This is a genomic window from Xanthobacter aminoxidans (genome assembly GCF_043193615.1).
GTDB lineage: Bacteria > Pseudomonadota > Alphaproteobacteria > Rhizobiales > Xanthobacteraceae > Xanthobacter > Xanthobacter aminoxidans.
On sequence record NZ_JBAFUS010000001.1, the window covers coordinates 846,244 to 903,914 of the forward strand.

Annotated in this window: 47 protein-coding genes and 1 tRNA gene (2 of these 48 only partly in view); 19 read left to right on the plus strand and 29 right to left on the minus strand. The window is 67.4% G+C overall.

The genetic code is table 11. The features are described from left to right. The 11 genes from V5F74_RS03870 to V5F74_RS03920 all read left to right on the plus strand — a co-directional run. Positions 1-770, plus strand: partial view of a LysR family transcriptional regulator gene (locus tag V5F74_RS03870; RefSeq protein WP_394006351.1) — the 3' portion only. The gene continues 151 nt to the left of window position 1, outside the view; only the last 770 of its 921 coding nucleotides appear in the window; the start codon falls outside the window, past its left edge; it ends in the stop codon at positions 768-770. Between the two features lie 117 nt (positions 771-887). Next, positions 888-1,694 carry a carbon-nitrogen hydrolase family protein gene (locus tag V5F74_RS03875; protein ID WP_394006353.1) on the plus strand — a complete coding sequence of 269 codons (807 nt, stop codon included), beginning with the start codon at positions 888-890 and terminating at the stop codon, positions 1,692-1,694. A 14-nt stretch (positions 1,695-1,708) separates the two neighbouring features. After that, a complete protein-coding gene (locus V5F74_RS03880; RefSeq protein ID WP_029557822.1) occupies positions 1,709-2,377 on the plus strand; it encodes an RraA family protein in 669 nt (222 codons plus the stop codon). A 77-nt stretch (positions 2,378-2,454) separates the two neighbouring features. Next, the gene (locus V5F74_RS03885) at positions 2,455-3,501 is read left to right on the plus strand and encodes an ABC transporter substrate-binding protein (protein WP_024279799.1); all 1,047 of its coding nucleotides are present in this window, start codon (positions 2,455-2,457) and stop codon (positions 3,499-3,501) included. Positions 3,502-3,509: 8 nt separating this feature from the next. Beyond that, a complete protein-coding gene (locus V5F74_RS03890) occupies positions 3,510-4,604 on the plus strand; it encodes an ABC transporter ATP-binding protein (RefSeq protein ID WP_394006355.1) in 1,095 nt (364 codons plus the stop codon). Further along, positions 4,601-5,476 (plus strand): ABC transporter permease, encoded by an 876-nt coding sequence (locus V5F74_RS03895; RefSeq protein ID WP_394006357.1) that lies wholly within the window; start codon positions 4,601-4,603, stop codon positions 5,474-5,476. Before V5F74_RS03890 ends, V5F74_RS03895 begins: the two co-directional genes overlap by 4 nt. An 11-nt stretch (positions 5,477-5,487) precedes the next feature. Then, the gene (locus V5F74_RS03900) at positions 5,488-6,282 is read left to right on the plus strand and encodes an ABC transporter permease (RefSeq protein ID WP_024279802.1); all 795 of its coding nucleotides are present in this window, start codon (positions 5,488-5,490) and stop codon (positions 6,280-6,282) included. 99 nt (positions 6,283-6,381) lie between these two features. After that, a complete protein-coding gene (locus V5F74_RS03905; protein WP_029557818.1) occupies positions 6,382-7,125 on the plus strand; it encodes an aldolase/citrate lyase family protein in 744 nt (247 codons plus the stop codon). Positions 7,126-7,157: 32 nt separating this feature from the next. Next, the gene (locus V5F74_RS03910) at positions 7,158-9,203 is read left to right on the plus strand and encodes a hydantoinase/oxoprolinase family protein (RefSeq protein WP_394006359.1); all 2,046 of its coding nucleotides are present in this window, start codon (positions 7,158-7,160) and stop codon (positions 9,201-9,203) included. Between the two features lie 21 nt (positions 9,204-9,224). Continuing rightward, a complete protein-coding gene (locus tag V5F74_RS03915) occupies positions 9,225-10,919 on the plus strand; it encodes a hydantoinase B/oxoprolinase family protein (RefSeq protein ID WP_394006361.1) in 1,695 nt (564 codons plus the stop codon). Continuing rightward, positions 10,916-11,947 carry an Ldh family oxidoreductase gene (locus V5F74_RS03920; RefSeq protein ID WP_394006363.1) on the plus strand — a complete coding sequence of 344 codons (1,032 nt, stop codon included), beginning with the start codon at positions 10,916-10,918 and terminating at the stop codon, positions 11,945-11,947. Before V5F74_RS03915 ends, V5F74_RS03920 begins: the two co-directional genes overlap by 4 nt. A gap of 62 nt (positions 11,948-12,009) precedes the next feature. On the opposite strand, the gene bktB is transcribed toward V5F74_RS03920, so the two are convergent. The 5 genes from bktB to V5F74_RS03945 form a co-directional block, all read right to left on the minus strand. Continuing rightward, positions 12,010-13,194: a beta-ketothiolase BktB gene (gene bktB / locus V5F74_RS03925; protein WP_394006365.1), complete on the minus strand. Its 1,185-nt coding sequence runs from the start codon at positions 13,192-13,194 to the stop codon at positions 12,010-12,012. A 136-nt stretch (positions 13,195-13,330) separates the two neighbouring features. Continuing rightward, positions 13,331-15,043, minus strand: a complete 1,713-nt coding sequence (locus V5F74_RS03930; protein ID WP_374250204.1) for a thiamine pyrophosphate-binding protein — start codon at positions 15,041-15,043, stop codon at positions 13,331-13,333. Positions 15,044-15,107: 64 nt separating this feature from the next. Then, positions 15,108-16,670, minus strand: coding sequence for a class I adenylate-forming enzyme family protein (locus V5F74_RS03935; protein WP_029557812.1), 1,563 nt, complete (start codon positions 16,668-16,670; stop codon positions 15,108-15,110). A 37-nt stretch (positions 16,671-16,707) separates the two neighbouring features. After that, on the minus strand, positions 16,708-18,567 hold the full coding sequence (locus V5F74_RS03940; RefSeq protein WP_394007467.1) for a TRAP transporter large permease: 1,860 nt from the start codon (positions 18,565-18,567) through the stop codon (positions 16,708-16,710). Between the two features lie 25 nt (positions 18,568-18,592). Further along, complete coding sequence (locus V5F74_RS03945) at positions 18,593-19,621, minus strand: TRAP transporter substrate-binding protein (RefSeq protein WP_029557810.1); 1,029 nt, start codon at positions 19,619-19,621, stop codon at positions 18,593-18,595. A gap of 140 nt (positions 19,622-19,761) precedes the next feature. On the opposite strand from V5F74_RS03945, the gene V5F74_RS03950 reads away from it, so the two are divergent. Further along, on the plus strand, positions 19,762-20,490 hold the full coding sequence (locus V5F74_RS03950; protein WP_394006368.1) for a GntR family transcriptional regulator: 729 nt from the start codon (positions 19,762-19,764) through the stop codon (positions 20,488-20,490). A gap of 66 nt (positions 20,491-20,556) precedes the next feature. Here the strand turns inward: V5F74_RS03950 and V5F74_RS03955 are convergent, their stop codons facing one another. The 5 genes from V5F74_RS03955 to V5F74_RS03975 form a co-directional block, all read right to left on the minus strand. Then, on the minus strand, positions 20,557-21,300 hold the full coding sequence (locus tag V5F74_RS03955) for an enoyl-CoA hydratase/isomerase family protein (RefSeq protein ID WP_394006370.1): 744 nt from the start codon (positions 21,298-21,300) through the stop codon (positions 20,557-20,559). Next, positions 21,267-22,469 carry a CaiB/BaiF CoA transferase family protein gene (locus tag V5F74_RS03960; RefSeq protein ID WP_394006372.1) on the minus strand — a complete coding sequence of 401 codons (1,203 nt, stop codon included), beginning with the start codon at positions 22,467-22,469 and terminating at the stop codon, positions 21,267-21,269. The genes V5F74_RS03955 and V5F74_RS03960 overlap by 34 nt, the downstream gene beginning before the upstream one ends. Next, positions 22,466-22,981 (minus strand): flavin reductase family protein, encoded by a 516-nt coding sequence (locus tag V5F74_RS03965; RefSeq protein ID WP_229643154.1) that lies wholly within the window; start codon positions 22,979-22,981, stop codon positions 22,466-22,468. Before V5F74_RS03965 ends, V5F74_RS03960 begins: the two co-directional genes overlap by 4 nt. Before the next feature lie 29 nt (positions 22,982-23,010). After that, on the minus strand, positions 23,011-24,174 hold the full coding sequence (locus V5F74_RS03970) for an LLM class flavin-dependent oxidoreductase (protein WP_394006374.1): 1,164 nt from the start codon (positions 24,172-24,174) through the stop codon (positions 23,011-23,013). A gap of 199 nt (positions 24,175-24,373) precedes the next feature. Further along, complete coding sequence (locus V5F74_RS03975; RefSeq protein WP_394006376.1) at positions 24,374-25,753, minus strand: MFS transporter; 1,380 nt, start codon at positions 25,751-25,753, stop codon at positions 24,374-24,376. A gap of 290 nt (positions 25,754-26,043) precedes the next feature. On the opposite strand from V5F74_RS03975, the gene V5F74_RS03980 reads away from it, so the two are divergent. Both V5F74_RS03980 and rnk read left to right on the plus strand, forming a co-directional pair. After that, entirely contained in the window at positions 26,044-26,946 is a 903-nt protein-coding gene (locus V5F74_RS03980; RefSeq protein ID WP_029557803.1) for a LysR family transcriptional regulator, read from the plus strand. A 255-nt stretch (positions 26,947-27,201) separates the two neighbouring features. After that, complete coding sequence (gene rnk, locus V5F74_RS03985; protein WP_394006378.1) at positions 27,202-27,618, plus strand: nucleoside diphosphate kinase regulator; 417 nt, start codon at positions 27,202-27,204, stop codon at positions 27,616-27,618. 82 nt (positions 27,619-27,700) lie between these two features. Here rnk and V5F74_RS03990 read toward each other — a convergent pair whose 3' ends face one another. Continuing rightward, positions 27,701-28,114, minus strand: coding sequence for a hypothetical protein (locus V5F74_RS03990; protein WP_394006380.1), 414 nt, complete (start codon positions 28,112-28,114; stop codon positions 27,701-27,703). Between the two features lie 268 nt (positions 28,115-28,382). Between V5F74_RS03990 and V5F74_RS03995 the strand changes: the two genes are divergently transcribed. Continuing rightward, on the plus strand, positions 28,383-30,200 hold the full coding sequence (locus tag V5F74_RS03995; RefSeq protein ID WP_029557800.1) for an amidohydrolase: 1,818 nt from the start codon (positions 28,383-28,385) through the stop codon (positions 30,198-30,200). Between the two features lie 84 nt (positions 30,201-30,284). Beyond that, entirely contained in the window at positions 30,285-30,587 is a 303-nt protein-coding gene (locus V5F74_RS04000) for a hypothetical protein (protein WP_394006382.1), read from the plus strand. Positions 30,588-30,635: 48 nt separating this feature from the next. On the opposite strand, the gene V5F74_RS04005 is transcribed toward V5F74_RS04000, so the two are convergent. From V5F74_RS04005 to V5F74_RS04015, 3 genes are all read right to left on the minus strand, one after another. Beyond that, the gene (locus V5F74_RS04005) at positions 30,636-31,790 is read right to left on the minus strand and encodes an FUSC family protein (protein WP_394006384.1); all 1,155 of its coding nucleotides are present in this window, start codon (positions 31,788-31,790) and stop codon (positions 30,636-30,638) included. Next, on the minus strand, positions 31,787-32,260 hold the full coding sequence (locus V5F74_RS04010; protein ID WP_394006386.1) for a MarR family winged helix-turn-helix transcriptional regulator: 474 nt from the start codon (positions 32,258-32,260) through the stop codon (positions 31,787-31,789). The genes V5F74_RS04005 and V5F74_RS04010 overlap by 4 nt, the downstream gene beginning before the upstream one ends. A gap of 153 nt (positions 32,261-32,413) precedes the next feature. After that, positions 32,414-33,436 carry an LLM class flavin-dependent oxidoreductase gene (locus V5F74_RS04015; RefSeq protein ID WP_250168337.1) on the minus strand — a complete coding sequence of 341 codons (1,023 nt, stop codon included), beginning with the start codon at positions 33,434-33,436 and terminating at the stop codon, positions 32,414-32,416. A gap of 175 nt (positions 33,437-33,611) precedes the next feature. Here V5F74_RS04015 and V5F74_RS04020 point away from each other — a divergent pair, with 175 nt between their 5' ends. Then, a complete protein-coding gene (locus tag V5F74_RS04020) occupies positions 33,612-35,645 on the plus strand; it encodes a YgiQ family radical SAM protein (RefSeq protein ID WP_394006388.1) in 2,034 nt (677 codons plus the stop codon). 6 nt (positions 35,646-35,651) lie between these two features. Here the strand turns inward: V5F74_RS04020 and V5F74_RS04025 are convergent, their stop codons facing one another. From V5F74_RS04025 to V5F74_RS04095, 15 genes are all read right to left on the minus strand, one after another. Continuing rightward, the gene (locus V5F74_RS04025) at positions 35,652-37,013 is read right to left on the minus strand and encodes an RsmB/NOP family class I SAM-dependent RNA methyltransferase (protein WP_394006390.1); all 1,362 of its coding nucleotides are present in this window, start codon (positions 37,011-37,013) and stop codon (positions 35,652-35,654) included. Positions 37,014-37,050: 37 nt separating this feature from the next. Continuing rightward, complete coding sequence (locus tag V5F74_RS04030; protein ID WP_394006392.1) at positions 37,051-37,536, minus strand: J domain-containing protein; 486 nt, start codon at positions 37,534-37,536, stop codon at positions 37,051-37,053. A gap of 145 nt (positions 37,537-37,681) precedes the next feature. After that, positions 37,682-39,028 (minus strand): APC family permease, encoded by a 1,347-nt coding sequence (locus V5F74_RS04035; RefSeq protein WP_394006394.1) that lies wholly within the window; start codon positions 39,026-39,028, stop codon positions 37,682-37,684. Between the two features lie 173 nt (positions 39,029-39,201). Beyond that, positions 39,202-43,386: a DNA-directed RNA polymerase subunit beta' gene (rpoC, locus tag V5F74_RS04040; RefSeq protein ID WP_024279830.1), complete on the minus strand. Its 4,185-nt coding sequence runs from the start codon at positions 43,384-43,386 to the stop codon at positions 39,202-39,204. Positions 43,387-43,488: 102 nt separating this feature from the next. Then, positions 43,489-47,565, minus strand: a complete 4,077-nt coding sequence (gene rpoB / locus V5F74_RS04045) for a DNA-directed RNA polymerase subunit beta (protein WP_029557791.1) — start codon at positions 47,563-47,565, stop codon at positions 43,489-43,491. Positions 47,566-47,839: 274 nt separating this feature from the next. Next, positions 47,840-48,214 (minus strand): 50S ribosomal protein L7/L12, encoded by a 375-nt coding sequence (rplL, locus tag V5F74_RS04050; protein WP_029557790.1) that lies wholly within the window; start codon positions 48,212-48,214, stop codon positions 47,840-47,842. 68 nt (positions 48,215-48,282) lie between these two features. Further along, complete coding sequence (rplJ, locus tag V5F74_RS04055; RefSeq protein WP_024279833.1) at positions 48,283-48,801, minus strand: 50S ribosomal protein L10; 519 nt, start codon at positions 48,799-48,801, stop codon at positions 48,283-48,285. A 735-nt stretch (positions 48,802-49,536) separates the two neighbouring features. Beyond that, positions 49,537-50,235 carry a 50S ribosomal protein L1 gene (gene rplA, locus V5F74_RS04060; RefSeq protein ID WP_024279834.1) on the minus strand — a complete coding sequence of 233 codons (699 nt, stop codon included), beginning with the start codon at positions 50,233-50,235 and terminating at the stop codon, positions 49,537-49,539. Positions 50,236-50,240: 5 nt separating this feature from the next. Beyond that, entirely contained in the window at positions 50,241-50,690 is a 450-nt protein-coding gene (gene rplK / locus V5F74_RS04065) for a 50S ribosomal protein L11 (protein WP_024279835.1), read from the minus strand. 179 nt (positions 50,691-50,869) lie between these two features. Then, positions 50,870-51,400 (minus strand): transcription termination/antitermination protein NusG, encoded by a 531-nt coding sequence (nusG, locus tag V5F74_RS04070; RefSeq protein WP_029557789.1) that lies wholly within the window; start codon positions 51,398-51,400, stop codon positions 50,870-50,872. Positions 51,401-51,414: 14 nt separating this feature from the next. Further along, the gene (secE, locus tag V5F74_RS04075; RefSeq protein WP_029557788.1) at positions 51,415-51,612 is read right to left on the minus strand and encodes a preprotein translocase subunit SecE; all 198 of its coding nucleotides are present in this window, start codon (positions 51,610-51,612) and stop codon (positions 51,415-51,417) included. Between the two features lie 277 nt (positions 51,613-51,889). Continuing rightward, a tRNA-Trp gene (locus tag V5F74_RS04080) sits at positions 51,890-51,966 on the minus strand. A 193-nt stretch (positions 51,967-52,159) separates the two neighbouring features. Beyond that, positions 52,160-52,687 carry a hypothetical protein gene (locus tag V5F74_RS04085; RefSeq protein WP_394006398.1) on the minus strand — a complete coding sequence of 176 codons (528 nt, stop codon included), beginning with the start codon at positions 52,685-52,687 and terminating at the stop codon, positions 52,160-52,162. A 111-nt stretch (positions 52,688-52,798) separates the two neighbouring features. Then, a complete protein-coding gene (tuf, locus tag V5F74_RS04090; RefSeq protein ID WP_029557786.1) occupies positions 52,799-53,989 on the minus strand; it encodes an elongation factor Tu in 1,191 nt (396 codons plus the stop codon). A gap of 172 nt (positions 53,990-54,161) precedes the next feature. After that, positions 54,162-54,953: a substrate-binding periplasmic protein gene (locus tag V5F74_RS04095; RefSeq protein ID WP_394006400.1), complete on the minus strand. Its 792-nt coding sequence runs from the start codon at positions 54,951-54,953 to the stop codon at positions 54,162-54,164. A gap of 323 nt (positions 54,954-55,276) precedes the next feature. Between V5F74_RS04095 and V5F74_RS04100 the strand changes: the two genes are divergently transcribed. Together V5F74_RS04100 and V5F74_RS04105 are read left to right on the plus strand one after the other, a co-directional pair. After that, a complete protein-coding gene (locus tag V5F74_RS04100) occupies positions 55,277-56,050 on the plus strand; it encodes a helix-turn-helix transcriptional regulator (RefSeq protein WP_029557784.1) in 774 nt (257 codons plus the stop codon). Between the two features lie 294 nt (positions 56,051-56,344). After that, on the plus strand, positions 56,345-57,671 hold the 5' portion of the coding sequence (locus V5F74_RS04105; RefSeq protein WP_394006402.1) for a xanthine dehydrogenase family protein molybdopterin-binding subunit. The gene runs 1,448 nt beyond the window's last position; 1,327 of the gene's 2,775 nt are visible here — the first part of the coding sequence; it begins with the start codon at positions 56,345-56,347; its stop codon lies off the right edge, out of view.

Here is a 57,671-nt window from a genome sequence, read left to right on the forward strand (position 1 = left end):
ACCTGCGCAACGTCAGCCTCACGCCGGCCGGCGAGCGGGCGCTGGCTCAGGCGGAGACCATCGTGCGACTCGCGGCCGATCTCAGGCTCGGCGTGGGCGACCCCCAGCGGCTGCGCGGGCGGGTGGCCATCGGCACCATCGATACCGTCGTCTATGCGTGGCTGCCGCGTCTCGTGGAGCATGTGAAATCCATCTATCCCGAGGTGGACCTGGACCTCACCGTGGACAACAGCCTCACGGTGGCGCGCATGCTGCTCGAGGGCCAGGTGGACCTTGCGCTCATCGCCGGGCCGGTGCTGGCACCGGGCTGCCGCAACATCGAACTGTGCAGCTATGGCTGCGTCTGGGTCGCCTCCCCGCGCCTCGCCCTGCACGGTCGCCGGCTGTTGCTGGAGGACATCGTGACCCAGCCCATCTTCGCCTTCTCGCGCGGGTCGCAACCGCACCAGAACGTGCAGAAGCTGGTGGAATCCTCCGGCCTCGACCCGCACCTCGTCCGCATCCTCAACTCCAACTCGCTGGCCACCATCACCCGCCTCGTCCGCGACGGCATGGGCGTCGCGGTTCTGCCGGATGTGGTCGTTGCCGAGATGCTGGAGCGGGAGGAACTCGTTCTGCTGGAGGTGGATGCGCGCATTCCGCCGCTGAACCTGCACGCCATTTTCCGTGACGAACCCGGCAGCCCCCTGCCCGGCCTAATCGCCCACATGGCCGCCACGATCGCCGCCGGCGCCCCCCTCGACGGGCATGCTGCACTGCACACGGAATAAGCAGCCCCCGCCTATGCCGCTCTCATAAGCATTGCTTGTCACGGCGGACAATTATTTCGCGTTTGTCGGACCTTGGTGGCTCTGCTCTGCTTGCCTCACCAGCAAGGAGGCAGGTGCGTGAAGGTTTCGCTCATCCAGATGAACAGCCAGGGCGACAAGGCGGCGAACCTCAGCGCTGCCAAGGCCCTGATCGAGGACGCGGTCGCTCTCGAACGTCCCGACCTTGTGGTCCTGCCGGAATATTACGCCTGCCTCGGCGACACGCCCGAGGAGACTCAGGCCTCCGCCGAGACCTTCCCCGAGGGGGAGGCCTACCAGCTCATGTCCGGCCTCGCACGGCGCCTGAAGGTGGCGATCCATGCCGGCAGCGTCGCCGAAAAAGACGGCAACGCCTTCTACAACACCACCCTGGTGTTCGGCCCGGACGGCAGCGAGATCGCGCGCTACCGCAAGATCCACCTGTTCGACGTGGAGATCACCGGCGGCACGGTCTACCGCGAATCCGACACGGTCAGCCGCGGCGACGAGGTGGTGACGTACAGGATCGGCGACACCACCGTCGGCTGCGCCATCTGCTACGACATCCGCTTCCCCGAACTGTTCCGCAAGCTGGCCGACAAGGGCGCCGATGTGATCGTGCTGCCCGCCGCCTTCACCCTGATGACCGGCAAGGATCATTGGGAAGTGCTGGCCCGCGCCCGCGCCATCGAGACCCAGACGTGGTTCCTCGCGGTGGGCCAGACCGGCTCGCATGCCGGTGGCAGGAAGTGGTGCTGGGGCCATTCCATGGTCATCGACCCCTGGGGCCACATCGCCGCCCAGTGCTCGGATGGGGTGGGCTTCACCTCCGCCCGCCTCGACTTTTCCTACACCGGCAAGGTGCGCGCCAACGTTCCCGTTGCCCGCCATCACGTCCTCGCCTGAGCGGAGCCTGCCCCATGTTCATCGTCAACCCCATGCCGGAGCAGATCGCGCCGGACCTCGTCGCCGAGCTTGAGAAGTGCGAGGTGGCGACCATCGGCCACGTGCTGCATTCCGGCTTCGTCGACCCTGACATCCGCGCCGTTCTGCCGGGCAAGCGGGTGGCCGGCACCGCGGTGACCCTGCGCATTCCCCATGCCGATTCCACCCTGCTGCACTATCTCACCGCCTATGTGCGCCCCGGCGACGTGGTGGTGATCGAGCGCTGCGGCGATGCGCGGCACGCCTGCTGGGGCGGCGTCATCACCAATGCCATGAAGATGGCCGGGGTGACGGCCGGCGTCATCGACGGCCCGGCCACCGACTTCTCCGAGATCGTGCGCGTGGACATGCCCATGTGGTGCCGTGGCCCCTCGCCCATCACCACCAAGCTGCTCGGCCTCGAAGGCGCGCTGAACGTGCCGGTGAACGTGGGCGGCCAGACCGTTTCGCCCGGCGACGCCGTGCTCTGCGACGAGAGCGGCGTGGTGGTGCTGAAGCCGGCCGAGGCGCCGGCGGTCGCGGCCCGCGCCATCGCCATGCAGGAGGCGGAGGTCGTCCTCCTGTCGCGCCTCGCGGCCGGCGAGAAGCTTCCCGACATCTCCGGCGCCCGCGCCATGGTGGAGGCGAAGCTCCTCTCCGCCTGAGCCCGTACAACCGCTGATTCAACACTTCACGAGAGGCCGCCCGAGCGGCCCGGTCACCTTTCCAGAGGGACAACGAGATGAACGCAGCACACAAGTTCGGAACCCTGTGCCTCCTCGCCGCCGGCCTCATGGCTGGTCCGGCCGCGGCGGAAACCAACCTGACGGTGATGGCCTATTCCGGCCTGTTCCAGGAGCGCTACACGAAGGCCGTGATCGAGCCTTTCATGAAGGCGCATCCGGACATCAAGGTCACCTTCTTCCCCCTGCCCTCCTCCGCCGCCATGCTGGGCAATCTGCGCGCCCAGAAGGCCGCGCCGCAGGCGGACGTGGTGATCATGGACGTGTCCGTCTCCAAGGCCGGCACGGATGAAGGCCTCTTCACCAAGATCGACGAGACCAACATCCCCAACGTGAAGGATCTCTACCCCAACGCCCGCATCCCCAGCGTGGCCGGCGTGGGCGTGACCTTCGACAACCTCGTGCTGCTCTACAATGCCGAGCAGGTGAAGGAGGCCCCCAAGTCCTGGATGGAGATGGCCAAGGCGCCCTACAAGGGCAAGGTGGTGATCCCCGGCGTGCCTGATATCCAGGGCCTCGGCCTCGTGCTGATCCTCAACAAGGCCAATGGCGGCACCGATTATCTCGCCAACGTGGACAAGGGCCTCGCCGCCGTGGCCGAGATCGCGCCCAACGTGCAGACGTGGGAGCCGAAGCCCGAGGTCTACGCCCCCATCATCACCGGACAGGCGGCGCTGGGCGTCGGCTACAATGCCCGCGCCCAAGTGAACAGCGAGCAGTCCGGCGGGAAGATCAAGGCGACCATCCCGCAGGAAGGCACCATCTTCCAGATCAACACCATCAATCTGGTGGCAGGCGCCCCCGCGGCCGATGCGGCGAAGACCTTCGTGAACTACGCGCTCTCCCCCGAAGCGCAGAAGAGCTTCACCGAGACCATGTTCTACGCGCCCACCAATTCCAAGGCCGAGATCACCGGCGCCGCGCTCGACCGCACCGCCGTGAAGAACCTCGACAAGGTGATGTCGGTGGACTGGATCGCCCTCGCGCAGGTGCGCGACAAGATCGCGGAGCAGTGGCGCCGCCGCGTCCTGCCGGCGAGCCGGTGAGGGCAGCCATGATCCACGCCGAGCCCGCCGAGATGACGCGCCTGGCGCAGGGACAGGGCTTCCTGTCCCTGCGGGGCCTCACCCGCCGCTATGACCATTTCACCGCGGTGGACGACCTCAATCTCGATGTGGCCAAGGGCGAGCTCGTCGCCTTCCTCGGCCCGTCGGGCTGCGGCAAGACCACGTCGCTGCGCATGATCGCCGGGCTGGTCCCCGCCTCCTCCGGCCATATCGTCGTGGACGGCCGCGACCTGACCGGCGTGGCGCCCTACAAGCGGGACATGGGGCTGGTGTTCCAGTCCTATGCCCTGTTCCCGCACATGGATATCGCCCGCAACGTGGCCTTCGGGCTGGAGATGCGGAAGGTGCCGAAGGCGGAAGCGGCGCAGCGGGTGAAGGAGGCCATCGCCATGGTCCGCCTCACCGGCCGCGAGCACCATCGCCCGGCCCAGCTTTCCGGCGGCCAGCAGCAGCGCGTGGCGCTGGCCCGCGCGCTGGTGGTGCGCCCCTCCATCCTGCTGCTGGACGAGCCGCTTTCCAACCTCGACGCCAAGCTGCGCGACGAGATGCGCACCGAGATCCGCGACATCCAGAAGCGGCTCGGCATCACCGCCATCTTCGTCACCCACGACCAGATGGAAGCCCTCACCATCTGCGACAAGGTGGTGGTGATGAACCACGGCCGGCTGGAGCAGGTCGGCACGCCCCACGAGATCTACGAGCATCCCAAGACCGCCTTCGTGGCCGGCTTCGTCGGCCGCATCAATCGCCTGCCCGGTCGGGCCTCCGGCGGTGTGGCGCAGGTGGCGGGGATCACCGTTTCCGCCCCCGGCTTTGACGGCCCCGTGGATGTGATGGTGCGGCCCCACCGCATGATTCTCTCCACCGGCCCGGCGCCGGCCGACGCGGGGCTGCACCAGCTTTCCGGCACCGTGACCCGCGCCACCTTCGCCGGCGACATCCTCGAATATGAGGTGGAGGCCGCAGGCACCCTTCTGAAGACCGAGGCATCCACCCGCGGCGGCGAGGCCCTGCTCGCCACCGGCACGCCCGTCACCCTGTCCTGGCGCCCCCAGGACACGTTCGTGTACCCCGCGTCATGACGAGCCTTGCCCTCTCCCACACGGAGCCGCGACGGCTCGGCCCCCTCGGCACGGCCAGCGCCCTGCTGCTGCCCATCGCCGTGGTGAATGCCATCGGCTTCCTGTGGCCGGTGGTGAACCTGCTGAAGATGTCGTTCCGCGAGGCGCAGGCCTCCGGCGCACTCGGCACGGGCTACAATCTGGACACCTGGACCAACGCCCTCACCGACAGCTTCACCCTGGAGCTCATCACCAACAGCGTCGGCGTCAGCCTCCTCATCACGGTGCTGACGCTGATCGCCTCCTACCCCATCGCGCTCTACCTGCACCGCTCCACCGGCACGTGGCGGACCGTGCTGATGGTGCTGGTGGTGGCGCCGCTCCTCACCTCCGCCGTGGTGCGCACCTATGGCTGGATCGCCATCCTCTCCGATCGGGGACTGGTGGCCAACGCGCTGATGGCCCTCGGCATGGCGGAGCCGCCGCGCCTGATGTTCAACCTCACCGGCGTCGTCATCGGCCTCACCGAGATCCTGATGCCCTACATGATCCTCGCGCTGCTCTCGGGCTTCGGCCGGCTCGATCCGCGGCTGGAGGAGGCGGCCCTGACGCTGGGCGCTTCGCCCCTCAAGACCTTCTGGCGGGTGGTGCTGCCGCTCACGGCGCCGGGCATGGCGCTGGGCGGGCTCCTGTGCTTCGTGCTCGCCATCTCCTCCTTCGTCACGCCGAAGCTGCTCGGCGGCGGGCGCGTGTTCCTGCTCGCCACCGAGATCTACGACCAGGCCATCGTGACCCTCAACTGGCCGCTCGCCGCCGCGCTGTCCATGATCGTGCTCGTGGTGTTCGGCATTTCCCTCACGCTCTACGCCCGCGCCCTGCGGCGCATCGCCTGAGGAGGAGAGACATGGACGAACGCCCCGTCTCCCCGGCCCTGAAGATCGCCGCCGGACTGATGTTCCTGTTCCTGCTGGCGCCGCTGCTGGTGGTGCTTCCCATCTCCTTCAGCGGCGACGACTTCATGGCCTTCCCGCCATCCAGCTGGAGCGTGAAGTGGTATGGCGCCATCTTCGCCAATTCGGTGATGATGAACGCCTTCTGGATCAGCCTCGCGCTGGCCTTCGTGGTCACCGTGCTGTCGCTCGGCATCGGCCTGCCGGCGGCCTATGCGCTGGTGCGCCTCAAGCCGCCCGGTGCGGAAGCCCTCGCCAACCTGTTCTCGGCGCCGCTCCTCCTGCCCACCATCGTGCTCGGCCTCGCCTTGCTGCTGGTGTTCGCGCCCATGGGCCTCATCGGCTCCTTCCAGGGTCTGGTGGCCGCCCATCTGATCGTCACGCTGCCCTATGCGGTGCGGGTGCTCTCCACGGCGCTGGCCAACCTGCCGCTCACGGTGGAGGAGGCGGCCGGAATGCTCGGCGCGCGGCCGCTGACCGTGTTCTTCCGCGTCACCCTGCCCATGATGCGCTCGGGGCTCGTCTCCACCACCGCGCTGTGCTTCCTCGTCTCCTTCGACGAGGTGGTGCTCTCCCTGTTCATGACCGGCCCGCGCCTGCAGACGCTGCCGGTGGCTATGTACAACCACGTGGATCAGCAGGCGGACCCCATGGCGGCCGCCATCTCGGTGCTGCTCGTGGTGCTGACCCTCGCCGTCGTGCTGGTCGTGGACCGCACCGCCGGCCTCACACGGACCTTCGTGAAATGACATCGGCCGGCGGCTGACGCCGGCCCCTCCCCACCGCTTTGCCGCTGACCCGCCTTGCGCGGGAACGGGAGAGCCTTGCCTGACGCCTGGAGCCCTGACGTGACCTCTTCCCTCGCCTCCTTCGCCTTCTGGCTCACCGCCCCGGTCTTCCCGCACATCGAGATCGCGCGGGACGCCGGCTTCACCGCCGTGGTGCTCGACATCGAGCACGGCACCTTCAACCTCGACGACCTCGACCGGGTGATCCCCTTCTGCCGGGCGCTGGGCATCAAGGTCTACGCCAAGGTGCTGGGCCCGCTCACCGAGCCGATCCAGCAGGCGCTCGATTTCGGCGCCGATGCGGTCATCATTCCCCACATCGCCGGCGTGGACCATGCGCGGCAGGTGACGGCATCGGCCAAGTATCCCCCGCTCGGGGTGCGCTCCTACGCCGGTGGCCGCACGGTGATGTACGGCCCCGCCTCGCCCACCTACGCCTCGGACGAGAACGCCCGGGTCAAGTGCTGGCCGATGATCGAGAGCCGGGAATCCCTCGCCGACGTGGAGGCCATCGCGGCCCTGCCGACGGTGGACGGCCTGTTCGCCGGCCCCACGGACCTCGCCATGGCGGCGGGCAACGAGCGCTACACTTTCTCCGACGCCGACAAGGCCGACATCGCCCGCATCGCCGCTGCCGCGAAGGCGGCCGGCAAGCCCTGGGTGATGCCGTGCTGGACCCAGCCGGAGCGCGCCTTCGCCAAGGCGCACGACGTCTCCGTCACCGTGGTGGGCGCCCAGTTCTACATGGTGCGCGCCGCCTTCGCGTCCCTGGTGGATGGCCTTTCCGCCGAAGGCCTCATCTGACCCACCCCTTCATCCAGATATCGAGTGACCTCATGAGCACCCCCTCCATCCGCATCGCCGTGGACATCGGCGGCACCTTCACCGACATCGAGATCCTCGACGGGCGCACCGGCGAGATCCATCAGATGAAGACGCCGAGCACCCCGTCCGATCCGTCCATCGGCCTGCTCACCGGCATCAAGCAGGCGAGCCAGCGCTTCGGCTTCTCCCTGGATGAGGTGCAATACCTGCTGCACGGCACCACCATCGCCACCAATGCGGTGCTGGAGCGCAAGCTGCCCCTCGGTGCGGTGGTGACAACCGCCGGCTTCGAGGACGTGATGCAGATCGGCCGCCACGGCCGCACCGATGTCTATGCCATCACCGCCTCGCCCCAGGCGGCGCTGGTGAAACGGCGCTTCTGCTATGGACTCAAGGAACGCATCGGCGCCGACGGGCGCATCATCACCGCCCTCGACGCGGCCGAGGTGCGGGCGCTGGCGGGCCAGCTGAAGCAGGCCGGCGTAAAGTCCGTTGCCGTCTGCTTCCTCAACGCCTACGCCAATCCCGCGCATGAGCAGCAGGCCGGCACCATCCTGCGCGACCTTCTGCCGGGCATCGAGATCTCGCTCTCCTCCGACATCTCCCCCGAGCTGCGCGAATACGAGCGCATGTCCACCACCACGCTGAACGCGCTGCTGGTGCCGGTGGTGAAGACCTACACCGACCGCCTCGCCGGCAAGCTGAAGGAAGAGGTGCCGCAGACGCAGGTCTATCTCGTCCAGTCCAACGGCGGCGTGGCGGGCCTTGCCAAGGCCGGACGCGAGCCGGCCCGGCTGCTGCTGTCCGGCCCCTCCGGCGGCGCAGCGGCGGCCAAGCGCCTGGCGGTGGCGCTCGACGAACCGAACCTCGTTGCCGTGGACATGGGCGGCACCAGCTTCGACGTGTCCGTGGTGCACGAAGGCAATGTCTCCATGGTCAACGAAGGCGAGGTGGACGGCCTGCCCGTGCGCCTGCCCATGATCGAGATGCGCACCATCGGCGCCGGTGGCGGCTCCATCGCCTGGGTGGATGACGGCGGACGCCTGCGCATCGGTCCCCACAGCGCGGGCGCCGAGCCCGGCCCCGCCTGCTACGGCCGCGGCGGGAAGCGCCTCACCGTCACGGACGCCAATCTGCTGCTCGGCCGTCTCGACGGATCGAGCTTCATGGGCGGCGGCATGGGCCTTGATCGCGCAGCGGCCGCGCGGGCGGCGGACGAGGTGTCCGGCAAGCTGAAGCTCTCGGCCGAGGAGACGGCGGCGGGCGTCATCGCCGTCACCAATTCCAGCCTCGCCACCGCCATCCGCCTGTCCCTGTTCGAGAAGGGCATGGACCCGGAGGATTTCGCGCTGCTCTCCTTCGGCGGCGCCGGTGGCGTCCATGCCTGCGAGGTGGCCGAGGAGCTGGGCATGAACAAGGTGATCTTCCCCGCCCATGCCTCCACGCTTTCGGCGTGGGGCATCCTGTGGTCGGACATCACCCACGACCTCTCCTCCACGCAGATCGGGCTGCTCGCGGACCTCGGCGACAGCCTCGCCCAGCGTGCCGTCCAGCTGGCGCAGGATGGCGACCGGCTCTTGGCGGAAGATGGCGTCGCGGCCGAAAATCGCGGCTTCGAATGGGCTCTGGACCTGCGCTACCAGGGCCAGGCCTTCGACCTGCGCGTGCCGCTGGAGGAGGCCGATTTTTCGGCCGACGGCATCGCCCGCGCCACGGCTGCCTTCCACGCGCTGCACCGCCAGCGCTTCTCCTATGACGAGCCCGCCGTGCCGGTGGAGGTGGTGGCGCTGCGGCTCTCCGCCATCGGCCGCCTCGCCAAGCCCACGCCGGCTCCGGCGGTGGCGGGCGTCGCCGCCGCGGACAAGTCCCGCTCCGTCTATGGCCGGGGCGGCTTCGTGGATACCCGCGTGGTGGCCCGCGAGGCGGTGACCGCCGAGGGCATCGCCGGCCCCGCCGTGGTGGAGGAGGTCTACACCGCCACTTACCTGCCCGCCGGCTGGACCATCCGCTCCCATGCCACCGGCGCGCTCGTGGCCGAGCGCACCCAGCGCCACTGATACCTTGAGGACACTCAAATCATGACAACCATCGATCCCGTCCGCCTCGAGGTGATCCGCAATGCGCTGGTCGCGGCCTCCGAGGAAATGAGCCTCACCATCTGGCGCACCAGCCGCTCCACCGTGGTGCGCGAGATCCTCGACTTCTCCACCGCCGTGTTCGATGCCGAGGGCCGCAACATCGCCCAGTCGGCCCGCATCCCGGTGCATCTCAATTCCATGTCCGACTGTCTGAAGGCCGTGCTGGAGAAGTTCATTCCGCTCGAAAGCTGGAATGAGGGCGACGTCATCGTCACCAACGATCCCTATGCCGGGGGCCAGCATCTGCCGGATATCCAGACGTTCCGCCCGGTGTTCGTGGACGGCAAGCGCGTCGCCATCGTCGGCACGCTCTGCCACCATGTGGACGTGGGCGGCGGCGCGGCCGGTTCCTATTACGCGGCGGCCACCGAGATCTTCCACGAAGGCATCCGCATTCCCCCGCTGCGCCTCGTGGAGAAGGGCACGCTCAACACCGGCGTGTTCGAGATGCTGCTCTACAACGTGCGACAGGCGGAGGAGACGCGCGGCGACCTTAACGCCCAGATCGCGGCGTTGGGCATCGGCGCCAAGGCGGTGGCGCGCATCGCCCGCAAGTATGGCGCCGACACGCTGTCCGCCGCCATGTCAGCCATTCTCGATGGCTCCGAGCGCATGATGCGCGCGGCCATCGCCGCGCTGCCGGACGGCACCGCCTCCTTCGTGGAGACGGTGGACGACGACGGCCAGTCGGAGGAGCCCATCCGCCTTGAGGTGACCATCACCAAGGCGGGCGATGCCATCACCCTCGACTTCGCCGGCTCCAGCCCGCAGGTGCGCGGCCCGGTGAACAACACCCCGGCCATGACCTGCTCGGCGGTCTATTACGCGCTGCTCGCCGCCCTCGGCTCGGACATCCCTGCCAATTCCGGCTGCTACCGGCCGGTGACGGTGGCCCTGCCCGAAGGCAGCGTGGTGAACGCGCAATTCCCCGCCCCCGTGGCCGGGCGCATGGTGGTGAACCACCGCATCGCCACCGCCGTGTTCGGGGCCCTCGCCCAGATCGCGCCGGAGCGCATCCCGGCAGCCTATTACGCCATCTCCTACGTCTATGCGGTCTCGCTGGTGCGGCCCAATGCCAAGCGGCAGGTCTATTTCGACATCGAGGTGGGCGGCTGGGGCGGCCATGCGGGCGGAGACGGCGCGAGCGCTTTGTCCTGCGGCCTCCACAACAACACCAACGCGCCCATCGAGATGGTGGAGGCGAAATATCCCGTGGTCTTCACCCGCTACGGCCTTCTGCCGGACAGCGGCGGCGCGGGCGAGAACCGCGGCGGGCTCGGCCTCGTGCGCGAATTCCGGCTTGAAGCACCGCAGGGCTCCCTCTCCACCAATTTCGAGCGCTTCCGCTTCCCGCCCTACGGCATCAAGGGCGGAAAGCCCGGCTCCCTCTCCTCCACCACCGTGACGCGGGCGGACGGCTCCGCCGTGAGCCTCAATTCCAAGGTTTCGGGCATTCCGCTGCAGGCCGGGGACACGGTGACTATCAAGACCTCCGGCGGCGGCGGCTTCGGCGACCCGGCGGATCGCGATCCGGCACGCATCGCCGAAGACATCGCCGAGGGTCTTGTGACGGAGGACGCCGCCCGCACCCTCTATGGCTATGCCCGCGCGGCGGAAAAGGGAGAGGCGGCGTGAGCGCCGCGTCTTCCGTGCCCATGACCTGCCTCAGCCTCAAGGAGGTGGAGGACCTGACCTTCCGGGCGCTGACCGCTTGTGGTGTCAGCCCGGCCAATGCCCTGTCGGTCACCGCCTCGGTGGTGGCCGCCGAGGCCGAGGGCGTCCATAGCCACGGCCTCGCCCGCCTGCCCACCTATTGCGCCCATGCCAAGGTCGGAAAAATCGACGGCAAGGCCATGCCGGAACTGACCCGCCCCCGGCCGGGCCTTGTCCGCGTGGACGCAAGGGACGGCTTCGCCCATCCCGCCATCGACCTCGGCCTGCCGGCCCTGTTCGAAGCGGCCAAGACGCAGGGCATCGCCGCGTTGGCCGTGACCAATTCCTACAATTGCGGCGTCGTGGGCTACCATGTGGAGCGCATCGCCAAAGCCGGCCTGATGGCGCTCGGCTTCGTGAATGCGCCGGCCTCCATCGCCCCGGTGGGCGGAACGAAGCCGGTGTTCGGCACCAATCCGGTCGCCTTCGCAGTGCCCCGCAGCGGCGAAGATCCGCTGGTGCTGGACCAGTCGTCCAGCGTCATCGCCAAGAGCGAAATCGTTGTGCATCAGCAGCGGGGCCAGAAGATTCCGCTGGGCTGGGCGCTGGACCGGAACGGCAATCCCACGGACGATCCAGCTGCCGCTTTGGACGGCGGCACCATGGTTCCCTCCGGCGGTCACAAGGGCGCGGGGCTGGCGCTGATCGTGGAGCTGTTCGCAGCCTGGATCACGGGGGCGAACCTCTCCATCGACGCCTCCTCCTTCGCCGACAATGCGGGCGGCTCGCCGCGCACCGGGCAGTTCTTCATCGCCGTGGACCCCGGCCCGCTGGCCGGCCCCGATGCGGCAGCGCGGCTCGCCCACCTGTTCGCGGCCATCGTGGAGCAGGAGGGCGCACGGCTGCCGGGCTCCCGCCGCGCCGCCGCCCGGCGCCAGACGGCAGATGCCGGGGTGCGCATTCCGGCAATCTTGAAGGACCGGCTCGACACCATCGCGGCCGGCGCCTGAGGGACGAGCAGATGGGCGCGCGGCGTTGCCCCGCCCACCCGCTCATGGTCGTCGAGGATGCCTCAGGCCGCCTCGACGACCATGGCGATGCCCTGCCCGCCGCCGATGCACATGGTGACAAGCCCGTACTTGCCGCCGATGCGCTTGAGCTCATGGAGGATCTTGACGGTCAGGATGGCCCCGGTCGCCCCAACGGGATGGCCGAGGGCGATCGCCCCGCCATTGGGGTTGACCTTGGCCGGGTCGAAACCGAGCGCCGCTCCGACCGCGCAGGACTGAGCGGCGAAAGCCTCATTGGATTCGATCACGTCGAGGTCGGCGACACCAATGCCCGCGCGTGCGAGCGCAGTGCGCACAGCCGGCACCGGGCCCATCCCCATCTCGGCGGGATCGACGCCCGCCAGCCCCCAGGAGACGAGGCGCGCCAGCGGCGTCAGACCACGCTTGGCGACCGCCTCCCGCGAAGCGAGGACGACCGCGCCCGCCCCGTCGTTGATGCCGGACGAATTGCCGGCGGTGACGGTTCCGCCCTTGGCGAAAACCGGGCGCAGCCGCGTGAAATCATCAAGGCTCGCCTCCCGCCGGACATGCTCATCGGTGTCGAAAATGACGGTGCCCTTCCGGCCGGAGAGCTCGAAGGGGGCGATCTGGTCCTTGAAATAGCCCGCCGAGATGGCGTGTGCCGCCCGCCGGTGGCTTTCGAGCGCGGCGGCGTCCTGCGCGTCCCGGCTGACATCATAGCGCTGCGACACGGTTTCAGCAGTCACGCCCATGTGGCCGTGGCCGAACGGATCGGTCAGCACGCCCACCATCATGTCCGCCGCCTGCGCATTGCCCATGCGCTGACCCCAGCGCGCGCCCGGCAGCAGGTAGCCGGCACGGCTCATGCTCTCGGCACCGCCCGCGAGCGCAGTCTCCGCATCGCCGAGCATGATCGCATGGGCGGCGGTGAGGATCGCCTGGAGGCCGGAGCCGCACAGGCGGTTCACCGTGAGCGCCGGCGCCTCCTTCGGCACGCCCGCCTCCATTGCCACCACGCGGGAGATGTACATGTCGCGCGGCTCGCCATGGATGACGTTGCCCACCACGGTCTGGCCGATCTCCTCGGCCGCAAGGCCGGACCGGGATATGGCGGCGCGGGCCGCATGCGCGCCGAGCGTCGTTGCCGCCAGGTCCTTCAGACTTCCCCCGAAATCACCGATGGCCGTACGCGCTGCTGAAACGAAAAAGACTTCGGCGCCACTCATGGGAACGTCCTTCGGTGTGCGGTCATTCGATGCGGAATCCAAATATCAGCGAATTGGAAGTCGACCTACTCTTACGTCAGAGCGCCGTATTGACGGCGGCGCCGCTCTGCGGTGAGCGGCGAGAGCGGCGCTGGCTTCATCCCTGCCGCCACGCCCGCTCGGCCTCGTCCCAGGCCGCGAGGGGCTGGAGATCGGGCACCCAGGCGAGGCCCGATTTGCCATCGGAGGACACCGCGTCCGACGTCACGACCACATCCAGCAATGCCGGCCGGTTGGCCAGCGCGCGGGCGATGGCGGGAGCGAGGTCCTCCTCGCGCTCCACGCGCTCGCCATGCATGCCGAAGGCCCGCGCCATCATGGCGTGGTCGGAATGCTGGAGGCGCGTGCCCACCACCTTGCCGTGGGTCTCCTCCTGATCATGGACCTCGATCTGCCATGCCCCGTTGTTGGCGACGACGATGAGCACCGGCGCCTTGTGGCGGACCGCGGTGTCGATCTCGATGGCATTGAAGCCGAAGGCGCCGTCGCCGGTCGCCACCAGCACCGGCTTGTCGGGATATTCGAGGCTGGCGGCAATGCCGTAGGGCACCCCCACGCCGATGCAGCCGAACGGCCCGGGATCGAGCATGGCATCGGCGCTGAGGCCAACGCGCCCGAAGGCGAGGAAATCGCCGCCGTCATTGATCACCACCGCGTCGCGGCCGACCGCGTCCTGCAAGGCAGCGAGCAGGCGATTGGGGTGGAGCCGGCCGTCGGCGCCGGCGGGGGCGGCGGCCATGGACTGGCGCAGCTTCGCCGCGCGAGACCGATGCCCGTCACGCAGCTTGCCCGCCCAGGCCGGATCGATGGCGGACGCGCGATTGCCGGCGGCCTCGACCAGCGCACCGAGCGTGGCCGCCACGTCCGCGACGATCTCCACAGCCCCGCGCCGGTTGTCGCGGACCTCGGCGGCGGCATCGCTGATGCGCACGAACTGCGCGGCGCCGAACACGGCGGGCGACCCGAAGCCGAGCTGGAAGTCGAGCTTGCGTCCCACTGTCAGCACCACGTCGGCGTCGCCCATGGCTGCGCCGCGCATGGCGCCGATGACGGCAGGGTGGTCATCCGGGATCACGCCCCGGCTCTCGCCGGTGTCGAGATAGACCGCGCCGAGCCGGTCGAGAAATGCGGAAAGCTCGGGCCCCGCCTGCCGCGCGCCGCGACCGGAAATGACGAGCACGCGTCGTGCGCTCCACAGGAGATCCACCGCCGCGGCGATACGGTCCGGGTCAGGCAGCGCGCGCACCCGCGGCTTGGCGGTCATGTGCTCCGCCATCCGGAGCGCCTCGGGGACCGAAGCGCGCAGGGTGTCCACCGGGAAGTCGATGAAGGCGGGGCCGGGCACGCCGCCTTCGCCGAGCGCACACGAGATCGCCTCGTCCAGCTCGGCGAGCGCCAGCGAAGGCTCACGCACGGTTCGGGCATAGCGGGTGATGGGGCGCAGCAGCTGGCTCTGGTCCATGTCCTGAAGGCCGCCGCGGTTCTCCTGCGGGCGGGGCGAGGCACCGGACAGGATCAGGACCGGTGCCCGCGAGACATTGGCATTGGCGATGCCGGTGATGGCATTGGTCACGCCCGGGCCGGCCGTCACCAGGGCAACGCCCAGGTCGCCCGTCAGCTCGGCATGCGCCTGCGCCATATGTACCGCCCCGCGCTCGTCGCGTACATCGATGATGGCGATGCCTTCGGCGTCGAGACGCATCCACAGCGGCATGATGTGCCCGCCGCACAGGGCGAACACGCGCTTCACGCCGCGTTGCTTCAACACCTTGGCCACCATGGCGGCGACGCTGTCGGCAGAGACCTTCATGGACGTTCTCCCTGGCGCCTGCGCGGGCGCGCGGCGCTGTTCTGATGCGGCGAACCTTGGAGGATCAGACCTTCTCGCGGGCGAAGCGGGTCTTCAGCTCGCGGTAGAGCACCTTGCCGGTGGCGTTGCGCGGGATGTCCTCATGGCGGACGAAATCGAAGGAGCGCGGGCGCTTGTAGCCGGCGAGTCCATCCTTCACCCATTCCGCGAGCGCCGCTTCGGAGAGCGAGGCGCCGTTCTCGGTGACGATGACGGCGTGGACGCGCTCGCCCCATTTGCCGTCCGGCACGCCGATGACCGCCACGTCGCGCACCTGCGGATGGGAGGCGAGCACCTGCTCCACCTCGGAGGGATAGACGTTCTCCCCGCCGGAGATGATCATGTTGCTCTTGCGGTCGACGAGATGGATGTATCCGTCCGTATCCCGCCGGGCCATGTCACCTACCGAGCAATAGTCGCCGCGGAAGGCCTCACGGGTCTTTTCCGGCAGCCGCCAGTAGCCATCGAAGGTGTAGGGCGTGCGCGAGAAGAGTTCGCCCACGCCGCCGTCCGGCACCTCGTTTCCGTCCTCGTCCAGGAGGCGGATCGGCGCCGAGCCGATGCACTCGCGCCCCACCGAGCCGAGCTTGGAGAACTGCTCGTGGGGGTGCAGGAAAGTCACCCAGCCGGTCTCTGTCGCGCCGTAGAGCTCGAACAGGCCGGAATTGGGGAACATCTCCATCACCGCGCGCTTGGTGTCCGGCCGTGCGGGGGCGGAGGACACCATGAGTTTGGTCACCGAGCCGAGGTCGTAGCGCGCCCGCTCGGCACCGGAGAGGCCGAGCATCAGCACGTAGTGGGTGGGCACCAGCGAGGTGAAGCTCGCGCCGCTTTCCGCCAAAGTGCGCACGCAATGCTCGGGATCGAAGTTCGCCCGCGAGTAGATGTTGATGGTGCCGCCGCAATAGGCGAAGGCGCCGAAGAAGTAGAGCGAATTGGCATGGCACATGGGCATCACCAGCAAGGCGCCGTCCTTACGGTGGATACCCAGCTCGATCTCAGTGGTGAGCGCGAGCAGCGCGCTGCCGCGATGGCTACGGATGGCCCCCTTCGGGTTGCCGGTGGTGCCGGACGTGTACATGAGCGTCCAGGGATCATGTTCCAGCACCACCTGCCCGGGCTCGCGCGCCGAGGCTGCGGCGAGCAGCGCCTCGTAATCGCGAAAGCCCGCGGGCGCCGGCCCGGAACCGAAATGGATGATGCGGTCGTCGCCGATGGGCAGGTCCGCGCGCACCTCTTCCACCACGCCCGCCAACGCATCTTGCACGATGAGGGCGGCGACGTCGGCATTCTCGGCGATGAAGCGCACTTCCCGTCCGGTGAGGCGGAAGTTGATGGGCACCGCCACCAGGCCGGCCTTGGCGGTGGCGGCGTAGATTTCCACCCACTCGATGCAATTGTAGGCGAGCACCGCGACACGGTCGCCCTTGACGAGGCCAAGCCCGAGCAGGGCATTGGCGAGGCGGCAGGCCCGCGCGTTCCACAGCGCGAAGCTCATCTCCCGCTCCAGGTCGCGGGCACCGATCCGCTCGGGAGACAGGCGCGCGTGGGCGGCGAGCATCTGCCCGAAATTCAGCACGTCAGTCATGATGCGATCTCCGAATGCGGCGCTCGGGGCCGCGCAATCAACGGATGAAGCCGGTCGAAATCCACGGCACGGCGGCAACGATGAGCGTGCCGATGAAGAGCGCCGCGATGTAGCCGATCATGGGCCGCATGCCCTCGTCCGGCCGGATGCGGCTGATGGCGGAGGCCGCGTAGTAGCCGACCCCGAACGGAGGGGCGAAGAGGCCGATGCCCATGGCGAGGATCACCACCATGGAATAGTGCACCTCGTTCACCCCGACCTGCCGGGCGATGGGAAACAGGAGCGGCCCGAAGAGCACGATGGCCGGGATGCCTTCCAGCAGGCTGCCGAGCACGATGAAGGCAACGAGAGACACCAGCATGAACCCCACGGCGCCGCCCGGCAGGCTCGTCATCATGTGCGCCAGCGCAGCGGAGAAGCCGGACTGGGTGAGCGCCCAGGCCATGCCCGTGGCAGCGCCGATGATGAGGAGGATCGCCCCCGAAAGTGCCGCCGTATCCACCAGCATGGGATAGAGCCGCCGCCAGTCGAACCGGCGATAGATGAGGAGCCCGGCCAGCACCGCATAGGCGATGCCGATGGTGGACACCTCGGTTGCGGTGGCCACACCCTCGATCACCGCGGCCCGGATGATGAACGGCAGCGCGATGGCCGGCAGCGCCACCACGAGGGCTTTCGCGACCTCGCCGAAGCTGGCCCGGCGCACGCCGGAGAGGTCATCCTTGCGGCTGCGCAGCCACACCACGCAGCACAGCAGCGCACCCACCACCAAAGCCGGCATGAGGCCGCCCGCGAACAGCGCCGCGATGGACACGCCGGTGACGGAGCCGATGGTGATCAGCACGAGGGAGGGCGGAATGGTCTCTGTCTGCGCACCGGTGGCGGCGAGCAGGGCGAGCAGCTCGCCGCGATCCGCCCCGCGCTTCTCCATCTCGGGCAGCAGCACCGGGGCGATGGCGGCCATGTCCGCGGCCTTGGAGCCGGAGATGCCGGAGACGAGATACATCGCCCCGACCAGCACATATTGCAGGCCGCCGCGCACGTGGCCGAGCAGGCTGGCAAGAAAGGCCAGCATGGCCCGCGCCATCCCGGTCATCTCGATGAGCACGCCGAGGAAGACGAACAGCGGCACCGAGAGCAGGACGAAGTGGCTCATGCCCTCGTCCATCCGTCCGATCACCACCGAGTGCGGCAGGCGGGTGGTGAGCGCGATGTAGCCGAAGGTGGCCGTGGCGAAGGCGAACGCGATGGGAATGCCGGCCAGAACCATCGCCCCCACCAGCCCCACGAAGAAGATGAGCAGGTTGAGGTTACCAAGCCCGGTGAAGGACGGGCGCAGGGCGGCGAAGACCGCCGCCGCCACCACCACGAGCGCCACGGCGGCGAGCGTCACCCGCCAGTCCGTCCGTTCGATGAGGCGCAGCACCGCGAGAACGAGCATGAGCGCGAAGCCCACCGGCAGCGCCGCCACGCGCCAGCCGGCGGATATGTCGAGGGCGGGGGTCGAGACGATGATCTCGTCCACCGCGAACTCGTAGGCCGCGCCGAGGGCGAGCGAGAGGAAGAGCAGCGGAACCGCGATGGCCAGAGCATCGAAGAAGCCGCGGTACGGCTGGCTGAGGCCGCCCACGAAGGCACTCATCCTCATGTGCTCGCCGCGCTCGAACGCGACCACGGCCCCGAGCATGGCGAGCCACAGAAACAGGATGCTCGCCAGCTCGTCCGACCAGATCAGCGGCGCGTGGAACACGTAGCGCGCCAGCACGCCGGCGAACAGCACGAGAATTTCGGCCACCACGAGAACCGCAACTGCGGTTCCCGTCACGTGGCGGATAACGGCGCCGATGCGCGCCGGAAGTCCGGCCGCCGCAATGGCCGGTGCGGGGGCGATGCCCATCTCGAGCTGCACGTCGGCCTCCCGTTCAACCGACGGGGCCGGCGAACTTCTGAAGCAGATTCCAGGCGTCGTCGCCGAACTTCGCACGGGCGTCCTTGTAGAAGGACGTCTTGGCCAGCGCCTGCTGGAAGACTTCGGCATTGGTGGTGTTGAAGACGAGGCCCTTGGCCTCGAGATCGGCCTGCAGCGTCTGGTTGGCCTTCACGATATCCGCCCGCTGCTTGATGGCGGCGGCATTGAAGTGCTTGGCCATCACCTGCTTCAGGTCATCCGGCACGCTCTTCCAGACCTTGCCGCTGGCGAGCAGCCAGAAGCCGTCCCAGGCATGGTTGGTGAGCGAGCAATACTTCTGCACTTCGAAGAACTTGGCGGTGTAGATGAGCGCCAGCGGGTTTTCCTGCCCATCGGCGATCTTCGTCTGCAGCGCGGAATAGGCTTCGGCCAGCGGGATCGACACCGGCGATGCGCCGAAGGCCGAGAACATGGAAACCCACAGGGGAACCAGCGGCACGCGGATCTTGAATCCGGCGAGGTCGCCCGGCTCCCGGATAGGCCGGGTCGAACTGGTGATCTGGCGGAAGCCGTTGTCCCACACCTTGTCGAAGCCGACGAGGTTGGCCTTCACGAGGTTGGACCGGATGAGGTCGCCCACCGCCCCGTCCATGGCCGCCCACACCTTGTCATAGCTGGTGAAGGCGAAGCCCACGCCGGTGAGAGCCGTGATGGGCAGGATGGTGGAGAGCACCGTGCCCGGCATGGTCGCGAGCTCGAGGGCGCCGGAGCGCAGCTGGCTCATCATGTCCGGATCGCTGCCCAGCTGATTGTTGGGGAACAGCGAGATATCGAGCGCGCCATCGGTCTCCGCCGAGATGGCGGCGATGGCCTCGCGCAGGCGCACGTTCACGGAATGGCTGTCCGGCAGGTCGTTGCCGAACTTCAGCTTCAGCGGCTCGGGCTTGGCGAACACGGCAGGCGCCGCGAGCGAAACACCGCCCGCGGCAGCGCCGCAAGCGGCGGTGAACTGAAGGAACGAGCGTCGATTGAAGGTGGTCATCTGGCGTTTCTCCCAGGGCAGCGTGCCGGACTGAATGTCCGGTCTGAATTCGAATTCAGAATACGAATTCAAAAATCAAATGCAAGCCCTATCCAGAATCCGCCCGTAAGGGGTATATTCGTTGCGTGAAGAGGGGACCGATGCGCGCGCTTGCCAGCCAGCCCAGCCTTGTCGACCAGGTGGTTGAGGCCATCACCGCGGAGATTGTCCGCGGTGATCTTCCGTCCAACTCACGCCTGATCCAGGACGAGTTGGCGCGCGCCTATGGCGTGTCGCGCCAGCCGGTCCAGCAGGCGCTGCTTCTGTTGCGCAGTCGTGGACTGGTGAAGGAGGCGGAAGGCAGGGGCCTGATCGTCGCGCCGCTCGACGTGGACTTCATCCGCAACCTCTACCAGATCCGCGCGGCCATCGAAGGGCTTGCGGCCAACCTCGCCGCGCGCAACGGCAGCGCGCGGGCGAAGGCGGAAGGCGGGCGCTATATCGAGCTGGGGCTGGAGGCCGTGAAGAGCGGCTCGCTCGACAAGCAGATCGAGGCAGACGTCGCCTTCCACGCCTTTCTCGGCGACATCTCCGGAAATCCGCTCCTCAACGAGACGACGGTGCCGCATTGGCCCGCACTCCGCCGCGTGATGGGCGAAGTTCTGAGAGAAGACGTGGGAATGCCCAGCAACATCTGGGATGAGCACTCTGCGATCATGGCCGCGGTCGTCGCGGGCGACGGGGAGACGGCCGAGCGGCTCGGCCGCGAACACATCCTGCGTGCGGCGGACGTCTTCGTCGCGCGGCTGAAAGCCCAGCAGAAGCTGCAGAGCCACGCCTCCACCAGCCGTCGCATCCGGCTCAGTCCGCGCGCGGTGGCGGCGGACTGAGCCGTCCCCGGAAGGAAGGTCCAGCGTCAGGCCTGGCCTTCAGCGCGCCCACCGGCGCAGGTGCGCTCAGCGCGTCTTGCCCGCGAGATAGGACGCAATTCGCTCCCGCAGCCCCGGCGCAGCCAGCGAGCGGACGAGATCGGAGAGGTCGGCGTCGTCCGTGTCGCGTCCGGTCAGGCCGAGGATGCGGGCGGTCGCCGGCGGCGTCAGTCCACTCTGCGCGGCGACGAGGCGTTCGGCGCTCGGCAGCAGATCGTCCTCTTCGACGAGGTGCGTGAGAAGGCCAATGGCAAGGGCCTCCTCGGCACCGACAGTGGCGTCCGCCAACAGGATGGCGCGGGCGCGATCCGTGCCGACGATGGCCGCGAGCCGCCGCGTGCCCAGAGCGACGCCGAAGCGGAATCCGGGAAAGCGGAAGCGCGCCCGCCGGGTGCCGATCCGGTAGGTGCACGCCACGGCGAGATCCGCGCCCGCCCCGATGGCCGCCCCTCCGATGAGAGCAAAGGACGGCACGGATGCCCGGCTCACGGACTGCAGCAGCATTTCGAGCCGCACGAAGCGCAGCAGCAGGTCGCCTTCGCTCTGCTGCTCGAAGCCGCCGAGGTCGAAGCCGCCGCAAAACGCCCGGCCACCCGCCAGCGCGAACGGCCGCCCTTCCTCCGCTGCCTGCTGGACGAACGCGCCCAGCCCGGCGACCAGCGCCGGATCGAGGGCATTGGCCTGCTCGGGACGCGCCAGCGTGGCGATCCTGAGCACCCCGGCCTCGTTGAAGCCGATCACTGCGCTGCTTTCAGGGGGCGCGCGGTCCATTCCTCGAACACCTCGTCATTGTGCTCGCCGAGCAGGGGCGGTCGCCGGCTGATCTCGAATGTGAAGTCCGACAGGCCGACAGGAAAGCCCACGGTGTCCGCCACCGCGCCGTTGGGCATGGTGATGGGCAGCACCCAGCCCCTGTCCTGCACATGCGGATCGGACAGGATTTCAGCGAAGTCGTTGATGGGCGCGCAGGGGACCCCCAGCCCATCGAACGCAGCCAGCCAGTCCGCCGCTGGCCGGGTGGCGAAGATGGGCTGGAGGATCGCCGCCAGTTCCTGCTGGTTGCGCGCCCGCAGGGACTGGGTGGCGAAGCGGGGGTCGTCGGCGAGGTCGGGCCGGCCGACGATATCGCAGGTGTCGCGCCAGAGCTTGTCGTTGCCGGCGGCGATGGTGAAGGGCTTGTCCGCCGCATCGAACCCGGCATAGGGCGCATTGCGCGGGTGGGCCGAGCCGAGCCGCCGGGGCGGCGCGCCGGTGCCGAAATATTCGCTCGTCTGCAGCGCGGATATGCCCAGCAGCGCCCCGAGGATGGAGCAATCCACATAGGCGCCCTGCCCTGTCTCGCGCGCCCGCATCACCGCGGCGAGCGTGACGAAGGCGGCATAGAGGCCGGTGGCGAAATCTCCCACCGGAACGCCGCACTTCACCGGCGGGCCGTCCGGCTCGCCGGTCACGCTCATCACGCCGCTCATGGCCTGCACGGTGACGTCGAAAGCGCCCTTCTGGGCATAGGGGCCGGACTGGCCGTAGCCGGTGATGGAGCAATAGACCAGGCGCGGGTTGCGCGCCTGGAGCTGCTGATAGCCGAGCCCGGCCCGGATGAGCGCACCGGGGCGGAAGTTCTCGATGAACACGTCGGCGGATTCGATCAGCGTAAGCAGCCGCTCGCGGTCCGCCGGCGACTTGATGTCGAGGGCGATGGAGCGCTTGTTGCGGTTGAGCGAGGTGAAGTTGCCGCTGAACACCCCCTCCCCTGCCTCCGGTCCGTCATGGAGCGGCGGCCAGCCGCGCATGCCGTCGCCGCCATCGGGACGTTCCACCTTCACCACGTCCGCGCCGAGATCGGCGAGGAGGCTGCCGGTGAAGGGGCCGGCCGCAATCTGCGCGAATTCCAGGACGCGCACGCCGGCCAGCGGCTTTGGGGTGCTGGATGGCGCGCTCATGCCACCTTCCTCTCGGCTTCGAGGGCCGTGTAGCCGCCCCGGTGATAGAGCAGCGGCTCGCCCCCGAACACGTGGGTGCGCTGCACCTCGCCGATGACGATCATGTGGTCACCGATGGTGCAGATTTCCGACAGCCGGCATTCCGCGGCCGCCAGCACGCCACGGATGAGCGGGCTCCCGCTCTCGCCGACGATGTGCTCCACACCCGCGAACTTGTCCTCCTGCTTGGAGGCGAAGACGCGGGAAATCTCGGACTGGCTCCGATCGAGGAAATGCACCGCGAAGTGGCCGCTCTCCTTGAGCGCCTTGAGCGTGTTCGAGCGGTGATCGAGACAGACCAGATAGAGCGGCGGATCGAGCGACAGGGACGTCACCGCATTGAGCGTGAGGCCGTGCAGGGCGCCGTCGGGATGGGCGGTGGTGACCACCGCCACGCCGGTCGCGAAGTGCCCGGCGAAGGCCCGCAGTTCGGTGGCGGAGACGGCTGAGGGGGCAGACGTGGTTTCGGACATGGCTGTGTAGCCTCTGGAAAGAAGGAAAGTCAGGCCGCGGTGGCGAGGGGCTGGTCGAGGCGCAGGCCCGCTTCGTGCATGATCGGTAGCACCCGCTCACCGAAGAACTTCAGGTCGGGCAGGAAGTCGTAGAAGTTCACCTGCACGCCGTCGCAGCCGGCGGCCTTGAGGCGCTGGAATCCCTCCACCACCTGGGTCGGAGTGCCGACGATGTGGACGTTGCCACCGATGGTCCACTCCTCGCGCGTCGCCGCCTTCCAGGAGGATTGGTCGCCGCCGGTGAAGGTGCGGTAGAAGTTCTCGGCTGCCACCGGATCCTGATGGCGCAGGATGGCGTCGTATTGCGCCCAGGCCTCCGCCTCGGTCTCGCGGCAGATGACATGCGGATTGATGAGCGTGCGCACATCCCGCCCCTGCGCCGCTGCCGCCTGCTTGATCCGCGCCGTGTGGGGCGGGAGCGCGGCGCATGCACGGTCGAGGTTGGCGCCCGCCGGGCTGGTGACGAAGATCAGGTCTGAGTGCTTCACCGCATAGTCGAGCCCCGCGCCGGACGACGAGGCATTGACCAGAACGCACTTTCCGCCGGCGGGCTTCGGCGCGATGAAGGCCTCCTTCATCTTCCAGAAGCGGCCATCGAGGGTGATGTTTTCATCCTCCGACCACAGGCGCTTCATCATGGTCACGAACTCATCGGCCATCACATAGCGGTGGTCATGCTCGATCTGCTCCAGACCGAACATCTCGAACTCGCTCTTCTTGTAGCCGGTGACCATGTTGAGGCCCCAGCGCCCGCCGCTCATCTCCGAGATGGTGGCGCCGAACTTGGCGAGATGCAGCGGATGCCAGCCGTAGAGGATATGCACCGTGGACACGAGCAGGATGCGCCGGGTGATCGCGGCGAGGCCGGCGGTCACGAGCAGCGGGTCGGTCGCCATCTCGCGGAACTTCATCTCTCCGCCATAGCCGCCCTTGCCCATCCACTGCGCCAGCCCGAACACAAGGTCGAAGCCCAGTTCTTCCGCCATCACGGTGCAGCGGGCGTTGTAGTCAAAAGTCCAAGACGTATCCCGCGAAGCTGTCGAGGGACTCCAGGCGCCGGACTGGATGGGCAGGAACAATCCCAGCATCAGCGGGTTGGCCTTGGCTTGTTCCAGCGGAGAGAGCGCCGGCTTTTGCCCTGAAATCTTGACCATGACTTTCCTCCCGTTTCGGACCCCGCCAGATCCGGGATCAGGCCCCGCAACGAGCCCCTCCTCTTCTTGTCTGGCATCAGAATTATGGAGATTGTATTTTAACGGAAAAAGCGATTGTTTTCGATCTATTTCAATCGCGAATTTCGATACTTCGGCGCGGGAGTGAACGACACGATCGCCCTCCCGCGCCGCACTCGGCCTATTCGCTCGGTGACGAGGCGGCCCGGGGCGCCATCGGGGCTGCGCCCCGATGGACGGCCACGGTCGCTTCATCGCGCACCCAGCCGGCATTGCTGGTGTAGTCGTCGTGCGACCTGTCACGCAGGAAGAGGGTCGAGACGAAGCTGATCGCGGCGATGAAGGCGATGTAGGCGCTGATCGCCGCCGACGTGCCGTAGGTATGCAGCAGGAAGGCTGCGATGATCGGCGCCGGGCCGCCCGAGGTGATGGAGGCGAGCTGGTAGCCGATCGAGGAGCCGGAATACCTCACGCTTGGCGGGAAGCTCTCGGCGATGAACGCCGCCTGCGGCGCGTACTGCATGTCGTGGATGGGCAGCGACACCAGGATGGCGAGGACGATGAGGGCAGGAACCCCGGTATCGAGCAGCCAGAAATAGGGGAAGGCGAACGCCATCATGGTGAAGGCGCCGATCAGGTACATCCGCTTGCGGCCGATGCGATCCGACAGGTAGCCGAAGAACGGGGTGGTGAAGAGCGAAAGTGTCGCCGCCACCAGCACGCAGTTGAACAGGAACGACTTCTGCAGGCCGAGCTGCGAGGTCCCATACGACAGGAGGAACGTCGTGAAGATCACGAACGGCGCCTGCTGTCCCGTCCGCATCAGGCAGGTGAGGAGGATTTCCTTCCAGAACCCGCGCACCGCCTCGATCACCGGAGCCTGGGCGATCTCCTTCTTCTCCTGCATGCGCTGGAACACCGGTGTTTCAAGAACCCCGAGCCGGATGTAGAGGCCGACCACGATCAGAAGGGCGCTGACCAGGAAGGGAATGCGCCAGCCGATGGTTTCGAACCACTCGGTGGTTCCGAACTGCAGGGTCAGTGTCAGCATGCCCACGGCGAGGAGCATGCCGAGGGGCGAACCGAACTGCGGCCAACTGGCTGCGAGACCACGGCTCTTGTTGAACTTGGACCACTCGGTCGCGACGGCGATTGCACCGCCCCACTCGCCGCCGACGCCGATGCCCTGCAGGACGCGCAGAACCGTAAGGGCGACCGCGCCCCAGATGCCGATGTGCTCATAGGTCGGCACCAGGCCGATGAAGACGGTGCTGATGCCCATGAGCATGAGCGTCGCCACCAATGTGCCCTTGCGGCCGATGCGATCCCCGAAATGGCCGAAGATGATCGCGCCCACGGGCCGCGCGACGAAGCCCAGGAAGAAGGTCGAGAACGCCAGCAGCGTCGCGGCGTAAGGGTCCTGCGACGGGAAGTAGAGCTTGCCGAAGACGATCGCGGCGACGAGGCCGTACAGATAGAAATCGTACCACTCGATCATGGTGCCGACGGTCGAAGCCAGCACAGCGCGTTTCGCATGGCGTGACAGATCGGCGTCGCTCATGGGCGACGTCTGCGGGTTCGGGGCCATTTATTCCTCCCAGACGCTTCCGTGTCGGAGCGCATTTTTTCTGCTTGTCCCGCCCGGACGCGCGCTGCGAGCCCGCCGGGCGATCCGGCATGTGTGGCCGGGCCTGGCGGACTTTTGCAGACGGCTTCGCCTGCACGGGGCTGTGTTTCGGCAAGGAGTCTCCCCCCGGCCGAGATCAGCGTACCCATGTGGGTTAAGCGCAAAAAGCGATTGTTTTCGATTGAGATGCGACGGAATAATCGATTGGCGGGAGGAAAACAAAAATGAATTTCCGGCAATTACAAACCTTTCTGGAGATCATCCGCCTCGGAAGCTTCGCAGCTGCAGCAAACAATCTGAATGCAACGCAATCGACCGTCTCGGCCCGCATCCAGGAACTTGAGGGCGAACTTGGCGTCGCCCTCTTCGACCGCAGCCAGAGGAAGATCGCGGTCACCTCGAAAGGGCGCGAGCTCATCAGCTACGCCGAGCGCGCCCTGGAGCTGCACGACGAGATTCTCCACAACATCACCCCGCGCCAGATGCTCTCCGGCATCGTGCGGGTCGGTGTCGCGGAACTGGTGGCGATGACCTGGCTTCCCGCGTTCGTCGCCACCGTGCACGCGCGCTACCCCCACATCTCGCTGGAGCTGGACATTTCCCTCACCGCGCCGCTGCGCGCACGCATGCTGGCCGGCGACCTGGATGTGGTCCTGCTGCCGGGCGAGATCGCAGACCCTGCGCTGGTGGTCCATCCGCTCGGCCTGGTGACGTTCCGGTGGATGGCCGGCGCCGGCATGGATCTGCCGGACCATGTTCTGTCTGCCCAGGACCTGACGCGCCTGAGGGTCCTGTCCCTCGGCGAGAACTCGGTGCACTACAGCACGATCCTGTCGCTGCTGGGCAGCGGCGGCTCGGCTCAGCGCCCCGATCTGTGCAACAGCATGACGGTGATCGCCACGCTCATGATCGCCAATACCGGCATCAGCGTGCTGCCGCCCGCCTGCTACGGAGACGACATCGCCGCCGGCCGGCTGCGCGTGCTGCGGACGACGTGTGATCCCGCCCCGGTTCCCTTCGTGGCGGCGTACCGGAAGCGGCGTCTGTCCGGCCTCCACGACCTGATCGCCGCCACGGCGGCCGAGGTCAGCACCTTCGCGACAGCCGAGGACTGCGCCTCCGGCTGACTTGACATAACGCAAGGTCAGAGGCCTCATGGACTCATGAGCGGTTTGCGATATCACCACTGCCGTCCCTGCCCCATCGCAGGACAGTAGCCCCGCGTCCGGCGTTTGCGCCCCGGATGCCGGGGTGATGCGACGTCGTGCCCGTATCGCGCGCGGCGACCAGCGATAGCGCAGACCAACCCCAATCCCGTCTTGAGCCGGCAGCCGCTGCACCGACAGCGGCGCCGGTGCGCGCCTGTGTGAAAGTCCATTCCCATGACCATGAAGTCCCGCCGCGAACGCCTTCCGGCGCTCGTCCTCAACCGCGCCGATCACGAGCGCCTCACCAGCCTTGCCACCGCCGCCCTCGACAGGATTCCTGATGTGGCGGAGGAGTTGCTTTCCGAGCTGGATCGGGCGCGGCTGGTGTCACCGGAACGCGCTCCGTCAAACTCGGTGCAGATGGGCACCACCGTCACCTACCGGTCGGCGGACAGCACACGCACGGTCCGGCTCGTCTATCCCGAAGAGGCGGATATCGCGGACGGCAAGGTGTCCGTCATGACCCCCATCGGCGCCGCGCTGATCGGGCTGTCCGAAAACCAGTCCATTTCTTGGACCGCCCGGGACGGACGGCGCCACAAGCTGGAAATCGTCGCCGTCGTGCCCGCCACGGCACAGGTTCCGGGCTGATCTTCCCGAGCCGCCGGCAACCGGCCGGGTGATACGGCGGCTCCGGCACGGCGCCGGCTCGCTCCAGCGCCGCGCCGTTGCGTCACGCGTTCACATCGAACGCCGGCACCAGCCGCAGCGCGGCGCTTGCGCCGCCGCGCGGGGGCGAGCCGCCCCTCGTCCTCCACCGCCCTTTCCGCCACGGCGGAAAGAAGGGCCGCTGGCGCCGCTCCATGGCGGTCCAGCCGTCGGGCTGGTCGAGCACCGACGGTTCGGCGGGAAGCGCCGCCAGGGCCGCGAGAATGTCGTCGACGGGAACGACTGCGCCGCCGTCGAGGCGCCGCAGGGCCGGCGCATTCTCGACCGCATGGCGATCCGACGCCCAGGACGAAAGCAGCTCCCGCTTCTCCTCGGCACTCATGGACGGGTGATCGAGCACCTGGTCCGGATGGACCAGAGCAGCCTTTGATTGAAGGGACGGCGGCGCCTGCGGCCGCTCGCCTCGCGTGGTTCTCATAGCCACATCCTCCTTCGAGCAACATGGGTACAAGCACCTCGCACGCAGGGTGCGATGCCTCTGCCGGCCAGGGGCCGGCAGACTTGATTTGGGTGCGCCCGCGCGTGCGTCAAGACACCGGCCGCGCTCTGCTGTGGAGCCATCTCAATTCACGAAAACAAGTCGTTTTTACCGTCACCAGATCGCGTTACCCTATGGAAGGCGAGTGATTTGCGGACGCTCCATGCCCGCGCAAATCAGCATTTCGCCGCGTATGGGAGGGGACGGCATGTGCATCGCGTGTGAATGGGCACCCTATTTCGAGGCGTTCGGCCGGGCGAGTGGCCTGAACCGCCGGTCGGTCCTCGGAGCCGGCATGGCGATGACGGCGGCGGCAGCCATGGCGCCCGTCTTCCGCGCGACCGAGGTGAAGGCACAGGATGCCCGCGCCGCCACGAGCGGCCCGGCCGATTTCGTGTTCCACAACGGGCTGGTCTACACCGTCTCCGCTGCCCAGCCCTGGGCGAAGGCGGTCGCGGTGCGCGGCAAGACCATCATCCATGTGGGCGACGAGGCCGGAGCCATGGCACTCGCCGGCCCGAAGACGCAGGTGATCGACCTCAAGGGCCGGCTGCTCATGCCGGGCTTCGTGGAGGGGCACACCCATCCCCTGCTGGGCGCCTTCCTCTCCTCCGGCATCGACCTCCAGCTGCCGACCATGAAGGACGCCCTCGCCGCCATCGCGCAATATGCCAAGGAGAACCCCACCGGCCCCATTCGCGGCTTCGGCTGGCGCGTGGACATGTTCCCGCCGGAAGGTCCGACCCGCGCCGACCTCGACCGCATCCTGCCCGACCGGCCGGCCTTCTTCTTCGCCATCGACGGCCACAGCCTGTGGGTGAATTCCAAGGCGCTGGAGATGGCCGGCGTGACCCGCGATACGCCGGACCCCATCCCGCGCTTCAGCTATTACGCCCGCGACGAGAAGGGCGAGCCCACCGGCTATGTCCTCGAAGTCAACGCCGTGCTCGCCCTCGTCAATGCGGTGGAGCCGATCACCGCCGCCAACCTGGGCAAGCTGCTGGATGGCTGGCTGCCCAAGGCCGCAGCGGCCGGCATCACCACGCTCTTCGACGCCGGCGTGCCGCCCATCGGCTCGGATCAGGCCGCCGTCATCAACATTTATGTGGACGCGGAGAAGCGCGATGCCCTGCCGTTCCGGGTGTCAGCCTCCTATTCGGTGAAGAGCCCGCCCATCGACAACGTGGTCGAGCAATTCAGGGACGTCCGCGGCCGGGTGTCGAGCGAGCTGGTGCATGTGGACGTCGTGAAGATCATCGGCGACGGCTCGCAGGGCGGGTACACCGCGTGGCTGATCGAGCCCTATGCGGACATGCCCAATTCCATCGGCGCCTCGCCCTTCACCGAGGCCCAGTGGCACCAGCTCGTCGGGGCGGTGGACGCGGCCGGCTACGACGTCCACGTCCATGCCTGCGGCGAGCGTACGGCCCGCGTGGCGCTGGATGCCATGGAGAAGGCCATCGCCACCAATCCCAAGCGCGACCGCCGCAATGCCATCGCCCATCTCGTCTATGTGGAGGACAGCGACGCCCCGCGCTTCGCCAAGATGAACGTGACGGCGCAGTTCTCCGCCAACTGGTCGTCGGCTGATCCGGACACGACGATCAACATGCTGGCCCGCTACGGGCAGCCCCGCGCCAGCAAGATGTACCGCACCAAGACCATCCTCCGGGAGGGCGGCCGTGTGTCGCTCGGCACCGACTGGCCGGCGGCGGGCTATTTCTCCACCTACAAGCCGCTCGATTCCATCGAGGTGGGCGTGACCCGCCGGTTGATCGGAAAGCCGGACGCCGCCGTGCTCGCGCCGGCCGACGAGCGGCTGACGGTGGCCGAGGCGATCCACGCCAACACGATGGGCGCCGCCTACCAGCTCCGCATGGACGACAGGATCGGATCGCTGGAGGTGGGCAAGTTCGCCGACCTCATCGTCCTCGACCGCAACATCCTCGAGGGCGATCCCCGCGACATCCACAAGGCCAAGGTCGAGCTGACCATGATGAATGGTAAGATCCGCCACAAGGCCTGATTGCGCGCGATCCGGGCGGCGGGATGCCCGCCGCCCCAAGGACCAGGAACGGTGGATCTCATGAAACGGCTTTTGGGATTGCTGATGCTCGTCGCGGCGCTGGGCGGCGTTTCCGCCCAGGCTCAGCCGGTGCCCGAAATCTGCTCCAAGAAGCGATCCTGCTTCATGACCTTCGACGGGCTAGAGCGCGGCTTCTGCCAGGCCTATGTCGAGGGAAAATCATGCTTCATGTCGTTCAACGACGCTTCCGATCGCGGCTGGTGCCAGCACCTGCGCGAGGGCAAATCGTGCTTCATGGCGCTTGATGGTGATGCCCGGCGCGCCTGCGAGGCCGGTCGCATCCCGCGCGAGCACCGCCACTGGATGCGGCTCTGCAGCGGCTGGTAGGCCGGCGCGGCGGGTAAAGCGCGCAAACGCTTCACCCGTTCCCGAGCCCTACCGGCTCCGGCGATCCGCGCGCGCCGCATGGTGGTGGGCGAGATAGATCCGGTCGTCCACCGTCGAGCAGACCACCGCCAGCACGATGCCGATGATGGCGCCGACCAGTGTGTCGAACACCCGTTCCGGCGCCATGGCGGTCCCCGCGGCGCCGGGGGCCGCGAGGTAGCTCATCAGCAGGGCCATGGGCGTGACCAGGATCTGGCCAAGGGCGTAGTTCGCGCCGATGATCATCTCGGTGGCGAACTGGAGGAAAATGAGCAGAGCGACCACGCTCCACACCGATGGCTCCTGCGAGAGGATGAGCCAGACAAGCCCCGCACCCACCACGGTCCCGGACATGCGCTGCATGGCGCGGCTCATGCTGATGTGCAGGTGCGTCCCCTGCATCACCGCGACAGTGCCCATGGCCGCCCAGCCGGGATGCGCCGCGCCGGCGGCATAGGCGGCAAACGCCGCGATCGCCGAGCCGAGGGTGATGCGCGCCGCCGCGACGAGGCGATGGTCCAGGGGCCGAACCGGCTCCACTGGAAAGGGGGCCTCGGGCGTTTCCTGCTGGCGGAACGTTTCCGTTGCCACGCAGATCAGCCACGTCAGTCCCGCCGCCAGCGCCGTCGCGGTGGCGCGCTCGACCACCTCCTGCCAGGACGCCACATGGCCCATCGCCGCCCCGGCCGCGAACACGAAGATGAGCGCGCCCGGCGGGCCATACTGCCCGGTGTTGGCGACGAAGAAGAACAGGCCGCAGGCGAGCGCCAACAGGGCCAGCTGGAGGAGATAGGGCGCGCCGAGCCAGGCCGTTGTCGACATGGCGAGCACAGCGAAGGTCAGCCACATGGCGCAGATGAGGACGATACGGCCACGCCCCGCCTGCGGAGCGAAGCGGCCGAACAGGGCTGCGAGGGTTCCCAGCGAGGCGAAGCCCACAAGGTGCGGCCACGGCGAGACGAGGGCCAGCGGCAGGGCGATCGCCGCCGCGAGCGACGCCTGCAAGCCTGCCAGCACGGCGTTGCGCTGCCACGGCTGGGCTGCGAGGGCCCAGCTCTCGCGGATCTGGTGCGGCTTGAGCAGATGGCGCGCGGCGTCAAGGCGACGGGTCGCGAGGGTAGCTGAATCGGCAGATGCCGCGTGAGGCGGTTCGGACAGGCTCATGGGGCGGTCTTTTCCCGGCGCGGGACCTGAAGGCTTTGCAGCCGCTGCTCGATCCGCTCGAAATGCGCGAGCATGGTCGCGATATCGGCGTCCGAAAGGTCCGCCAGCATCTCCGCCTCCCCCTTGGACAGCTCGCGCCGGATCTCGGCGACCCGCGCCCTGCCCGCTTCGGTGAGGTGGACCAGCCGGGCACGTCCATCGGAGGCGTCAACCCGCCGTTCCACGAGCCCCTGCCGGCTCAGGATGTCGAGCAGGCGCACGAGGCTCGACCCGTCGATGCCTACCAGCGCGGCGAGTTCCTTCTGGGTGATGCCGCCTCCGGACTCCTGAAGATGGACCAGCGGCACCCATGTGGCGTCCGACAGCCCCGCCTCGGCGAGACGGGCGTCCAGCGTCCGCCGCCAGCGACGGGCAAGCAAAGCGAAGCGCACGCCGAAGCGGGCGCGGGGAGAGGCGGGATCGAGCGTCATGGGGGCATGAAAAGCAGAATATAATTTGCATTGCAATGCAAATTATATGGGTACTCCGCCATCCGGTTTGTCGTCCCCGCCGCGGAAGGCCTCTTCAGCGCATCCGGCGGGGAGCTTCGGGGGCGCTCCCCGCCGGTAGCGCCCCTCTTGCTCTCAGCGCCAGCCCATGGCCGGCGCGACGTGGGTCAGGATCGCCTCGATGACGTGGGCGTTGTAGTCGACGCCCAGCTGGTTCGGCACGGTGAGGAGCAGCGTGTCAGCCTCGGCGATGGCTTCGTCCTCGGCGAGCTGCTTGATGAGCGCGTCCGGCTCGGCGGCGTAGCTGCGGCCGAAGATGGCGCGGGTCTTCTCATCGATGAAACCGATGGAATCCTCCTCCTTGCCACCCCCACCGAAATAGGCGCGGTCGCGGTCGTCCACGAGGGCGAAGATGGAGCGGCTCACGGAGACGCGGGGCGTCCGGGTGTGGCCGGCCTCGGCCCATGCGGCGCGATAGGCGCGGATCTGCGCGGCCTGCTGGACGTGGAAGGGCTCGCCCGTCTCGTCATCCTTCAGGGTGGAGCTTTGGAGGTTCAGCCCGAGCTTGGCCGCCCACACGGCGGTGGCGTTGGAGCTGGCGCCCCACCAGATGCGCTCGCGCAGGCCCTCGGAGTGCGGCTCCAGCCGCAGCATGCCGGGCGGGTTGGGGAACATGGGCCGGGGATTGGGCTGGGCGAAGCCCTCGCCCTTCAGCACTTCGAGGAACACCTCGGCATGACGGCGGGCCATGTCAGCCGCGGTCTGGCCTTCCGGCGGGCCATAGCCGAAATAGCGCCAGCCATCGATCACCTGTTCCGGCGAGCCGCGGCTGATGCCGAGCTGAAGCCGTCCGCCGGCGATGAGATCGGCCGCGCCGGCATCCTCCGCCATGTAGAGCGGGTTCTCGTAGCGCATGTCGATGACGGCGGTGCCGATCTCGATGCGCTTGGTGCGCGCGCCCACGGCCGCCAGCAGCGGGAACGGAGACGCAAGCTGGCGGGCAAAATGGTGGACGCGGAAATAGGCGCCGTCCGCGCCCAGCTCCTCCGCCGCCACGGCAAGGTCGATGGATTGCAGCAGCGCATCTGCCGCCGAGCGGGTCTGCGACTGGGACGAGGGCGTCCAGTGGCCGAACGAGAGAAAGCCGATCTTCTTCAAGGCAGACACTTCTGGGCTGTGAAAATCTGGCGCCAACCTAGCCCGCTCCGCCGGCCCGCGCACCTTTCGTGTCCGCAAGCTGGCTTTGCACGAGAACCGGCCGCACGAGGAGATGTGTTCCCGCACGGGCACCGGATCGGTTGAATTTGCGGCCTTTGATCCCTATTCGTCACCCATGGACACACAGGTCTGCCTCACCACGTCTTTGCCTTTCCTGCCCTGGCCCGCCCCGGCCAGCCGGCCGGCCCCCTTCCTGCCCATGAGCCGCGCCGAGATGGCGGCGCTCGGATGGGATCAGTGCGACGTCGTTCTGGTCACGGGCGATGCCTATGTGGACCACCCGAGCTTCGGCATGGCCATCATCGGCCGGCTCCTGGAGGCGCAGGGCTTTCGCGTCGGCATCATCTCCCAGCCGGACTGGCAGTCGGCGGAGCCATTCAAGGCGCTGGGCAAGCCGCGCCTGTTCTTCGGCGTCACCGGCGGCAACATGGATTCCATGGTCAACCGCTACACGGCGGACCGACGGCTGCGGCATGACGATGCCTACACGCCCGACGGTGCCGGAGGCCGGCGGCCGGACCGCTCCACCATCGTCTACACGCAGCGCTGCCGCGAGGCGTACAAGGATGTGCCGATCATCCTCGGTGGCATCGAGGCCTCGCTGCGCCGGATCGCCCATTTCGACTACTGGTCCGACAAGGTGCGCCGCTCCATCCTGGCCGACGCCAAGGCGGACCTCCTTCTCTACGGCAACGCCGAGCGCGCCGTGGTGGAGGTGGCGAACCGCATCGCCGCCGGCGAGGCGCCGCGCGACATCGACGACGTGCGCGGCGTCGCCTTGTTCCGCAAGGTGCCCGAGCACTACACCGAACTTCACGCCGACGATCTCGACGCCTCGGACGAAGGCGCCGCCCGCCGCCCCGGCGACGTGGTCATCCGCCTGCCGTCCTGCGAGCAGGTGGAACAGGACAAGGAGGCCTATGCCCGAGCCTCCCGCGTGCTGCACCGGGAAAGCAACCCCGGCAACGCCCGTCCCCTGGTGCAGCGCCACGGCGACCGCGATCTGTGGCTGAACCCGCCGCCCATTCCCCTCACGACCGAGGAGATGGACGCGGTCTACGATCTGCCCTACGCCCGCGCGCCGCATCCCTCCTATGGCGAAGCGAAGATCCCGGCGTGGGACATGATCCGCTTCTCGGTGACGATCATGCGCGGCTGCTTCGGCGGCTGCACCTTCTGCTCCATCACCGAGCATGAGGGGCGCATCATCCAGAACCGCTCGGAAGGCTCGATCCTGCGCGAGATCGAGCTGATCCGCGACAAGACGCCGGGCTTCACCGGTGTCATCTCCGACATTGGCGGGCCCACCGCCAACATGTACCGGATGGCCTGCAAGGACCCGAAGATCGAGGCCGCCTGCCGGCGCCCCTCCTGCGTCTTCCCGGACATCTGCCCCAACCTCAACACCTCCCACGACGACCTGATCCGCCTCTATCGCAAGGTGCGCGAGGTGGAGGGGGTGAAGAAGGTGATGGTCGCGTCCGGCGTGCGCTACGACCTCGCGGTGAAGAGCCCCGAATATATCCAGGAACTGGTCACCCACCATGTGGGCGGCTACCTGAAGATCGCCCCGGAGCACACCGAGCGCGGCCCGCTCGACAAGATGATGAAGCCGGGCATCGGCACCTATGACCGCTTCAAGGAGATGTTCGACGCCGCGGTGAAGCGGGCCGGAAAGAAATACTACCTGATCCCCTATTTCATCGCCGCGCATCCGGGCACGACCGACGAGGACATGATGAACCTCGCGCTCTGGCTCAAGAAGAACCGCTATCGCGCCGATCAGGTGCAGACCTTCCTGCCCTCGCCCATGGCCACCGCCACTGCCATGTACCACACCGGCGTCAACCCGCTCCGGGCGGTGCGGCGCGGCGGCAGCGAGCGGGTGACGGCCGTCACGGGGCTGCGCCAGCGCCGGCTGCACAAGGCCTTCCTGCGCTACCACGATCCCGACAACTGGCCGCTGCTGCGCGAGGCGCTGAAAGCCATGGGCCGCGCCGATCTCATCGGCCCGCGTCCGGACCAGCTCGTGCCGGCGCACCAGCCGCCGGGCACCGGCAAGGCCGCCGGCACGCGCCGCCCGGTGCGGCCCGCCCCCGCCGGGGCGCAGCGCTTCACCACCAAGGGCGTGCCGCTGCGCAAGACGTGAGGCGACCTACTCGGGGGCTGCGTCCGTCTCGATCGCAGCCGCCTCGCGCTGAAGCGCGGCGGCGAAGAAGCCGTCCGTGTCGTGGCGCGCGGGAGTCAGCGCCAGATAATCGGGATGCGCCGAGCTGGTAATCTCAGGCGCCACCTCGCTCAGGGGAACGACGCGGAACGCCGGGTGCGCCGCGAGGAAGGCGGCCACCTGCGCCTCGTTTTCCTCGGCCAGCAGGGAGCAGGTGGCATAGACCAGCCGCCCGCCCGGCTTCACCAGCCGCGCCGCGCTGGCGAGGATGCGGGCCTGAAGCGGCAGCAGCGCCTCAAGGCCCGGCCCCAGCACACGCCAGCGGGCATCGGGATTGCGCCGCCAGGTGCCGGTGCCGCTGCAGGGCGCATCCACCAGCACCCGGTCGAAGCCGCCCTTGTGGCGCTTCACCCAGCGGTCCGTCTCGCTGGCCAACGGCCGCGTCTCGATATTGTGCAGGCCGGCCCGGCGGAACCGCTCGGCCGCCCGCTTCAGGCGGCCGTCCAGCACGTCGCAGGCGATGACGTGGCCCTTGTTCTTCATCTGCGCGGCAATGGCCAGCGTCTTGCCGCCGGCGCCGGCGCAGAAATCCACCACCCGGTCGCCGGGCTTGGCATCCACCACGACGGCGACCATCTGGGAGCCCTCGTCCTGGATCTCAACCTCGCCCGTCTTCAGCATGGGCAGGCGGTTGAGCGCTGGGCGTTCGCTGACGCGGATGCCATAGGGAGACAACGGCGAAAGCTCGGCCGGCAGGCCAAGGGCGCGCAGGGCTGACAGCATCTCCGCGCGGTCGGCCTTGATGGGATTGACGCGCAGGTCGAGCGGGGCCGGCGTGAGCATGGCCGCCATTTCGGACGCGAAGGCATCGCCGAAGCGGCGGTGCAGCCCGTCCGCCGCCCAGTCCGGGCATTCGTAGCGCACATCGTCCGGCATGGTGGGATGATCGACGCGCGCGCCCTGCAGCTTGATAAGCAGCGCGCGCTCCTGATCGGTGAGGGGCGCCGGGGCGAACTTGGCGCCGGAGAACAGCGCCTGCACCTGATCCCGCGTCTTGCCGCCGCCGAGCATCAGCCAGGCCAGCAGCCGGTTTCGGGGCGTATCCGGGCGGCCGTGCCGCTTCAGCCACCAGCCGAGCCGGGCGTGGTGGCGCAGCAGGGCATAGAGCAGCACGGAAATCGGGCCGCGATGCGCCGTCGGGATGTCGCGCCGGGCGCGGAAGAAGTCGGAGACGACGGCATCGGCCGGACGCGCGACGGCGTCGACCTCCTCGGTCAAATCGAGGGTTTCTTGCAGAATGGCGGCGAAGGTCACTGAGACACGATCAGGCTGGAAACGGGGCCGCACCATAGGCGATGGCGCCAGCCTTGGCCATCACGGCTGCCCCTCACGCATCCGCCAGCATCTCCAACAGGGCGTCGCGGGCCTCGGCGATGCGGCGGTAGTCGGCATCGCTGCCGCCGGCATCGGGATGGGCGCTCTTGGCGCGGCGGCGGAAGGCGGCGTTGATCTCGGCGGCATCCAGCCGGCCGTCCGGGGGCAGGCCGAGGGCTTCGCGGTGGGGACTGTCGTCTTCCCCGTCGAACATGGCCATGAGCGCGCGGCGGGCCTTCTGCGCCGCCATGCGCAGCTCCACCTGATCCTCCTGCCAGCGGCGGCGGGACATGACGAAGCAGGCGCCGAAGGCGATGCGGCCCGTCTGCTCCAGTTCGTCCAGGCTGAACGGGCCGACGACGCCGTAGGGCGCATCAAGCCATGCCTGCCGCCCGCCCGCGTCGGCCTCGACACGGCCGATGCTGACCATGTCGAGCACGCCCAGCGAGCCGTTCCAGACGACCCATTGCTCCGCCCCGGAGAATCCTGTGTCGGTCATGCGACGCGCCCTGTGCCTGCTCGCGCATGTGTCTGACACGAGCCGATCCCGGGACACGCATCCGCCGCCCGTTCCTGTCGGAAAGGCGCCGCCGTTTGCACATCCCAAGGGCGGCCATGCAGGACTGAAGCCAGATTGGGGGACCTTAAGGCTCGGCGTCCCGGACACCCGGGCGCAGTGTCGCCAGCGCGGCGCCGAGCGCGATCCAGGCGCCGACCACATAGGGCCAGAGGTTCCCGGGGAAGGCCGGCACGGGATAGATCGAATTGTAGAGCGGCCAGAGCATCGCCAGCGTTCCGAGCAAACCCAGCGCCAGCCACACCATGCTCTTCGCCTTCACCGCATGGGTGACGGCGGCCAGCGTGACGCCGAGATAGGCTACGATCAGCGCCAGCACACCGATGGTGCCCACATTGTCGTAATAATCCGCCGGGCCGATGAACGGCGCCCAGGCGAGGAGGCCGGCGAGCATCAGCAGGCCCACCACCGGCACGGACACCGACGGGGTGCCGTGGACGGGATGCACCCGCGCCGCCGCCTCCGACAGGCCGGCGCGGCCAAGCACGAACAGCATGCGCCCGGCGGCGGAGAGCGTGCCGAGCACGGCGGATATCGCCGACACGGCGGCGGCGATGTCCAGCGCGGTGGCCATGCGCACGGTGCCGTATTTCAGCGCCAGCGTGTTCAGCGGAGCATCGTCGGCGGCGAGCGCCTTCATGTTGTCGACGCCGAACCCGACAACCTGGATGTAGGAGGCGAACACGAAGAACAGGCCGGCGAGGACCACCGAGCCGAGCAGCGCGACGGGAATGGCGCGGCCGGGCTGGCCCGTCTCCTCGGCCAGCGTCGCCGCCGCCTCGAAGCCCGCGAAGGAGAGCACGGCGAACACCACGGCATAGCCCACCCCCCACCAGCCCATGGCCGGGTCCGGCCGGAACGGCGCGGCCGTGAGGCCGCCAGTGGCGCTGACGGCGGTGAGGATCTTCACGCCGAGATAGACGATGACGCAGATGGAGCCGAGTTCCAGCAGCAGCATGAGTCGCGCGGCGACCGCCATGTCGCGGTAGGCGAAGAGCGTGCCGATGATGAGCGCCAGCACCCCGATCACCAGCCACCAGCCGCCGATGTGGATGCCATGGTCGGCGAAGGCGGCCCGCAGGAAGTCGCCCACCAGCGCCGCGCTGCCCGATCCGCCGGCGATGTAGAGCAGCAGCATGCACCAGCCGGCGATGAAGCCGGCGCGCGGGCCAAAGGTCTGGCCGATATAGGAATAGGCTGAGCCGGCGCGTGTCGTCTTCCGGGCGAAGAAGACGAAGGAGAAGCCGACGATGGCCACCAGCAGGGTGCCCACGGCGAACCCCAGGGGCGCGGCGATCCCGGCGGCGCCCACCGCCAGCGTCACGTTGAGCGCCATGGACATGGTCGGCGCCATGACCGAGACCGAAAGCCCCACCGCCTCGACCGGCCCGAGGTTACGCTTCAGCTTGACCATGATCCGCGCCCCGATTGCCCCAGAATTCCGCGGGCAGTGTCAGCTCGGTACCATTGTCGGGGCAATGCCGGAGATCGGCCCGATCTGCTCCGCTTCAGCCAGCGGAACCCGGCAAAAGAAAAGGCCGCCCCGAGGGGCGGCCTTTCCAATGGATGCGGGCGCGTGGCCCGGGATCACTCCGCTGCGTCGGCGGGGCCTTCCACGAGGGACTGGCCTTCGCCCTGCTCGTCGCGGGTCGCGACGATGAGGTCGTCGCGGTTGGTCGCGATGGTGCGCAGGCGAGACATCTGGGCGCCCGTGCCGGCCGGGATCAGGCGGCCGACGATGACGTTCTCCTTGAGGCCTTCCAGCGGGTCGATCTTTCCGTTGACCGCCGCTTCCGTGAGGACGCGGGTGGTCTCCTGGAAGGAGGCCGCCGAGAAGAAGGAGCGCGTCTGCAGCGACGCCTTGGTGATGCCCAGGAGCACGGGATGGCCGGTGGCGGGCTTCTTGCCCTCCTCGGCGGCCTTCTCGTTCGCCTCGAGGAACTCGAGCCGGTCGACCTGCTCGTTGTCGAGGAAGTCGGTCTCGCCCGAGTCGTCGATCTCCACCTTCTGGAGCATGTTCCGGACAATCACCTCGATGTGCTTGTCGTTGATGTGCACGCCCTGGAGCCGGTAAACCTCCTGGATCTCGTTCACGAGGAAGGCCGCAAGCTCTTCCACGCCCTTGATCGCCAGGATGTCGTGCGGCGCGGGGTTGCCGTCGACGATGAAGTCGCCCTTCTCCACCACGTCGCCGTCCTGGAGATGGATATGCTTGCCCTTCGGGATCAGGTACTCCACCGGATCCCCGCCGTCGGTCGGCTCGATGGAGAGCCGGCGCTTGTTCTTGTAGTCACGGCCGAACCGGATGGAGCCCGAGATCTCCGCGATGATGGCCGCGTCCTTCGGACGACGCGCCTCGAACAGCTCCGCCACGCGCGGCAGACCGCCCGTGATGTCGCGCGTCTTGGCGCTTTCCATGGGCACGCGGGCCACCGCGTCGCCGGCCTTGAGGGTCTGGTTGGGGTCCACCGAAATGATGGCCTCCACCGGCAGCGCGTAGCGGGCGTCGCCGCCGCGCGGCAGCTTGATGATCTTGCCGTCCTTGCCCTTGATCAGGATGGCGGGGCGCAGCTCCGGTCCACGGCCGGACCGCGAATCCGTCACCACGCGCTTGGCGATGCCGGTCGACTCGTCGACCTGCTCGTTCATCGAGGAGCCTTCCATCAGGTCCTCGAAGGCCACCGTGCCGTCCACCTCGGAGAGGATGGGGCGGGTGTAGGGATCCCACTCAGCAATGCGCTGGCCGCGCTTGATAGTGTCGCCCTCGTCCACCTTGAGGCGGGCGCCGTACTGCACGCGGTTGACCGCGCGTTCGGTGCCGTCATGGTCGACAATGACCACCGCCAGGTTGCGGGCCATCACCACCAGGTCGCCGTCCGAATTCCGCGCCACGTTGCGATTGCGGATGCGGACGGTGCCCTCGAAGTTGCTTTCCACGAAGGACGAGTCGGCGAGGGTCGCCGCGCCGCCGATGTGGAAGGTGCGCATGGTGAGCTGGGTGCCCGGCTCGCCGATGGACTGGGCGGCGATGACGCCCACCGCTTCACCCATGTTGACGGGCGTGCCGCGGGCGAGGTCGCGCCCGTAGCAGGTGCCGCACACGCCGTTGCGGGTCTCGCAGGTCAGCACCGACCGGATCTTGATTTCCTGGATGCCCGACTTGTTGATCCGCTCGACGTGCGGCTCCTCGATCATCTGGCCCTTGGGCACGATGACGTCGCCGGTCGCCGGCTCCACGATGTCTTCCGCCGCGGTGCGGCCGAGGACGCGCGAGGCGAGCGAGGCCACGATCTGGCCCGCGTCGATGATGGCGCGCATGTGGATTCCCTTCTCCGAGCCGCAATCGCGCTCGGTGATGATGGAATCCTGCGCCACGTCGACGAGACGTCGGGTGAGGTAGCCCGAGTTCGCCGTCTTCAGAGCGGTGTCGGCAAGGCCCTTACGCGCGCCGTGGGTGGAGTTGAAGTACTCCATCACGGTCAGGCCTTCCTTGAAGTTCGAGATGATCGGGCTCTCGATAATCTCGCCCGACGGCTTGGCCATGAGGCCACGCATGCCGGCGAGCTGCTTCATCTGAGCGGGCGACCCACGCGCTCCGGAGTGGCTCATCATGTAGATCGAGTTGATCTGCTTCTCGCGGCCGGTCTTCGGGTCCTTCTTGACCGAAGAGATTTCCTTCATCATCTCCTCGGCGACGCGATCGGAGCACTTGCCCCAGGCGTCAACGACCTTGTTGTACTTCTCGCCCTGGGTGATCAGGCCGTCGTTGTACTGCTGCTCGTATTCCTTGGTGAGGGCGCGGGTCTCCTCGACCAGTTCCCACTTCTTCTTCGGCACCACCATGTCGTCCTTGCCGAACGAGATGCCGGCGCGGAACGCGTTGTAGAAGCCGAGCGCCATGATGCGGTCGCAGAAGATCACGCTCTCCTTCTGACCGCAGTGCCGGTACACGGCATCGATCATGTTGGAGATTTCCTTCTTCGTCATCAGCTTGTTGACGACGTCGTAGGAGAGCTTCGGGTCCTTCGGCAGCAGCTCGCCGATCTTCATGCGACCGGGGGTGGTCTCATAGATCTTGGAATACTGCTTGCCGTCCGGTCCGATGCCGATGTAGCGGCCCTTGATCTTGGTGGCGAGGGTGATCGCCTTGGCGTTCAGCGCGTGGTCGATCTCCGCCATGTTGGCGAACATCATGCCCTCGCCGGGCTCCTTCTCCTTCATGATGGAGAGGTAGTAGAGGCCCAGAACGATGTCCTGCGACGGCACGATGATGGGCTGGCCGTTCGCCGGGTGCAGGATGTTGTTGGTGGACATCATCAGCACGCGCGCTTCCAGCTGGGCTTCCAGCGAGAGCGGAACGTGCACGGCCATCTGGTCGCCGTCGAAGTCGGCGTTGAACGCCGAGCAGACGAGCGGGTGCAGCTGGATGGCCTTGCCCTCGATGAGCACCGGCTCGAACGCCTGGATGCCGAGGCGGTGGAGCGTCGGCGCGCGGTTCAGCATCACCGGGTGCTCGCGGATCACCTCGTCGAGGATGTCCCAAACCTCGGGACGCTCCTTCTCCACCAGCTTCTTCGCCTGCTTGACGGTCGCCGAATGGCCCTTCGCGTCGAGGCGCGAATAGATGAAGGGCTTGAACAGCTCCAGCGCCATCTTCTTCGGCAGACCGCACTGGTGGAGCTTCAGCTCCGGACCCACCACGATGACCGAGCGGCCGGAATAGTCCACGCGCTTGCCGAGCAGGTTCTGGCGGAACCGGCCCTGCTTGCCCTTCAGCATGTCGGCGAGCGACTTCAGCGGACGCTTGTTGGCGCCGGTGATGACGCGGCCGCGGCGGCCGTTGTCGAACAGCGCGTCAACCGCCTCCTGAAGCATGCGCTTCTCGTTGCGGATGATGATGTCCGGCGCGCGCAGCTCGATCAGCCGCTTCAGGCGGTTGTTGCGGTTGATGACGCGGCGGTACAGGTCGTTCAGGTCGGAGGTCGCGAACCGGCCGCCGTCCAGAGGGACGAGCGGGCGCAGGTCCGGCGGGATCACCGGCACGTGGGTGAGGATCATCCACTCCGGCTTGTTGCCGGAGAGCTGGAAGGCCTCGACGATCTTCAGGCGCTTGGCGAGCTTCTTGGGCTTGAGCTCGGTGGTCGCCTCGGCGATCTCCTGGCGCAGGTCCGCGGCGATCTTCTCGAGGTCCATGGAGCGCAGCAGCTCACGGATCGCCTCGGCGCCGATCATGGCGGTGAAGCTCGAATCGCCGAACTCGTCCTGGGCGCGCAGATAGTCGTCCTCGGAGAGGAGCTGACGGTACTTGAGCTTGGTGATGCCCGGCTCGATGACGACGAAATACTCGAAGTACAGGATGCGCTCGAGGTCCTTGAGCGTCATGTCGAGCAGCAGGCCGATGCGGCTCGGCAGCGACTTCAGGAACCAGATGTGCGCCACCGGGGCGGCAAGCTCGATGTGGCCCATGCGCTCGCGCCGCACGCGCGACAGGGTGACCTCGACGCCGCACTTCTCGCAGATGATGCCCTTGTACTTCATCCGCTTGTACTTGCCGCACAGGCACTCGTAGTCCTTGATGGGACCGAAGATGCGCGCGCAGAACAGGCCGTCACGCTCGGGCTTGAACGTGCGATAATTGATGGTTTCCGGCTTCTTGATCTCGCCGTAGGACCAAGACTTGATCTTCTCCGGGCTCGCGATCGAGATGCGGATCTGATTGAAGCTCGGGGCCGGAACGGTCGGATTGAAGACGTTCAGGATTTCCTGATTCATGAGCTGGCTCCCAAACGAAGTGGGCCTTTAACTTGAGGCCCGGCCGGCAGAAGCGCCGGTCGGGCAATCCGCTTTGCGCGGGGTGACGGGCTCAGACGCCCGTCAGGTGTTCTCGAGATCGACGTTGAGGCCGAGCGAGCGCATTTCCTTCACGAGCACGTTGAAGCTCTCGGGAATGCCGCTCTCGAACGTGTCCTCGCCGCGCACGATGGCCTCGTAGACCTTGGTGCGGCCGGCCACGTCGTCCGACTTCACGGTGAGCATCTCCTGCAGCGTGTAGGCGGCGCCGTAGGCTTCAAGCGCCCACACCTCCATTTCGCCGAAGCGCTGGCCGCCGAACTGCGCCTTGCCGCCCAGCGGCTGCTGGGTGACGAGCGAGTAGGGACCGATCGACCGGGCGTGGATCTTGTCGTCGACCAGGTGATGCAGCTTCAGCATGTAGATGTAGCCGACCGTCACCTTACGATCGAACGGCTCGCCGGTGCGCCCGTCGAACAGCGTGGACTGGCCCGAACGGTCGAGACCCGCCCGCTCCAGCTCCTGCTCGATGTCCGCCTCGTGGGCGCCGTCAAAGACCGGGGTGGCCATCGGCACGCCCTTGCGCAGGTTCTCGCCAAGCTCGGGCAGCTCGCTGTCCTTGATCTGCTCGATCTCTTCCTTGCCGTAGATGATCTCGAGCCGGTCACGCAGGGGCTTCAGGTCCTGCTTGGCGTAATAGGCTTCCGCCGCGGCGGCCACCTGCCGGCCGAGGCCAGCGCAGGCCCAGCCGAGATGCGTCTCGAGGATCTGCCCGACGTTCATGCGCGAAGGCACGCCCAGCGGGTTCAGCACGATGTCGACGTTGGTGCCGTCCTCGAGGAACGGCATGTCCTCCACGGGCACGATGCGCGAGACCACGCCCTTGTTGCCGTGGCGGCCGGCCATCTTGTCGCCGGGCTGGATCTTGCGCTTCACCGCGACGAAGACCTTGACCATCTTCATCACGCCGGGGGGCAGCTCGTCGCCGCGCTGCAGCTTCTCGACCTTGTCGAGGAAGCGCTGCTCGAGCCGCTTCTTCGAGTCGTCGTACTGGGCGCGGATCGCCTCCAGCTCGGCCATGATGGCGTCGTCGGCGACGGCGAACAGCCACCACTGCGAGCGGGGATACTCGCCGAGGGTCTCGCGGGTGACGGCGGTCTCCTTCTTGAAGCCCTTCGGCCCCGCGATGGCGACCTTGCCGTCCAGGATCTCGGTCAGGCGGCCGTAAACGTTGCGATCGAGGATCGCCTGCTCGTCGTCACGGTCCTTGGCGAGACGCTCGATCTCCTCGCGCTCGATGGCCAGCGCGCGCTCGTCCTTGTCGACGCCGTGGCGGTTGAACACGCGCACCTCGACGATGGTGCCCGTGGTGCCGGGCGGCAGGCGCAGCGAGGTGTCGCGCACGTCGGCGGCCTTCTCGCCGAAGATGGCGCGGAGGAGCTTCTCCTCCGGCGTCATCGGGCTTTCGCCCTTCGGCGTGATCTTGCCGACGAGGATGTCGCCCGCGCGGACTTCGGCACCGATATAGACGATGCCGGCCTCGTCGAGATTCTTCAGCGCCTCTTCCGAGACGTTGGGAATGTCGCGGGTGATTTCCTCAGGCCCGAGCTTGGTGTCGCGGGCCATGCACTCGAATTCCTCGATGTGGATCGAGGTGAACACGTCTTCCTTGACGATGTTCTCCGAGAGGAGGATCGAGTCCTCGAAGTTGTAGCCGTTCCACGGCATGAAGGCGACGAGCACGTTGCGGCCGAGCGCGAGCTCGCCCAGCTCCGTGGACGGGCCGTCGGCGATGATGTCGCCCTTGCGCACCTGATCGCCCACGCGCACCAGCGGACGCTGGTTGATGCAGGTAGACTGGTTGGAACGCTGGAACTTCATCAGCCGGTAGATGTCGACGCCCGACTTGGAGGGGTCGGCCTCTTCCGTGGCCCGGATGACGATACGGGTGGCGTCCACCTGATCGATCACACCGGTGCGGCGGGCGGCGATGGCAGCGCCGGAATCACGTGCGACCACGGCCTCCATGCCGGTGCCGACCAGCGGCGCCTGCGAGCGCACCAGCGGAACCGCCTGGCGCTGCATGTTCGAGCCCATGAGCGCGCGGTTGGCGTCGTCGTTCTCAAGGAACGGAATGAGCGCCGCGGCCACCGAAACGAGCTGCTTCGGCGACACGTCCATGAAGTCCACGCGGTCGGGGCTCACGAGGAGCACGTCGCCCGCATGGCGGCAGACGATGAGGTCTTCCTCGAAGCGACCGTCCTTGTCGAGCGGGATGTTGGCCTGCGCGACGTAGTACTTCCCCTCCTCCATGGCGGAGAGATAGACCACCTCGTCGGTGACCTTCGATTCCACCACGCGGCGGTAGGGCGCCTCGATGAAGCCGTACTTGTTCACGCGGGCGAAGGTCGCCAGCGAGTTGATGAGGCCGATGTTCGGGCCTTCCGGCGTCTCGATGGGGCAGATGCGGCCGTAGTGCGTCGGGTGCACGTCGCGCACCTCGAAGCCGGCGCGCTCGCGGGTCAGACCGCCCGGGCCGAGGGCCGAGAGGCGCCGCTTGTGCGTGATCTCGGAGAGCGGGTTGGTCTGGTCCATGAACTGCGACAGCTGCGACGAGCCGAAGAACTCGCGCACCGCGGCCGCAACCGGCTTCGCGTTGATGAGGTCCTGCGGCATCACGGTGTCGATGTCGACGGACGACATGCGCTCCTTGATGGCGCGCTCCATGCGCAGCAGGCCGACGCGGTACTGGTTCTCCATGAGCTCGCCGACCGAGCGGACGCGGCGGTTGCCCAGGTGGTCGATGTCGTCGATCTCACCCTTGCCGTCGCGCAGCTCCACCAGCGTCTTGATGACGGAGAGGATGTCGTCGCGGCGCAGCACCCGCACGGTGTCGGGGCAGTCGAGGTCGAGGCGCATGTTCATCTTCACGCGGCCGACCGCGGAGAGGTCGTAGCGCTCGGGATCGAAGAACAGCGAGTGGAACATGGCCTGCGCCGAATCGAGCGTCGGCGGCTCGCCCGGGCGCATCACGCGGTAGATGTCGAAGAGCGCGTCCTCGCGGGTCACGTTCTTGTCAGCCGCCAGCGTGTTGCGGATGTAGGCGCCGGTGTTGACGTGGTCGATGTCGAGGATCGGAATCTCGTTGTAGCCGGCTTCCTCGAGCAGCTTCAGCGTCTTCTCGGTGATCTCGTCACCGGCCTCGGCGTGGATCTCGCCGGACGCGAGGTCCACGAGGTCCTCGGCGATGTACTGGCCGACCATCTCCTCGTCGGAGATGCGCAGGGCCTTGAGACCCTTCTCGGCGAGCTGGCGGGCGGCGCGGACGGTCAGCTTCTTGCCGGCCTCGAGCACGACCTCGCCGGTGTCGGCGTCGATCAGGTCGGCGACGGCCTTGTAGCCCTTCATCCGCTTGGGATCGAACGGCATGCGCCAGCCGCCCTTCGCGCGCTCGTAGGGCACCTTCTCGTAGAAGGTCGAGAGGATTTCCTCGTTGTCGAGGCCCAGCGCGTACAGCAGGCTCGTCACCGGAATCTTGCGGCGACGGTCGATACGCGCATAGACGATGTCCTTGGCGTCGAACTCGATGTCGAGCCAGGACCCGCGATAGGGAATGATGCGCGCCGCAAACAGGAGCTTGCCCGAGGAGTGGGTCTTGCCCTTGTCGTGGTCGAAGAAGACGCCCGGCGAACGGTGCATCTGGGAGACGATGACGCGCTCGGTCCCGTTGACGATGAACGTGCCGTTCATGGTCATCAGCGGGATGTCGCCGGTGTAGACGTCCTGCTCCTTGATGTCCTTCACGGACTTGGCGCCGGTGTCCGGGTCCACATCGAACACGATGAGGCGGAGCGTCACCTTGAGCGGGGCAGCGAACGTCATGCCGCGCTGGCGGCACTCGTCCACGTCATACTTCGGCGGCTCGAACTCGTAGCGCACGAACTCCAGCATGGCCGCGCCCGAGAAGTCGGAGATGGGGAATACCGACTTGAACACCGCCTGCAGGCCGTCGTCGTCGCGTCCGCCCTTGGGCTCCTCGATCTGGAGGAACTGGTCGTAAGACGCCTTCTGAACCTCGATGAGGTTCGGCATCTCGGCCACTTCCTTGATCTTGCCGAAGAACTTGCGGATCCGCTTACGACCGGTGAACGTTTGCGCCATCTCGATCCTCGTCCGTCCTGGTCTCTCGGGCCGGCCCCTGTCCTCCCGAAGGAGGCGGGCTCGCCGCGCCGGCACCGGAACCTCTGTCAGCCATCGTGCCTTCAAGGGTTGGGGGCGAAGCGCCATCCCCTTTCAGCACCATGACGGCTCTCCCGGCAGCCCCCGAACCTCGTCCGGATCGGCTGCCGGGAGAACCGTCTCTCTCCCTGTCCGGCCTTCCGGCCGGCTATGGAACGGGTCCCGGCACGAGGCCGGGACCCGAAACGTCAAAGGCTCACTTGAGCTCGACCTTGGCGCCAGCCTTCTCGAGCTGGGCCTTGAGCTTCTCGGCCTCGTCCTTGGCCACGCCTTCCTTGACGGGCTTCGGAGCGCCTTCCACCAGGTCCTTGGCTTCCTTGAGGCCGAGGCCGGTGATGGCGCGCACTTCCTTGATGACTTCGATCTTCTTGTCGCCGGCGGCGGCAAGCATCACGGTGAACTCGGTCTGCTCTTCCACCGCGGCGGCGGCAGCGCCGGCCGGGGCAGCGGCCACGGCCACGGCGGCGGCGGCGGAAACGCCCCACTTCTCCTCGAGGAGCTTCGCCAGCTCGGCGGCCTCGAGCACGGTGAGGGAGGACAGCTCGTCGACGAGCTTGGTCAGGTCAGCCATGGGATATTCCTTAAGATAGGTTCGGATTTTGGAATTGCGAGATCAGGCCGCCAATGGCGGCCGCGGCCTCACGCTGCTTCGTCCTGCTTGGCATAGGCCCCGAACACCCGGGCGAGCTTGGCCGCCGGTGCCGTGGTGAGCTGCGCGATCTTGGTCGCCGGGGCCTGAATGAGGCCGACGAGCTTGGCACGCAGTTCGTCCAGGGACGGGAGTGTGGCAAGCGCCTTCACACCGTCCACGTTAAGGGCCGTCTTGCCCATCGCGCCGCCGAGGATAACGAACTTGTCGTTGGCCTTGGCGAACTCGACGGCAACCTTCGGCGCCGCCACCGGATCGTCCGAATAGGCGATCACGGTGGGTCCCTTCAGCAGGGACGCCACATGGGCGACGTCGGAGCCTTCCAGAGCGATTTTGGCGAGGCGGTTCTTGGCCACCTTCACGGTCGCACCCTCGGCCTTCATCTGTCGACGGAGCTTCGACATCTGGGCCACGGTGAGGCCGGAATAGTGGGCGACCACGACGACGGACGTGCTCTTGAACACATCCGTGAGCGTCGTGACGAGCTCTTGTTTTTCCGCTCGATCCACGTCTGGCTCTCTTTAAGCCTTGGCAGCACCATCCACCTCCCGAAGGAGGCATCCGGTCCCGCCGGTTGCGCCTTGCCGCGTCCTGCGGCCAACCTGTCTGACGACATGGAAGGCCGCGATCCGCGACGCTCACATGCCCTGTCCCCTATTGCCCGGGCACGGAAAACCGTGTCGCGAAGCGCAAGGCGCTGGTTCCGAACCGATCTTCATCTCCGCCGGCGCAGGCCGTTCGGAGGGCAAATTCCGGTCTTCCCCGTCTATGCTGGCTCCCCATTAACCGCCCGTTAGGACGGATGTCGGGAATTAAGCCTTGATCCTCGGCCCGATTGAGCGAACATCCCTTGCGGGGCGCGTCTCTATCAGGCCTCCATCGAGGCACCGGCAGTCTCGGACAGGACTTTGCCTGCTGGTTCGCCCGAAGGCTCCAAGGAGCCACCCGAACGCCTGACAGACGACAAGGCCGGGCGGGCGAACCCTCCCAGCCCTTCCACCCGGTCAAGGGCGAAAGCCACAATACCTGATCCGGGCGGCACGCCACCCGGAAACAGCCCATATAAAGGCTGGCGCCAGCCTTGTCACGTCCCGATCATCGTCCTTGCGCACTTTTTGCATACGGCAGCCGCCGGCCTGCCATGCGCCAGCGGAAGGGCCGCGCGGACCTCGCCAAAACGTGACATTCAAACGAAAAGGCCGGACCCACCGGCCCGGCCTTTCCAGAAGCTTGATCTCGACCGATCAGGCGGTGAGCACGGTGGAGGGCTCCACCTTGATGCCCGGGCCCATGGTGGAGGAGACCGCCACGCGCTGCAGGTAGGTGCCCTTGGCGCCGGCCGGCTTGGCCTTCACCACCGCGTCCACGAAGGCGCGGATGTTCTCGGCCAGCTTGTCGGCCGGGAAGGAAGCCTTGCCGATGCCGCCGTGGATGATGCCGGCCTTCTCGACGCGGAACTCCACCGCGCCGCCCTTGGCGGCGGCGACGGCGCCCTTCACGTCCATGGTCACGGTGCCGACCTTCGGGTTCGGCATCAGGCCGCGCGGGCCGAGCACCTTGCCGAGACGGCCGACGAGCGGCATCAGGTCCGGGGTCGCAATGCAGCGATCGAACTCGATGGTGCCGCCCTGGATGGTCTCCAGGAGGTCCTCGGCGCCCACGATGTCGGCGCCCGCCGCCTTGGCCTCGTCGGCCTTGGCGCCGCGGGCGAACACCGCCACGCGCACGGTACGGCCGGAGCCGTTCGGCAGGTTGCACACGCCGCGAACCATCTGGTCGGCATGGCGGGGATCGACGCCCAGGTTCAGCGCGACCTCGATGGTCTCGTCGAACTTGGCGGTGGTGCGCTCCTTGAGGAGCTTGAGGGCGTCGTCGAGGCCGTACAGCTTGTTACGGTCGATGCCCTCGTTGATGGCGCGGATGCGCTTGCCTTCCTTCGCCATGGCGCTCACCCCTGAACCTGCAGGCCCATGGAACGGGCCGAACCTTCGATCATCTGGACGGCGGCCTCAACGGTGTCGCAGTTCAGATCCTTCATCTTCTTCTCGGCGATCTCCGCGAGCTGGGCGCGCGTGACCTTGCCGACGAAGGTGCCCTTGCCGGGCGTCTTCGAGCCCGAGCCGGGCTTCTTCTTCGTCTCGAGGCCGGCGGCCTTCTTGAGGAAGTAGGAGACCGGGGGGGTCTTCAGCTCGAAGGTGAAGGAGCGGTCCTGATAGGCCGTGATCACCACCGGGATCGGCATGCCCTTTTCGAGCTGCGCGGTCTGGGCGTTGAACGCCTTGCAGAATTCCATGATGTTCAGGCCGCGCTGACCGAGCGCGGGACCAATCGGCGGGGCCGGATTGGCGCTGCCGGCAGGCACCTGCAGCTTGACGTAACCGGTAATTTTCTTCGCCATTTCAACAACTCCCAGAAATCGCCGCCGTCCGGTGAGGGAGCGGCGGGCGGGATTGCGTGGTGCGGGTCAAAAGGGCGCTTGGCGAGACGCCCCCTCCCCTCCCACGCCGGCACACTGCCCTTTAAGCAATGCGCCAGACTTCGGACCATTGCCCACGAGGGGGCGACGGCCCGCTCCGGTCAGACCTTCTCGACCTGACCGAATTCGAGTTCCACCGGCGTCGCGCGGCCGAAGATGGACACCGCCACCTTCAGGCGCGAACGGCTGTCGTCGACCTCTTCCACGATGCCGTTGAAGGACGCGAACGGGCCGTCCGACACCTTCACCGTCTCGCCGACCTCATAAGAAATCGACGGCTTCGGACGCTCGATGCCCTCCTGCACCTGCTGCAGGATGCGCATGGCCTCCGATTCGGAGATCGGCATGGGCTTGTTGTCGGCGCCCAGGAAGCCGGTGACCTTCGGCGTGTTCTTGATGAGATGGAAGGCCTCGTCGGTGAGGTCCATCTTCACCAGCACATAGCCGGGGAAAAACTTGCGCTCGGTGTCCACCTTCCGGCCGCGGCGCACCTCGACCACCTTCTCGGTGGGCACGAGGATCTGCTCGAACAGATCGGTCAGGCCGCGCTGGTCAGCCTGCTCGCGGATCGAGTCGGCCACCTTCTTCTCGAAGTTGGAATATGCGTGAACGATGTACCAGCGCTTCGCCATGTGGGCCTCCCGCCTCAGTGCCCGAGGGTCAGCAGCGTGGAGACGCCGAACCGGATGATCTGGTCGGAGACGAGGAAGAAGATGGACGCCAGGAAGACCATCACGAACACCATGGCGGTGGTGATCAGCGTCTCGCGGCGGGTGGGCCAGGTGACCTTGGCCGTTTCCGCGCGGACCTGCTGATAGAACTCCATCGGGCCGTTCTTCGCCATGGCGTCTCGCCGTCCGTTCCTGTTGCCGCCCGTTCCCGCGCCGCCGGTTGCCACGCACCGGACCTTCCGATGACGCGAATGCGGCACATGCCGCTCAAATCTTCTTCCCGCCGGCTTCGGCTCTCGCGAGACGCTGCTGCGGGCTTGCCGTCGGCGGGGCCGGATCGTGCCCTCATATGGGCTGTCCGAAACGCGCCTTCAAGCCGTGCCATTCCGGCATCGTCGTCTCGCCTGACCTGCCGTCCTGCGGTTGCCCGAGGTCCGGGCTGGCCGAAGATGGCAGGAGTGGAGGGACTCGAACCCCCAACCCCCGGTTTTGGAGACCGGTGCTCTAACCAGTTGAGCTACACTCCTAAGGTCCGCGCCCCGAAGCCTGGCAGAATCAGCTTTTCAGCGATCAGCTTGCCTCGAGGGTAGACTCCGCCGCGCCGGGAAGTGACCCAGCGCATCGGCCGGCTGTGTTTAGTGGGATGCCGCGCGGCTGTAAAGGGGGACCGGGGGCGCTGTCCCCAATGCGGGGCTGTCCAGCGGCTAGACGGAGCCCGCGCTATGAAACGGATGCTCGCGCAATCAGCATCTCGGAAAACTCGCGCGCGAGTCTTGCAATCTGAGATTGTATTGCATCTGGTGAATTGGCAGGAGGGTTCTCCAGCCATAGCCGCTCATCCCAATCCAACAGCGAGATTTGCTCGGCGTCCTTGTTGAAGCCGTTGCTAAAAAATACAGCTCCGACATTGTAAGCTCGAATTCGGAGCTCATGAATCATGTCTTTCAGATGAACGATCGAAGGATCATGAGTGTGAGAAGAGAGGATGCAGACATCCCCCTGCTTAAACGAATTTCTGAAGAATCCTGAAATATCAATATATTCATCTATTTTTTCTTGATAACTACGATTCATAGTTGAGAGTGTAGCGACACCACGCGGCATGCGAGGATGCGTTATTTCCGTCAGCAAATTTCGCGGAAGCCGATCGTATTCTCGGCCACACAGATCAAATACCAGATGCTTTTGAAAGCTGGTCTTTCCTGTATCGTTGTTTCCGATGAGGATATAGGCCCAATAGGAAAACACACTCTCCCCCTCGCCCTCGAAGCCATTGAGCTGAAAGTTGCATAAAAAAGGCGGCGCCCGAAGGCGCCGCCCTGTTCCGTCACGCTGCGGACGCGAGGTCCGAAAGCTTGATCACTCGATGATGGCAGCGACGACGCCGGCGCCGACGGTGCGGCCGCCTTCACGGATGGCGAAGCGCAGCTTCTCCTCCATGGCGATCGGAACGATCAGGTGCACGTCCATCGACACGTTGTCGCCCGGCATCACCATCTCGGTGCCTTCGGGCAGCGTGCACACGCCGGTCACGTCCGTCGTGCGGAAGTAGAACTGCGGGCGGTAGTTGGTGAAGAAGGGGGTGTGACGACCACCCTCTTCCTTCGTCAGGATGTAGGCCTCGGCCTTGAACTTGGTGTGCGGCTTAACCGAACCCGGCTTGCACACGACCTGGCCACGCTCCACGTCCTCGCGCTTGGTGCCGCGCAGCAGGATGCCGACGTTGTCGCCGGCCTGGCCCTGGTCGAGCAGCTTGCGGAACATCTCGACGCCGGTGACGGTCGTCTTCACGGTCGGACGGATGCCGACGATCTCGACTTCCTCGCCGACCTTGATGATGCCGCGCTCGACACGGCCGGTCACCACGGTGCCGCGGCCGGAGATCGAGAACACGTCCTCGATGGGCATCAGGAACGGCAGGTCGATGGGACGCTCGGGCTGCGGGATGTAGGCGTCGACCGCCTCCATCAGCTTCAGAACCGCGTTCTTGCCCAGCTCCGGATCTCCGTTCTCCAGCGCAACCAGCGCCGAGCCGCGGATGATCGGGATGTCATCGCCGGGGAAGTCGTACTTCGAGAGGAGCTCGCGCACCTCCATCTCCACGAGCTCCAGGAGCTCCGGATCGTCGACCATGTCGCACTTGTTCAGGAACACCACCAGCGCCGGAACGCCGACCTGACGGGCGAGCAGGATGTGCTCGCGGGTCTGCGGCATCGGGCCGTCGGCGGCCGAAACCACCAGGATCGCGCCGTCCATCTGCGCCGCGCCGGTGATCATGTTCTTCACATAGTCGGCGTGCCCGGGGCAGTCGACGTGCGCGTAGTGGCGGTTGTTGGTCTCGTACTCGACGTGCGCCGTCGAGATCGTGATGCCGCGCGCCTTCTCTTCCGGCGCCTTGTCGATCTGGTCGTACGCCGTGAACGTCGCGCCGCCAGACTCCGCAAGGATCTTCGTGATCGCTGCCGTCAGCGACGTCTTGCCGTGATCAACGTGACCGATCGTGCCGATGTTGCAGTGCGGCTTCGAGCGGTTGAACTTCTCTTTGGCCATTTCGTCTCTCTCACTCTCGGTCAGCGCCCCGCGCGGGCCGCCAAAAAATCCGCCGTGGGATAGGGGGTTTCAGAAGCGGATGCAAGAGGCGGGACAATCGCGCGCAAACCATCCGCCCCCGCGCGCACGCGCGAAGGCCGGTCCGGCAAGGCCGCGACGCGGCACCCTCCCCCTATCCGCCGTCCCCGGGACAAGCCTCAGAGCCACGGCCGGCGCCATAGGGTGTCGCGGCGATGAAGGCGTTCAGCGCGTCCGCAACGCCCGTCGATTTCGCGCGGACGATGAAGGAGAATGGCTCGTTCCGCACGTTTCCGTCCGGCGTCATCATGCAGTGCGGCCAGACCGGGACGAGGCCCATCTTCTGCGACAGGTACTGGACGGTGCCGAGCCCCGAGCCGAAGGCGAACGGGCCTTCTCCCTCAGCGGCGTCGCGGACCCGCCGGGCATTTTCCACATCGTCCGAGGTGCCGATGATGGTCACGTCGGCGATCCGGGCCTGTGCCACGCGGCTACGGGCGTCCACATCCGCCGTCGAGCCGGCGATGACCATGATGGTCCTGCCCTCAAGGTCGGCCGCACGCGCCAGCTTCCCGGCATCGGCCTTGCGCACGCCGAAGGCACGCAGCACGAAATAATAATGATCGGACCACACCCCCGCCGCGCCGGTCGCCTGCCGACGCGTGGCGAGGTCGGCGATACCCGAGGCGGCGATGTCGCAGGCGTCGGCGCCGGGACGTGTCCACAGCCCGTCGAAATCCGCCACCTCCACCGGCTGGAACCGCAGCCCCTGCGACGCGGCGAACGCCTTGAGATAGTCCACGTCCCACCCCTCCCAGACGCCGGCGTCGGACTTGCCGACGAAGGGCGGGAAGGTGGCGAACATGCAGACCGAGAGCGTGCCGGGCGCAAGCGTTTCAACCGGCGCGGCTGCGAGCGGCAGCACGGTGGCAGCCGCCAGAATCATCCCGGCCGCGAAACCGACGGCCCCACGTCGAGCTACCCGCACGCACGTCTCCCCGAAGCTGTGCCGGGACCATAGTCGAGCCGGCCGAACGCGCAATGCGGAGGTATCAACGGGCGCTAAAGAATCGCTCCCACGGCTGGCGCCTTGCCCCGGCGTCCGCGAACCGTCACAGTGCGACCGTCTTTGCTGACCTCAAGGAAATGCAGGGGCACCACAGCCAGCACGGGTGCGACATGAGCCCTGACATGTCCCCTCTTTCCTGCCCTCCTCTTGCCTGCTCTCCTCTTGACTGCGCGCCGGACGACCTCCTGTCCGCCTCCGACGTGCGCGACATCGTGAGGCTGCTGGGCGACGTCATTGTCTCGCGCGCGGACTTCTCCTGCGTGAAGCGGCAGCTCATCGACGGCATCTCGACGCTGGTCGGCGCCGATTCCTGGACCTGGAGCCTCGGCTGCCTGGCGGAGCCGGGCGAGCAACCGGTTTATCTCGGCGTGGCCCATGGCGGTTTCGACGAGGCGCGCTATGGGCGCCTCCTGCTCGCCGCCGCCCATCCCGACATGGCCTGGACCTCGGCGAAGCTGCTCGGCGAGATGCGCGCGTGCAACGCCCACGTCACCCGGACACGGCAGCAGATCGTGGATGAAGCCACCTTCGTCGCCTCGGGAGTCGGCACCCACCTGGCTGATGCGGACATCGGGCCCTTTATCTTCTCGCTCCGGCCCATCGACGAGCGCGCGGTCAGCACCATTTCGCTCTTCCGGCGCCGGGACGCGGCCCCGTTTTCCGATCGGGAAGCGCGCATCGCCCACATCCTGCTCAGCGAGTTGCCCTGGCTGCATGAGCAGGGCTGGCCGAGCGACCGCGGCGCCAGCGTGCCCCGCCTCTCCCCCCGGCTGCGGCTGGTGCTGAACCTTCTGCTCGACGGGCGCACGCGCAAGGAAATCGCCGTCAACCTCAACCTCTCCGAATACACGGTCGCGCAATACCAGCGGGCGGTCTATCGCCACTTCGGCGTCCGCTCCCACGCCACCCTGCTGCGGCGGTTCCAGATGGGCGACGGCGGCGACCGCCGGTCGACCGTACAAGAGGCGGGCTGACGACAGCAGTCCCGGCCCCCTCCCTCAAATGAGGGAATAGGAAGAGTTCCGGCGCGTTTGGTATGCAGGGCAAGCTGCAGCGTCGGCGGACAGCATCTGTGAAGCATGGATAGCTTCACGCGGCAGGATATGCCCCGCAGGGCGCATGCGCACTTGCACGTCCAGATTAAATTTAAACGCCTGATTTAAATTTTATCGGACCGCACGCCTCGAATTTCCAAAAATGACGCGACGTATCGGCATTCATAAATTACTGATACCCTGATTTTTACTTTGTCCGGGGAAGAAAAAAACATGCGTCCCTCGCGGCGTGATTTCGTGACGTGGGTTGCTGCCAGCGGAATCATGCTTGCCATGAGCCGCATAGGCGCGGCGCGGGGCGCCGGCTTCGACGCGAGCCAGACGCTCCCCGGCCCGGCCGCGTCCCGCCTCCCCGGCGCCACGACCGGGCGCATCGATGCCTTGGCCAAGGTGACGGGCGCGAAGCTCTACGCATCGGATTTCCGCGCGGCGGACATGGAAGGCTGGCCGGCAACGACCGCCCATGCCCTGCTCCTGCGTGCCGCCGACGCCACCCACGTCTTCACCGGGCTCGATCTCTCCGCGCTGGACGCCGGCGCCCGGCCGACGCAGGTGGTGACGGCGCAGGATCTGGAGCGCGCCGGGGTCCGCGTGCCGCCCTTCTATGCCGGCGACCTGCTCTGCCCGGCGGGCAAGACGCCGCTCTATCTCGGCCAGCCGCTGGCGCTTCTGCTGTTCGAGACGTTCGATGCCTATGACCGGGCGCGGGCGATCCTGCGCGAGAAGGCCCCCGCCCAGTTCGGCGCCGAGACCGGACCCGTGGCGGAGCCGAACTACGCCGCCCTCCGCTTCACCCGCGTCGCGGGGGATGCGCCCGGCGCCCCGGATGTCTATTCGCCGCTGATCGAGGGCTGGATCAGCCCCGGCGTCTTCGAGCCCGGCGGCCGGCCCGTCTGGCAGCCGCTGCCTACCTCCGAAGGCGGCCAGTACAAGAAGGGCGCCATCCACGGCGAGGCCATCCGCGCCTTCATCGCCGCCGGCGGCGCACCGGACATGCTGGTCCTCGACCGCCGGTTCCGCACCCAGTCCGTGGACCCCATGTTCCTGGAACCGGAGGGCGGCCTCGCCTGGTACGACCCGCAGGCCAAGGCGCTGCGGATGGTGCTCGGCGTGCAGTCGCCGTTCGAGGCGAGCGAGGAGCTGGCTCACCTTCTGGGAGCGGCGGCGGCGGGGTTCCGCCCCGAGCGGATCGAGAGCCATTTCGCCCATCTGGGCGGCGGCTTCGGCGGGCGCGACCATACCCCGTTCCCGTTCTACGTGGCTTTGGCCGCCATGTTCCTGCCGGGACGCCCCATCCGCCTCGCCCACGACCGGTTTCAGCAGTTCCAGGGCGGCATCAAGCGCCATGCCTTCGACATGCACACGCAGGTGGCCTTCGAACGCGCCACCGGGCGGATGCGGGCCTTTGCGGCCGACCATGTCCTCGACGGTGGCGGCCTCGCCAACTATTCGGCGAGCGTGGCCGCAGTGTCCGCCACATCAGCCATCGGCATCTACGACATTCCGAAGGTGGACGTGACCACCCTCGCCGAGCACACCC

What these genes read in the sequence shown, in the direction of transcription:
- V5F74_RS03880 (WP_029557822.1), top strand. Translation starts at nt 1,709, where the DNA reads ATGTTCATCGTCAACCCCATGCCGGAGCAGATCGCGCCGGACCTCGTC.
- V5F74_RS03885 (WP_024279799.1), top strand. Translation starts at nt 2,455, where the DNA reads ATGAACGCAGCACACAAGTTCGGAACCCTGTGCCTCCTCGCCGCCGGC.
- V5F74_RS03890 (WP_394006355.1), top strand. Translation starts at nt 3,510, where the DNA reads ATGATCCACGCCGAGCCCGCCGAGATGACGCGCCTGGCGCAGGGACAG.
- V5F74_RS03895 (WP_394006357.1), top strand. Translation starts at nt 4,601, where the DNA reads ATGACGAGCCTTGCCCTCTCCCACACGGAGCCGCGACGGCTCGGCCCC.
- V5F74_RS03900 (WP_024279802.1), top strand. Translation starts at nt 5,488, where the DNA reads ATGGACGAACGCCCCGTCTCCCCGGCCCTGAAGATCGCCGCCGGACTG.
- V5F74_RS03910 (WP_394006359.1), top strand. Translation starts at nt 7,158, where the DNA reads ATGAGCACCCCCTCCATCCGCATCGCCGTGGACATCGGCGGCACCTTC.
- V5F74_RS03915 (WP_394006361.1), top strand. Translation starts at nt 9,225, where the DNA reads ATGACAACCATCGATCCCGTCCGCCTCGAGGTGATCCGCAATGCGCTG.
- bktB (WP_394006365.1), bottom strand. Translation starts at nt 13,194, where the DNA reads ATGAGTGGCGCCGAAGTCTTTTTCGTTTCAGCAGCGCGTACGGCCATC.
- V5F74_RS03930 (WP_374250204.1), bottom strand. Translation starts at nt 15,043, where the DNA reads ATGAAGGTCTCTGCCGACAGCGTCGCCGCCATGGTGGCCAAGGTGTTG.
- V5F74_RS03935 (WP_029557812.1), bottom strand. Translation starts at nt 16,670, where the DNA reads ATGACTGACGTGCTGAATTTCGGGCAGATGCTCGCCGCCCACGCGCGC.
- V5F74_RS03940 (WP_394007467.1), bottom strand. Translation starts at nt 18,567, where the DNA reads ATGGGCATCGCCCCCGCACCGGCCATTGCGGCGGCCGGACTTCCGGCG.
- V5F74_RS03945 (WP_029557810.1), bottom strand. Translation starts at nt 19,621, where the DNA reads ATGACCACCTTCAATCGACGCTCGTTCCTTCAGTTCACCGCCGCTTGC.
- V5F74_RS03950 (WP_394006368.1), top strand. Translation starts at nt 19,762, where the DNA reads ATGCGCGCGCTTGCCAGCCAGCCCAGCCTTGTCGACCAGGTGGTTGAG.
- V5F74_RS03955 (WP_394006370.1), bottom strand. Translation starts at nt 21,300, where the DNA reads ATGGACCGCGCGCCCCCTGAAAGCAGCGCAGTGATCGGCTTCAACGAG.
- V5F74_RS03960 (WP_394006372.1), bottom strand. Translation starts at nt 22,469, where the DNA reads ATGAGCGCGCCATCCAGCACCCCAAAGCCGCTGGCCGGCGTGCGCGTC.
- V5F74_RS03965 (WP_229643154.1), bottom strand. Translation starts at nt 22,981, where the DNA reads ATGTCCGAAACCACGTCTGCCCCCTCAGCCGTCTCCGCCACCGAACTG.
- V5F74_RS03970 (WP_394006374.1), bottom strand. Translation starts at nt 24,174, where the DNA reads ATGGTCAAGATTTCAGGGCAAAAGCCGGCGCTCTCTCCGCTGGAACAA.
- V5F74_RS03975 (WP_394006376.1), bottom strand. Translation starts at nt 25,753, where the DNA reads ATGAGCGACGCCGATCTGTCACGCCATGCGAAACGCGCTGTGCTGGCT.
- V5F74_RS03980 (WP_029557803.1), top strand. Translation starts at nt 26,044, where the DNA reads ATGAATTTCCGGCAATTACAAACCTTTCTGGAGATCATCCGCCTCGGA.
- rnk (WP_394006378.1), top strand. Translation starts at nt 27,202, where the DNA reads ATGACCATGAAGTCCCGCCGCGAACGCCTTCCGGCGCTCGTCCTCAAC.
- V5F74_RS03990 (WP_394006380.1), bottom strand. Translation starts at nt 28,114, where the DNA reads ATGAGAACCACGCGAGGCGAGCGGCCGCAGGCGCCGCCGTCCCTTCAA.
- V5F74_RS03995 (WP_029557800.1), top strand. Translation starts at nt 28,383, where the DNA reads ATGTGCATCGCGTGTGAATGGGCACCCTATTTCGAGGCGTTCGGCCGG.
- V5F74_RS04000 (WP_394006382.1), top strand. Translation starts at nt 30,285, where the DNA reads ATGCTCGTCGCGGCGCTGGGCGGCGTTTCCGCCCAGGCTCAGCCGGTG.
- V5F74_RS04005 (WP_394006384.1), bottom strand. Translation starts at nt 31,790, where the DNA reads ATGAGCCTGTCCGAACCGCCTCACGCGGCATCTGCCGATTCAGCTACC.
- V5F74_RS04010 (WP_394006386.1), bottom strand. Translation starts at nt 32,260, where the DNA reads ATGACGCTCGATCCCGCCTCTCCCCGCGCCCGCTTCGGCGTGCGCTTC.
- V5F74_RS04020 (WP_394006388.1), top strand. Translation starts at nt 33,612, where the DNA reads ATGGACACACAGGTCTGCCTCACCACGTCTTTGCCTTTCCTGCCCTGG.
- V5F74_RS04025 (WP_394006390.1), bottom strand. Translation starts at nt 37,013, where the DNA reads ATGGTGCGGCCCCGTTTCCAGCCTGATCGTGTCTCAGTGACCTTCGCC.
- V5F74_RS04030 (WP_394006392.1), bottom strand. Translation starts at nt 37,536, where the DNA reads ATGACCGACACAGGATTCTCCGGGGCGGAGCAATGGGTCGTCTGGAAC.
- V5F74_RS04035 (WP_394006394.1), bottom strand. Translation starts at nt 39,028, where the DNA reads ATGGTCAAGCTGAAGCGTAACCTCGGGCCGGTCGAGGCGGTGGGGCTT.
- rpoC (WP_024279830.1), bottom strand. Translation starts at nt 43,386, where the DNA reads ATGAATCAGGAAATCCTGAACGTCTTCAATCCGACCGTTCCGGCCCCG.
- rpoB (WP_029557791.1), bottom strand. Translation starts at nt 47,565, where the DNA reads ATGGCGCAAACGTTCACCGGTCGTAAGCGGATCCGCAAGTTCTTCGGC.
- rplL (WP_029557790.1), bottom strand. Translation starts at nt 48,214, where the DNA reads ATGGCTGACCTGACCAAGCTCGTCGACGAGCTGTCCTCCCTCACCGTG.
- rplA (WP_024279834.1), bottom strand. Translation starts at nt 50,235, where the DNA reads ATGGCGAAGGAAGGCAAGCGCATCCGCGCCATCAACGAGGGCATCGAC.
- rplK (WP_024279835.1), bottom strand. Translation starts at nt 50,690, where the DNA reads ATGGCGAAGAAAATTACCGGTTACGTCAAGCTGCAGGTGCCTGCCGGC.
- nusG (WP_029557789.1), bottom strand. Translation starts at nt 51,400, where the DNA reads ATGGCGAAGCGCTGGTACATCGTTCACGCATATTCCAACTTCGAGAAG.
- secE (WP_029557788.1), bottom strand. Translation starts at nt 51,612, where the DNA reads ATGGCGAAGAACGGCCCGATGGAGTTCTATCAGCAGGTCCGCGCGGAA.
- tuf (WP_029557786.1), bottom strand. Translation starts at nt 53,989, where the DNA reads ATGGCCAAAGAGAAGTTCAACCGCTCGAAGCCGCACTGCAACATCGGC.
- V5F74_RS04095 (WP_394006400.1), bottom strand. Translation starts at nt 54,953, where the DNA reads ATGATTCTGGCGGCTGCCACCGTGCTGCCGCTCGCAGCCGCGCCGGTT.